The following is a 57671-nucleotide window of genomic DNA, read 5'->3' as shown; positions in this document are numbered from 1 at the left end:
CTCGAGTACGGCGTCGGGGTGGCCTCCGGAACCGTAATGATGGATACACAGGGGCTCACCGCCCTTCGGCTGTCGCCCGGGGATCGGTTCCTCATGGAGCTTACATTTCCATGATATGGCGGTGGACTATCTTCGACATCTCAATGACCCAGAAACAGGAATATGGAAAAGATTAAATCCAAGATAAACGACCTGGAGGGCTTCAAGGAGCTGGTGGTCAAGAGGCTCGGCGATTTTCAGCCGAACTTCCTTGGGCGCCACGAAGAGATTATGGAGGAAGAGAAGAAGGGGGTGCGCCATTTCACCTCCGGCGTTATTCTTCCGATACACTTTTCAAACAACGAGGAAGCACCCAGATTCATCCTGACCAAGCGGTCAAAGCGGGTCGTCCAGCCCGGTGACCTCAGCTTTCCCGGCGGCCACATATCGATGATCGACAGGCTGCACGGCTTTTTCATAGCCAAGGGGATCTCGCCCCTGGCAAGGGGAAGGGGGTTTGATGCCGGGTGGAGATCTAAAAAAATGGGGCGCAAAAGGGGGCGCGGCAGGGGGGAAAAAAGGATTGCGGCGAACTACCTCGCCTGCGCACTTAGGGAGACCGCCGAGGAGACCGGATTTCCCATGAGGAAGATCGATTATTTGGGCTCCCTCCCTCCCTACGGCATGATGTCGTTCAGGAGGGTGATCTTCCCCTCCGTCGGCGCGATTACGGGGGAATTGAAGGAGAGGCTCAACTGGGAGGTCGAAAGGATCGTCTCCTTCAATATTGAGGAGATGCTCAACCCAAAAAACTACTTCTGGATAGACTTCGACGTTCCGGAGGACTTGAAAAAGGCGAGCAACAGGGAGGAGTGGAAGTTCCCCGCCCTCATTATCGAAGACTCGGTGGGGCGGGAGATACTCTGGGGGGCCACATTCTACATCATCCTCTCTTTCATGTGGATCGTATTAAATTTTACGATGCCGGAGATACCACAGGACAAGGTGATCAAAAAGGATATACCCGAAAACTACTTCACCGGCGGCTTCAAAAAGCTCCTCAAGGCGGGCTTCGAGCGGGAGGGGAAGAAGTAGCGAATCAACACCGGCTTCAACCGGTAAAAAACGCTTTCATTTATAAAGTCCGAAGTCTTTGTATCGATCCCATTGCAAACCTGAGAAACGGGGGTGGATTGTCCTCAGAAATCCGCATCGACAATGTCCGAGTATGGTTTCGTCGGGGAGGTGTCGTCGAGCTTGGCTACGATGAACCGATCCCCGATCCTACGCCTCCCCGTGTCTGACAAGAAAATATTTACCATCCGTCTTTTCCCTTCTTAATTAAGGAGTTGAACTCCCCCTGGGCTTAAAAAATCCCTTAAATAAAAGCGATTCGCCGGCAATATTTTGTGCCGCCGTTACGTCTGACATAGTAGACAAACCTCCGTCATCCTTCACGGTCTTTAACAAAAGCGATAGTTTATCGGTCTGCCGTTATGGCCATAATCTCCTTCCCAATTATCCCGGCCCATGTTATCATATAGAAGTATTTATCCAAATATCCCATCATTCTTTAAACAGCGGCCTGAAAAAATTATCGCGTTGAAAAAACGAGAAAAAAATATGAGTAAAAGGAAAATCAAGATGAAACTACTTATCCCCACCTTGATCTTGGCGGCCTTCGCCGTTGTCGCCCTTGCAGTCGCCTACTATCAGGGGGAAGGCAGACTTGTCGAGGGATTGAGACGCTCCATGAACCTGACAATAATGGTGATTCCCCTGATCTTTTTTGCGCTCCTTCTGGCGGGGATGATTCAGGTCATTGTTCCAAAGCAATTTATAGCCGACTGGCTGGGCAACCAGTCCGGATTCAAGGGGATAATGATGGGGTCTCTTCTGGGCGCCCTGACGCCCGGCGGTCCCTCGGTAACGCTTCCGTTGGCGGCGGGATTTCTTGGGGCAGGCGCAGGCATCGGGACGATGGTCTCGTTTCTCACCGCATGGTCGATAATGAACATCACCCGGATGCCCTTCGAGGCGGGGATTCTCGGCTGGAAGTTCACGCTTATACACATAGCCAGCTCCTTCTTCCTTCCGCCCCTGGCGGGTTACGCCGCCCACATCATGTTCAAGGGGGTCAAGCTGGATTTCTTCCTATGATTCTTGGAGCAATTATCATGGTGATTGAATTAAAAAACGGATAAAACGTCAATCTTTGAGGGAAAACTAAGAAAGTAACCTAAAGAAAGATATGACGATTTAACGGAGGCGCGCTTTGTGTCCTCCTTTTTTCTCCCCTCAATCGCCTCCAAATCGCCCCGCAATTGACCCATTCACAGCCCATATTTTTTGGGGAGTCAAATAGAAAAAGAAGAGGAATATCCGGTTATTGCGTGCCCGATCTGTAGGGAGAGACGTCAGTCTCGAAAACAGAATAATCGGTTAATCCTTGAGCGGATTTAGAGAAGGGTTTCGATGACAAGTCTCTTCTTTTTACTGTTTCCCTATCCCTAAAGCTATTTCATCCGTTATACCTTCTGGTCTGTAGTTGTCTTACCCTCCCTCAATATCCCCTTAAGTATTTTACCGGAGGCGTTCCTGGGTATTGCATCCACGAATTCTACATAACGGGGCGCCTTATAACCGGCGATATGTTTCTTGACCCAGTCAGACAGCCCCTTTCCCGTCACCTCCATACCGGGCTTTTTTATCACGAATGCCTTTACCGCCTCGCCCCATTGTTCATCAAGGATTCCGATAACCGCCGCATCGGCCACGGCATCATGGCTGAGAAGAACGATCTCCACCTCCTGGGGATAGACGTTCTCCCCACCCGTCTTTATCAGGTATTTCTTCCGGTCAACCATCTTGACGAGTCCGCTCTCTTCCATAACAAAGAGGTCTCCGGTATGATGCCATCCGTTTCTCAGTGTCTCCTCGCTTTCTTCCGGAAGATTCCAGTATCCCTGCATGATGGGCGTCCCTCTCAAACACAGCTCTCCGACCTCACCGGGAGATACGTGATTGTCATCATTGTCGGCGATCATGAAATTAAAGAAGGGCATTACATAACCGTAGATCGACGGGTCTTCTCTAATCATATCGGAATCAACCCAGGTGACCTTGCCTCCCGACTCGGTCTGGCCGTAGATCCCGAAGTATCTGGCCCCTAAAAGCTCCTCTACGTCATTTACCATCTCTAACTTTTCCCCGCCTGCGCCGCCGATGAAAACCTTGAGAGATGAGACATCGGTTTTTTTTCTGGCCTCGTGGTAGAGGAAATAGGTGGAAATCCCAGGCACAAGAAACATGACGGTCACTTTATACTTTCCTATTAGTTCATAGAGCTTTTCCGGGTCAAAGTCCGACGTAACAACGACGGTGCCTCCCAGTTGGATCTGGGATACGGCTGTGCCGAATCCCGCGACATGGAAGAGGGGGAGAAATGCCAGATACACATCATTTTGCCCCATCCCGAAACAAGAAGCCATATTTATCGCATAACCATTCCACGTCCGCTGGGGTATCATGCACCCCTTGGGCTTTCCGGTAGTACCGCTGGTGTAGAGAAGCATGAAGAGATTCTCGCCGATTATGTCATCGGATAAGGTAACATCTTCCTTTTTCGTTTCTACAAATTCATCAAAGGAGACCCAGCCGTCGGCCGCCTTGCCCGATTTGAACTTCAGCTTTATCGAAGATAATCCCTTGATGGCCTCGTTTGCATTATCGATATAAGAGTCGCTGGTGTACATGGCCTTTGCCCCTGCATTATCGATAATAAAATTCAGCTCGCTCGGAGTGAGCCGCATATTCAGGGGAACGATAACGGCGCCTATCCAGGCCAGGGCATAGAAGAGCTCAAAATAGAGCTTACTGTTCTCCGAAAGACATGCCACCCGGTCGCCGGCGTTAATGCCTTTTTGACCAAGCCACCATACCATGCTGGAGACCCTGTCGTACAACTCGCTGTATGTACACGATTCTCCGCTTGTCCCATCTACTATCGCAACATGATCCTTTCGGCTCATTGCCAGTATTCTCAAAGAGTAACAGAGAGGAAGCGAATTGAGGGCGTTTACCTCGTCTCCCATGTATTTTGCCATGACCTACTCCTATAATTTTTTTTCACTATAATTGGAGCATGGCTTATTGTCAAGAGTATAAAACGTTTTTGTGGCTGCAAAACGTTTTATTTAAAGTGGGAAAAAATTTGTTTTTCAAATTCCTGTCAAAGACCCGCCGCTGCGTATTCCCCGACGAGGCGATCCTCGCCTTCAGGGTCGATGACAATGTGGGCACCCGCATAAGAGAGGTATTGTTCGACGACGCCGGGAAACACCGTCCCATATCACCTTGACAACAAGACACTCGTATGCTACGTATATGTAAATTTCCTTAACAACGATTCCGCTTACGAACCGCTCTCTTCTGGTCAGCCATAAATGGAGGCACGCCATGCGCAGCAGAATATCCCGCAGGGCATTCCTGACCGCGGCCGGAACCGCCTCCACGGCCCTTGCGATCCCCGGCTTGGCCAGGGGATTTTCCGTCCCCCGCAGACCCAATATCGTCCTGATCCTCGTGGACGACCTGGGATGGGCCGATCCGGCATGTTACTGCAGCCCCTTTCACGAGACGCCGAACATAGACCGACTGGCGGCGGAGGGCGTCCGCTTCACCGACGCATACAGCGCCAGCCCCGTCTGCTCCCCCACCAGGGCGGCTATCATGACCGGCAAAAATCCGGCGCGCCTCGGGATCGACAACTGGATAGCCGCCAACTTCCCGCAGCATCTCTTCCAGCACTTCGTTCCCTCCTTGAGGACGGGCCACCCGGACGACATCGGCGGCAAAAAGCCCGCACACCTCAAACAGCCCATAAACGAGGAATACCTGCCATTGGAGGAGACCACCATAGCCGAGCTTATGCGGGACGCTGGCTACGCCACCTTTTTTACCGGGAAATGGCGCCTGGGCGACGAAGATTACTACCCGGACAGGCAGGGATTCGACGTAAACCTCGGAGGGCTCAAGTGGGGCCAGCCGCCGTCAGGATATTTCTCTTCCTACAAGATCGAGACCCTCCCGGACGGCCCAAAGGGGGAGTACCTGACGGACCGCCTGAACCGGGAGGCCGTCGATTTCATAGAGACGCACAAGGATGCCCCATTCTTCCTGATGTTCTCCCACTACGCGGTGCACACGCCGCTGATGGGAACGGAAGAGATTGTGAAAAAATACGAGGAGAAGTCTGCAGCGCTGGCAGATAAAGACCGGATAAAGGAAATAGACGGCGTCACGACCCGCATCGTCCAGAGCGACCCGGTCTACGCCGCGATGTTAGAGAGCGTTGATCGGGGCGTGGGAATGATCACCGAAAAGTTAGAAGAGCTTGGGCTTTCCGAAAACACCTGGGTGATCTTCACCTCCGATAACGGTGGACTCTCCACTAAAACCACCGTAACATCGAACGAGCCGCTCCGCTACGGCAAGGGTTGGCTCTTCGAGGGGGGCATCCGGGTGCCGCTGATCATCCGGGGACCGGGGGTTAAACACCCCGGGAGCGTTGTCAATGATATGGCCCACTCCTGCGACCTCTTCCCCACGATCCTCCAGGCGGCGGGGCTCCCTTTAAGGCCCGACCTGCACATCGACGGGGAGGGGTTGATGCCCCTTGTTGCCGGCACCGGCATCCTTAAGCGGGAGACCCTCTTCTGGCATTTTCCCCACTATCACAGCGACGGCCACCGTCCCTCCGGGGCGATCCGACATAAGGACTTGAAGCTGATACAGTTTTACGAGAACGGCCGGACTCGGCTCTACGACCTCGCCAACGACATCGGCGAGCATAACGACCTCTCCGATACGCATCCCGAGGAGGCGCAAAGGCTCCTTGCGATGCTAAACGTATGGCGAGTGGACATCAACGCCCGGATGCCGAAAAAGCGCGGGAGGCAGTAATTGATAAATGGGGGATTATTCTCTTTGATTCAAGAGGGGTGGGGTTAGTTTCGGTTTACGTAGAGCGGACGGTCACGTTGAATGAGTCCAGCATGTTCTCGATGATATGGATATGATATGTAAAAAAGAGGGGGAAACAAATCGAGGGATATGTTGATCAGATTTTTTTCGTAAGACACATGAGGATGATCGCAATCCGTTTGCCCGAATGTTTACGGGATTAGAATAATAACCTAATACCAAAGGCGGTATGAATATGAAGACAGCAATGACAGCGGCCTCGGCCCTGCCCCACTTCTCTTTTGTCAGGCCTTTCGCCCTCCTCATTGTTTTTACACTTTTAAGTATTTACGCCGTCGGATGCGGCTCCACCTCCGGGGGCACAGAGGAACCCATCTCAAGGCTCGGGGTTGTCCTCTTCGAGTTCAAGAGCGGCGGAGCAAATTATCTATCTGGACACGATCCCTCCGGGCACGGCGAGTGGATCGTGACATTAAAGGCCCCGGACAAGTTCTCAATGACAAAGAAGATCGGGGAGAAAGAGACCGACCGGGGCAGTGTGAAATTGACGGAGGACGAGAAGGTCAGGCTGTGGGGGATGATCGACGCGGTCGATGTGGTCAACCTAAAGTTCCCCCACCGGGACGCTTCCCCCGACGAGGTCATCCTGACCTTCAGGGTGGACGACAACGTGGGAACCCACATAAGGGAGGTCTTGATCAATGATGCCAGGGAGAGGGAGGCGGTGGTGGGTCTTATCGAGTACATCGGGACCTTGATCGAAAAGTACGCAGGGGAAAAGCCGGTCCTCATGTGATTCTTCACCCGCGGCCGACATAACCTTATCGATGAGACACCATTGCCTTGAACGACGGCCTTAAACCGCGGCGACACCGCCCGATTGCGCGGGATCGGAAAATATGTTATACTTATAAAAGTGTGTCGATCTTCAGGCTACTCTCTAAAGCGCGGTGAGACAGACTTCCAAACCTGCCCAAATCAAATTCAAATCGACACATACCCGACCGCATTGTGTGCTTAAAGTGTTTGAACATTTTTAAAGGCAAAGGAGTATAACAATGAAAGGATTTACCAAGCCGGCCCTGATAGCTGCCGTCATCGCGGGGATCTCCTGCGTGGTTTTTTTCGCCCCCTCATTAAAGGCCCAGGACAATGTCACCACCGTAGTCGACGCAAAGATCGCCACCATCGAGATCACCGAGCTGACCGCCGAAGAGGCAAAAGGAATCCTCTTCATGCGCGAGGAGGAGAAGCTGGCGAGGGACGTCTACCGGGCGATATACGACAAATGGGGAATAAGGATATTCAGCAGTATCACGGCAAGCGAGCAGACCCACATGGACGCACTGGAAAAGATAATCAAACGCTACGGTCTTAAAGATCCGGTCTCCGATGACGTCCCGGGCGTTTTCAAAAACGATATGCTTGCAGATCTCTACACGGAGCTTATCGACAAGGCCGGAAAATCTCTAAACGACGCCCTTATCGTCGGGGCGCAGATCGAGGAGCTGGACATCGCCGACCTCAAAAAGTGGATCGAGGCGACCGACAACGACGACGTAAGGATCCTCTACCAGAACCTGATGAAGGGCTCAAGAAACCACCTGAGGTCGTTTAACAGGCAGGTCGAGCGGGCCGGGGTCAAGTACACCCCCGCCTATCTCAACGCCGATCTCTTCAACCGGATAGTCACGAGCCCCCGGGAGAGGGGCGCTATATTAGATCCCGATTACACCTTTTGAGAGGCCGCTCGCAGCCCGTTCTTCCGAGCCCTCTTGAAGACGCTTGAATGGACTCTCGGCGGGGAAGTTTTTTAATGTGGAATCTCAAGTAATCAGCTTCAGATTATTTACAGACTTTTCAACCTCGACGGCAATTTCGTTGCAAAATTACTCATAATATTGTACAATTACCGAGCGCATTATTATTGAAAATTTTTTATTAAGGAGAACGGACTTATGGCCAGACACGCTATTACCGCGGGCGCACAGATTGAACCCGTAGGAATTGAACAATACAAAAGCGAGAAAAGATCGGATCGCTTTGCCCGCATAAAGGAAAATATCCTGTCAAGTAAAATGCATCTCTGCACCGAGCGCGCCTGGCTCATCACTGAATATTTCAAAAAATACGACGATCCGAAGGAGCCGATGATAATAAGGAAGGCGAAGGCTATAAGACACCTCCTTCGCAACAAGTCGGCCAAGATATTCGACGACGAATTGATAGTCGGAAACGTGGGCAGCCACAGGAAGTCCGCCATAATCCAGCCGGAGCTCTCGGGGGTCTTCGTAAACCAGGAGCTGCTCTGGATAGACAAGAGAGAGACGACCCCCTTTCAAATACCGTGGTCGGAGAGGCTCAAGTTCATCTTCCGGATAATTCCCTACTGGCTTACCCGAAACATGATAATCAGGTCGTTTTTCCCGGGAAGGATCGGCCACTTTTTGCGCTATGTGGTGGATCAGCTCTCCCCCACCTTCTACCTGATAAACGTCGCCGGCGGGATAGGCCACTTCCTCCCCAACTACGAGAAGATGGTCAAGATCGGCATAGAAGGCTACCTCAAGGAGATGGAGGGGATGGACGGCGACCTCCACAGGGCGTGCCGGATAGTCTCCGAGGGGCTTGTCGATTTTGCGGAAAACCTCGCCATAGAGGCGGAGAGACAAGCCGCCGAAGAGATGGACGAGACAAGGATTTTCGAGCTTCACGAGATCGCCCGAATATTGAGAAAGGTGCCCAGGGAGGGGGCCGAGACGTTCCATGAGGCGGTGCAGTCGTTGTGGCTGTCACATCTTACCGTCTGCCTCGAGGGGATAAACTCCGCCGTCTCCCTGAGCAGAGTCGACCAGTACCTCTACCCCTATTACAGGCGCGACATGGCGGAGGGGAGGATTACCAGAGAAAAAGCCGTGGAATTCCTCCTCTGCTTCTCGGCAAAGGCCACCGAGCACGTCTTCCACCTCTCGGAGACGATCAGCAAGTGTCACGGCGGCTACCTCGTAGCCCAGGCGGCCGTCGTCGGGGGAATGGACAGAAACGGCAATGACGCAGTCAACGAACTCACCTATGTCTTCCTCGACGTGATGGAGCGATCGGGACTTCGCGACCCGAACTACCACGCCCGCACCCACAAAGGCTCCCCCAAAGAATACGTCAGGCGGGCGGTGGAAGTTGCGAGAAAGGGAAACGGCGTCCCGGGCATCTTCAGCGACGAGGCGGTCATATCGTCCCTTCTCCATCACGGCTACCTCCTCGAGGACGCAAGGGACTACGGGATCGTGGGGTGCGTGGAGCCGTCAATTCCGGGAAAGAGCTTTCTCTCCACGGACACAGCCCTCTTCAACCTCCCCATGTGCCTCATCTTTGCGCTGAACAGGGGCAGGACGCTGAAACGGCGGGGAAAGAAGGTCGGCGCCGACACCCCGCCCCCGGAGACCTTTACCACGATAGAAGATGTCATTGGCGCCTTCCGGGAGCAGGTGGAGCACATGGTCTTGAGGATGGTCAAGGACCTCGAGGTTATCGACGGCGGAAACCGGGACTTTCACCCCACCCCCTTCTCGTCGATGTTGGTGGACGGCTGCATCGAGTCGGGACTGGACATAACCGCGGGCGGCGCCATCTACAACGGGAGCGGAGTCCAGGGCGTGGGCGTGGCCGACGTGGCGGATTCGCTTGCCGCCATAAAGGATGCCGTCTTCGACAGGAAGATATGCAGACTTCCGGAGTTAGTTACGGCGATGAGGGACGACTTCAGGTCGAACCCGAAGCTGAGGGTCGAGCTTCTCAAGACGCCTAAATACGGAAACGACCAAAAGCTCCCGGACGAATACGCCGATCTCGTTGCCAATATCTACCACGATGTGGTATCCCGATACAAGAACGTCAGGGGGGGACAATATGTCCCCGGCTTCTACTCCTCCACGACCCATGCCTCCTTCGGCGAGAAGACCCCCGCCCTCCCCAGCGGGAGGCTCAAGGGGATGCCCTTCGGTGCGAGCCTTTCCCCCGCGAACGGGATGGACAAATGCGGCCCAACGGCGCTTTTGAACTCCGTTTCCAGGGTGGACGCGAAGCTCGCCGCCAACGGCTACGCCACAAACCTCAAGTTCGATCCCGGAACTCTTTCCGGGGAGAGGGGAGTCGAGATCCTGGGGGCGCTCACAAGGGGCTTCTTCGAGTCCGGCGGGATGGAGCTGCAGATCAACGTCCTCGACGCCGATACGCTCTTGGACGCCCGTAAAAACCCGGGGAAATATCCGGGCCTGGTCGTCCGCGTCGCCGGTTACTGCGCCTACTTCGACGATCTCCCCAACATCGTCAAAGACGAGATCATCGCGAGGACCCGCCTGAGCCTCCATTAGTCGATCGGCCTCGGTGACCTATTATTTGAGATATAGTTTGTTGGATAGGGATGTGTGCGGGGGGGGGGGGAGATGCTTTCACCCCTCACTCCTTAACGGCTCAACTTCTTCCACCCTATTTCCGCACCGTACACGACAATCCAAAGGCGCAATCCGGGATTGTTGCGGAATTGGATTTTTGCGGTACGTATCGGCTCGAAACAGTGCTGTTCTCCAAATTTATATCCCCCGTCTATCCCTATCGTCCGCTATTCGATCCGCCGTCCTTTGCCCTGCATCCTTCGCATTAAGTCCTTCGAACTAATATCAAATTCAAATCTCGGAACGAACCAAATCCAAAAAATCAAATATTTTGTCAGAGAAAGGCCACATTTTACCTTGACAAAGGATTATCGAAACTATAAACTTTTTGACTGACAAGTCAATCTACGGGGTTGCCCCATGAATTTCAATGGAGCGGAAGCCCGGTGAGAAAAGATAGATATTTAAGGAATACAGATTGCCTAAAAAAACCGTAAAAGCAAACAACAACAACGAGGACTCGACGGACAAGACGACGGTCATCCTGGATGCCGCCATAAAGGTCTTCGCGGACAAGGGGTACTTCGGCGCCCGGGTCTCCGATATCGCCAACGAGGCGGGCATCGCCTACGGTCTCGTCTACCACTACTTCGACAGCAAGGAAGACCTGCTGTTATCGATCTTCGAGACCCGCTGGGAGAACTTCCTGTCCGCCATAAAGAGGGTGATCGAGACCGAAGACGACCCGAGGGAGATGGTCAGGGGGCTTATCTCGTTTTTGTTTCATTCGTATAAAAACAATCCGAGGATGATCGAGGTCATGATCATAGACGTCGTCAAGGCCTCCCGGTTCTTCAGCGGGGAGAACGTCCGCCACTTCAAGGACGCCTTCGATCTCATCACGAAGATAGTGGAGATAGGCCAGAGCCGGGGCAAGTTCAACGCCGACATCGACCCGACGCTGGCCGCCTACGCCATATATGGATCGGTTGAGAGGATAATGCTGAAGTGGATCGTGGACGGCGTGAGGTCGATTACGGCCGAAGATGCGAAGAGGGCGACCGACATGCTGACCGCCACGCTCCTTAACGGGCTCTCGGTCTGCCCCGCCGAGAAATGATCGGGGCCTGCTTCAAGAGCCGGAGATTCAAATTCCAGGGGAAGCGGGGCTTTAGAGGAGGGAGGTATTTTCATGGATTGGGTGAGACTTAATATCGATAATTCGATGGTTTTTTAAAAAAGTCTGTTTTGAAAATCGCCCCGTAATCTATATATAGACTGTTATTGATTTATAAGGAACAGCTAAAAAGGAGGGTTTCATGGATTTCACCTTTACGGATGAACAGCTTGCTTTCAGAGATCAGGTGCTTAAGTTTTCCCAGAACGAGATCGCCCCGTATGCGGAGGAGTACGACGAGAAGGGCGAGTTCTGCTGGGAGGCGTGGAAGAAGATGGGGGAGTTCGGGCTGCTGGGGCTCCACTTCCCGGAGGAGTACGGCGGCGCGGGATCGGACGTAGTGACTGCGTGCCTCGCCTCGGAGGCGATGGCGGAGGGGGGCGCGGACGGCGGCCTTACCCTCTCCTGGGGCGCCCATACGTACCTTTCCGCCGATACTATTCTCCAGCACGGAACCAAGGAGCAGAAGGACAGGTATCTCCCGAAGATGGTGACCGGCGAGTGGGTCGGCTGCATGGGGCTCACCGAGCCGAACGCTGGGTCTGACGCCGCATCGATAGCGACCACCGCGGTCAAGAAGGGCGACCGCTGGGTCTTGAACGGGACAAAGATGTTCATCACAAACGGCCCCATTGCGGACGTCTGCGTGGTCTATGCCTCCACCGACAAGGAAAAGAGACACATGGGGATGTCCGGCTTTATCGTGGAGAAAGGGACAAAGGGATTCGGCGTAAGCAAGACGTTGAAGAAGATGGGGGTCAAGACGTCCACCACGGCCGAGCTATTTTTTGACGACTGCGAGATACCGGAGGAAAACCTCCTGGGGACCTTAAACAACGGCTTTCCTATGGCCCTCCAAACCCTCGAGTGGGACAGATCCGCGCTTCTGGCCCCCTTCGTCGGCGGAATGGAGTATATCCTGAAGGAGAGCGCCCGCTACGCAAAGGAGAGGGTGCAGTTCGGCCGCCCCATCGCCAAGTTCCAGGCTATCCAGAAGAAGCTCGCCGACATAAAGTGTTTTGTCGAGGCGGCAAGGCTCCTCGTCTACAAGGTGGCGTGGAACAAGGACCAGGGAATGGCCCTGAACCACATGGAGGCGGCGGTGGCCAAACTCTACATCGGCGACTACGGAATGGCGGCGATGTCGGACGCCGTCCAGATCCACGGCGGTTACGGCTACATGCACGAATACCCGGTGGAGCGCGCCTTCAGGGACACCAAGCTCGCCCAGATCGGCGGCGGCACATCGGAGATTCAGAAGATGATCATCTCAAGACTCCTCATGTCATAGGGAGGGAAAAATGGACTACTCACTTTCAAAGGAACAATTGGCGCTTCAGGAATCTTTCAGGAAGTTCTGTGAAAAAGAAATAAGGCCCAATGCGGATTTATTGGACAAGGCCGACCACGACAAGGGCGTGGAGATACTCAAGGGAAATTTCAAGAAGCTCGCCCAGTTCGGATACACCGGCCTCTTTCACGAAGAGAAGTACGGCGGCACGGCGAGGAACCTCCTCACCCAGTCGATAGCCCAGGAGGAGCTCGCAAGGGTGTGCGCCTCCACCTACCTTTCAATCGGCGGGAGCGTTGGACTCTGCGGCATCCCAATCGCCCTTTTCGGCACCGACAAGCAGAAGGAAAAGTACCTCCCGAAGCTCATCTCCACCGAGATGATAGGGTGTTTCGGGCTCACCGAGCCGGACGCGGGATCGGACGCCATCAGCGTCAAGACGACCGCCGTCAAGAAGGGGGATAAGTGGGTCTTAAACGGGACGAAGATGTTCATCACCAACGGCCCCATTGCGGACATCGCCGTCGTCATGGCCAAGACCGACAAGGACGGCCACAAGGGGAGAGACGTGAGCTCCTTCATAGTGGAGAAGGGGACAAAGGGGTTTTCCGCCGGAAAGCCCCTGGACAAGATGGGCTACCGCGGCTCCCCGACCTCCGAGCTGATCTTCGAGGACTGCGAGATCCCGGCCGAGAACCTCCTCGGGGTTGAGAACGAGGGCTTCATACAGGCGATGCAGACCCTCGAGTACGGCCGGGTCGGGATGGCGATGGTGGCGCTGGGAATCGCCGTGGCCTGCATGGAGGAGTCGATAAAATACTCCAAGGAGCGTCAGCAGTTCGGAAAGCCGATCGGCAAGTTCCAGATGGTCGGATTCAAGCTCGCGGACATGAAGACGCTGATAGACGTCTCGCGCCTCCTCATCTACAAGGCCGCGTGGCTGAAGGACAACAAGAACCCATCCGCCGCAACCATGGCCTCCATCGCAAAGCTTGTGGCATCAGAGGCCTCCACCAACATATCCAGCTGGGCGGTTCAGATCCACGGCGGCTATGGCTACACCAAGGAGTATCTTGTGGAGAGGCTTTACAGGGACGCAAAGCTGGGTGAGATCGGCGAGGGGACCTCCGAGATCCAAAGGGTATTGATCTCCAGGGACGTCCTTGCGAAGTATTAAGGGAACCCGTGAGGGAACCCGGAATAAGTTTTCAAATGGCTCAAAAAGGCGGGGCAATCCCGCCTTTTTATGTAAGGATAAAGATAAGTTGGAACCGAGCTTTATCATCCGGCCCGCATCGAAAGAGGATGCAAAGGGAATCTGCAACGTCCACCACAGCGCCGTAAGGGCGCTCTCCGGCGGGCCTTACGACAAGGATACCCTTAACGCCTGGCACGACGCGATGACGGTCGAGAAGGCCGCGGAGGCTGTGGAGAAGCCGGACATGCTCGCGTTCGTTGCGAAGGAAGGGGGTGAAGGGGGCGCGGTCATCGGCTTTGCTCTCTTGCAGAAGGGGCTGGTCAACGCGATCTACGTCCACCCCCGCTTTCAGGGGAAGGGAGTCGGGTCGGGCCTCCTTGCCGTACTCGAAGGGGAGGCGGTCTCTTCGGGGGTAGGCTCTCTAACGCTCAACGTCTCCTTGAACGCCCGCCAGTTCTACGAGGGACACGGATTTCGCGTTGTCAGGGAGGACGTGACCCCGCTAAACGAAGAGGTAAGCATTGCGTGTCTCGTAATGGAAAAGGAGCTGGAGGTTGAGCAAACGTTGACGGAAACCGTGATAAGGAGAATGACAATGGCCGACCTCGGTGCCGTAACCTGGATCTACAACGAGGCGGTTTGCACGACCACCGCCACGTTCGACACGGAGCCCAGGTCTCTAAAAGACCAGGAGGAGTGGTTTCTGGGGCACGGCCCTAAGCACCCCGTCCTCGTATCGGAGGTAGGGGAGAGAGTCGTCGGCTGGGCCTCCCTATCAAAATGGTCCGACAGGGGCGCGTACGCGGGAACGGCGGAACTCTCCGTCTACGTCGAAGGTCGGCACAGGGGAAAAGGCGTAGGAAGGAGGCTCGTCACGGCGGTCGTCGAGGAGGGAAAGAAAGCTGGCCTCCACACCCTGATAGCGAGGATCGCCACCGGAAACGACCGAAGCATAGGCCTCTTCAAATCCCTCGGCTTTGAGGAGGTCGGCACGTTGAGGGAGGTGGGGCACAAGTTCGGGAGCTACCATGGCGTGATATATATGCAGATGATATTTGATTTCTTTCGTCCGGATTAAGGGAATAAGGCGATGGAAAAATCGGAAAAGAAATTTGTCCCGGCCGCTCTGTATTTGACGGCGGCGGTCGTCGGCCTCCTCTTCCCCACACACATGGTCGAGGGATGGATTTTTCTTTCAATCCCGGCCGTTTTCCTCGCCCTTATAACGCTCTTTTTTTACAGAAGACACATATCCCTCTTCGGTCCCACCCTTTTCTTCCTCGTGGCCTACATCACGAGAACCCTCCCCTTTTACACGCTGGGATTGATGTTCGCATTTCCCATAGCCCTCTACCTGATCACGATTCGGTTTTTTAAATCTCTCTGGAGAGATGAATCGCCCCCCTCTTTTGGGGAGGTCGGTGAGATAAACAAGACCTCGATTGTTTATGGACTTGTCGTTATCGCGGTCAGCTCATCCGCCCTGATCCTCTGGTATTGGCTTTTCGATCCCGACATCGAGGTCTTCACGCAATATTTTCCGGACGTGGAATTATTGAAGCTCCTCGTCGGGGGGGTCGTCTTTGCCTTCGTGAACTCCATAGTGGAGGAGGTCGTCTACCGGGGGATACTGTGGAATGGCCTTGAGGAAATTTTCGGGAGCGTCCATGCGGTGATCGCGGTCCAGGCGGTTATCTTCGGCGTCATCCACTACTGGGGTATACCCAACGGGATTTTGGGCGCCGTCATGGCGACCGTCTACGGCCTCTTTATGGGCATCATACGAAACCGCGCCGGTGGTCTCTTGATGCCGATACTCGTCCACACCTTCGCCGACATGACGATCTTTCTGATCCTCCTCAACATCGTCGGCAGGATTTAGGAGCGGACCCCGACGCCTTTCCGTGTTTGAAATAAACGGGGACAAATCGTGTCCGTTTAAATGACGCGGAATTTTCGTTTTGCTTGAAGCCTAAAGCCTCTTTTATCACGCACCTTTATCACGCGCCTTTAATAGGATACTGCCGCGACTTCTTCGTTCGCCCGCAATGACGGATGTTTTTAAGTTATGCCGAATTCCCCAGTTGGTGCCGTATCCTTGAATCACCGAGACGAAAATTTATCGAGAAATGTCGCGATGGCGAGATGGCGAGACGGACGGATAGATATTCCCCTCTTGCTCTCATCCTATGATGAACTTAACGATCAGGATCAACGCTATGCCGCTGAAGACGGTGATTATAAGGTTTTTCGAGATGTAAGCCACAAGAAATGTCAAGATGCCCGCAATGAGGTAGGGGCTGTCGTAGGTCAGGGCGAGCCTTCCCTCCGGGGCGACCACCATCGGGGCGACGATTGCGCTAAGTACGGCCACCGGCACAAACTTCAGCGCCCTGACGACGAACTTCGGCATCCCCTCGTCTTTTTTCCCGACGAGGAAGAACGCCCTGGTGAGATAGGTGACTATCCCCATTCCGACCATTGTAAGCAGGTTTGATACGTGGCTCAAGCTTTCCTCCAACTACCTTATGCCAATCTACAACTTCGTTTTACAATCCATTTTGTCAGACATTGCTCTTTACTCCCCATCCCCGTCCCGCGAAAAGACGGCGCCGACCCCGCTCGCAGTGAGGGCCGCGATCAGGATGTACCAGCTCCCCGGAATGAAGAGATATGACAGGACCGATGCTACTGCCGCAAAAAGTAGCACGAGAAGCTCCACCCTCCCCTTCACCATCGGCACAAGGAGCCCGACAAAGCCCGCAACGATGGCGAAGTCTAGCCCCAGTCTCTTCGGGTCGCCGAGGATGTTTCCGAATACGGCCCCCATAACCGTTGAAACATTCCAGGACGCCCATCCCGCCAGCCCCGACCCGATAAGGTAATCCCGGACGGACTCCCTGTTTCCGGAGTCGTACCAGGCCGAGGTCACGGCGAACGACTCGTCAAAGAGGCAGTACGCCGCCAAGGCCCTGGGGAGCATCTCCTCCTCCTTTATCTTTCGTGACATGGAGGCGCCCAATATGAGGTGCCTGAGGTTGATTATGAAGGTCGTCCCGATGATCGCCCAGGGACTAGCCCCCGTCGCAAATAAAGGGAGGGAGCAGAACTGGGCCGCCCCGGCGGAGACGACCAGGCTCGAAAAGGACGCCTCGAATATCGTCAGCCCCGACTTTATCGCCAGAACGCCGTAGATAATCCCGAAGGGCAATACCGAAATAACTATCGGGAGCGAATCCACGGCGCCCTTGACCATCTTCTTTTTGTTGAAGGCTCCCATCCTTAAACCACCTTTTTCAGTCGACATCCTCGTCCCGCGAGAAAACGGCCCCGACAAGGCTCCCAAGGACGGTGGCGACCAGAATGTACCAGTTACCCGGGATGAAAATATATGACAGTACCGAAACGATTATCGCGTAGAGAAGGACCAGAACCTCTACCCTCCCCTTCACCAGCGGCACCAGAAGCCCGATAAATCCCGCGACAATGGCGAAATCGAGTCCCAGTCTCTTCGGATCGCCCAGGACGTTCCCGAATAACGCCCCCAGGATCGTCGCGATGTTCCAGGACGTCCAGGCGGCAAGCCCCGACCCGATAAGGAAGTCCCGGGCGGACTCCCTCTTGCCGGAGTCCCACCAAGCCGAGGTCACGGCGAAAGACTCGTCGATCAGTAAGTACGAAGCCGCCGCCCTGGGGAGCAGCTCCTCCTCCTTTATCCTTCTGGAGATGGAGGCGCTCATGATGAGATGCCTGAGGTTGATGATGAACGTGGTCCCGATGATCGCCCAGGGGCTAACCCCCGCCGCAAACAGGGGAAGGGAGCAGAACTGGGCGGCCCCGGCAAAGACCACAACGCTGGAAAAGCACGCCTCGTATATCGTGAATCCCGACTTTATCGCCAAAACGCCGAAGACAATGCCGAAGGGAAATATCGATATGACTATCGGGAGGGAATCTACGATGCCCCTGAAAAAATTCTTTCTGTTAAAGGCTCCCATCGTCGATGACCATAATCCTGTACAATTACACCAACCAAATTTCGGGAATTATATTATAACGTCGTCTCATACACAAGGAGATTTTTTTATAATCTTAGCAAAGCATTGAACAAAAACATCAAAACATTATCCAAAATCAACATTTAATATATAGCCTATTAATTAATGGCTAAAATATATCTTGACATTATATCCGAATACTTTATAATGTCGGTAACACTATTGTTAGTGTTTGTAACATTGTATCGATTATTTGCAGGGAGGAAAAAATGAAAGAGGAGATTGCAAAGAACGATTACTATGAAATGTACGTTGACGAAAACAAAAATCGTTATTACTCAAAGCTAAAAGGCTTCTGGCAAAAGGCCTCGGAAGTTCCAAATTATATTGATGACAACAAGAAGGCGCTGGACCGGCTTTCTCCCGGTTTCACATTGCTGGTCGACAACATAGACGTTAAGCCGCCCGCACAGGAGTGCATGGATCTTCATGTAAAGGCTGTGGAAATGTGCAATAAAGCGGGAATAGGCGAAACCGCCTTAATCGTTAATCAGATGATTGTCAAATTTGCGGGCGGAAGGGCATTAAGAGAAGGCGGCATTGAAGAAAAGTCAAGGCAGTTTAACGATCCCAAAGAGGCCGAGGATTGGCTTGACGGTAAAAATGTCTAAATGTTCTTGACTATTTCCAACTGGTATTCTATTCTATGATATCTGTTGTGTATAGCATTCCAGTTGCGTTGAAATGCCGAAAAACCGAAATATCAATCATGGCAATTATGGCGAGATTGGTTATTTTAAGATCGCGCTGCTCACCATCTTCGCCATTCTCCTGACCTTCTGCCTCGTCTTCCTCTCCGCCGGGAGAATAACCTACTGGCAGGGGTGGGCCTTCTGCGGCATTATCCTTCTGATCACCGTTTTTCAGATCGCCCTCTTTTCCGACGAAATCGATCTGGCAAAAGAGAGGCTCAAGCCCGGGCCGGGAGTGAAGTGGTGGGACAAGATATTTTATGCCCTCTTTAAGCCCGCCTTTCTCGCCGTTATAATCCTTGCGTGCCTCGACGCCGGGCGCTACGTCTGGTCGCCAAGGCTCCCCCTGATAGTCTATACAATAAGCTACCCCCTCTTTCTCCTCTCGATCTTCATGCTGATCTGGGCGATGAAGACGAACAAGTTCTTCTCCAGCATGGTCAGGATACAGAGCGACCGGGGGCATTTCGTGGTAACGGACGGCCCATACCGCTACGTCAGACACCCCGGCTACACCGGCGGGATATTGATGGCGGTCACCACCCCCCTTATCCTCGGCTCCCTCTGGGGACTGATTCCCGCCGGGGCGGTCGTGATTCTCATCATCGCGCGAACGGTACTTGAGGACAGAACCCTAAAAAAAGAATTGTCAGGTTATGCCGAGTATGCTAAAAAAGTAAGATATAAGGTTTTTGCCGGAATATGGTAGAAATGAAAACTCCGGTGGAATATTTATAATCTTTTTTTTTAACTATGGAGGCATTATGACTATCGGAAATATCGTGGCGAGAAACGCCATACAGTTTCCCGACAGAGAGGCCCTCGTCTTCGAGGACCTGCGCTACACATGGAGGGAGCTTAACGACCGCGTCAACGGCCTTGCGAACTCCCTCCTCTCCCTGGGTCTTAAGAAGGGGGACAAGGTCGCGATGATGTCGGAGAACATCCCGGCAATGGTGGAGGCTAACTACGCCCTGGCGAAGATCGGCGTCGTCTACTTCCCGGTCAAGACGAGGCTCCTCCCGCCGGACATCAGATACCTGATCGACCTGTCTGACGCCAAGGTCTTGATCTACCACGAGGAGTTCGCCGAAATGGTGGCGAACATGAAGGGAGAGCTCCCCAAGGTGAAGACCTATCTCCAGGTGGGAGGTAAAAAAGCGAAATTCGCACAGGACTACGAATCTTTCTTGAAAAAAGGCAAAAAGGTCGAACCGGACGTGGAGGTACTGCCGGACGACCTCTATATTTTCCTCTGCACCGGCGGAACCACCGGCGTAAGCAAGCTGGCCATGCTGACCCACGCAAACGCCCTGTGGGCGGTCTACACTACGATAAACGTAATGAACATAACCGAGGAGGATGCCGGGATCCAGGTTCTTCCCCTCTTTCACGTCATCATAGACAACTGCCTGAATTCGCTCATGGCCGCGGGCGCAAAGGTCGTCCTCCAACACCGCTTCGACCCGGTCCAGTACATGAGAAACGTATCCGAGGAGAAGGTCACCATCGCCATGGTCGTCCCGCCGTTTCTCTTCAACTGGATCATGGCGGTCCCGGAGGCGATAGCCTACGACATCACCCACGTCAGGGCCTTTGCGACCGCCGCCGCCACCTTCCCGGACGACCTCAAAAAGGACGTCAAGAAGTACATGCCGAACGCACAGATGTACTACACCTACGGCCTCACCGAGTCGAGCGGCGGAAACGCCACGGTCCTGACGCCGAACATGATCTTCGAGAAGGCGGGCTCCATCGGCGTGATAAACCCGATTCTAAACTACAGGATCGTGGACGACACCGGAAAGGAGGTCAAGATCGGTGACCCCGGCGAGCTGCTTCTCAAAGGGCCGTCGGTAATCTCCGGCTACTACAAGCGGGACGACGAGACGAAGGTCACCTTCGTTGACGGCTGGCTCCACACGGGAGACATCGTCAGCCGCGACAAGGACGGCTTTCTCTACTTCGTCGACAGGAGGAAGGACATGATAAAGACGGGGGGCGAAAACGTCTTCGCCAAAGAGGTGGAGGACGCATTTCTCACCCACCCGAAGATTCAGGAGATCGCTGTCTTCGGCCTGCCGGACGAGAAGTGGGGGGAGAAGATCCACGCCGCCGTTGTCCTGAAGCCGGGCGAGGAGGCAACCGAGGAGGATATGATGGCCTACGGAAAGGAGAAGCTCCCCGGCTACAAGAGGCCGAAGGTGGTCTACTTCCTCGATGCCCTGCCGAGGAACCCGAGCGGGAAGGTCATGAAGTACAAGATGAAGGATGAGTACAAGGAGTAAGGTGGCAGGAGGTTTTTGAGCTTCAGCTGAAATAGGGTGGCTGAAGTGTGGCTTGGGCCTCAGATTTTAACGACAAAAAAAAGAGGGGAGACCTCTCCGGGCTTGTGGATAAGGGGGTTAATCCCCTTCGGGCTTGTGGACAAGGGGCTTAAGCCCCTTGTCTTCTCTTTCTTTAACATGGCACTATAATAACAAAGTCCTCGCTAAAAACGAGGACTTTATCAGCGGTCTGGGAGGGGGAATCCCCTCCTTTTTCTGTTTAGACAATCACTACTCACCTGCCATGGCATGCTCGCATACGGCATTTAAAATAGTCTTCGCTCTACTATCGGTAGGATTTTCCCGAAATACCTACGCCCTCGGGTTTCGGAAACTGACGCGGGTGTTACATGGGGGAGAATTTACAAATCATGTTGAAGCAAATATTTGCTTTCTCAAACTCACGTTGAATTCACTGTTTACATATCATAGATTTTACTGAAAACAAACGGATATCCGGTTCTCCTCACCCCCTCAAATCTACTCCTTCTCCCCCTCCATCATCGTAAGCTTCGCGTCCACCTCCTTGGTCAGCTCCCTCATCGCCTCGTCGGAGATCAGCCCCTGGCCGTAGGCGTCCTTCACCGCGTCCTTCTCCACCATCAGGAGGTGCCTCCTGACCGATATCAGCTCCTCCTCCTTCAAAAAATCCTTTTCGAGATGGAGTTCGGAAAGCCCCTTCTCCAGCGTCTTCGACCTTTTCCTGTACTGCTCCCTCAGCCTCTTGTAGACGCTCGGCGATATCTCCTTCCTCTTCGCCATCGTCTCGATCTCCTCCATGACCCGGCCCACGGCGGAAAGCCCCCCCCTGTATTTCTCGTACGTCTCCCGTTCCTTGGTGGGGCCGGTTACGAGACCGAGGCGCCTCAAGAGCGGCCTCATCGTCATCCCCTGCCCTATCAGCGTCAGGAAAACGACCCCGAACGTCATCGAGAGGATCAGCTCCCTGTAGGGGAAGTCCTTCGGCAGGGAGAGAATCAGCACCATCGAGATGGAGCCCCTTATTCCCCCCCAGACGAGGACCATCGCCCACCTTAAGGAGACGTCGTTTCCGAGGCGGTTGACGATGGGCCTCGTGAGATATATCACCATGAGCCGGGATACCAGCACCGCCCCCCAGGCGATGAGGATCGGGACGATGTTGTCGAGGAGGTTTGCAAAGGTAAGCTCGATCCCGATCAATATGAAGACGATGGAGTTGACCACAAAGACCACGTACTCCCAGAACGACTCGACCGCGAGCTTCGTCGTCGGGGACATCCCGTACTTCGTGCCGAAGTTCCCGCTCATCATTCCGGCGACGACAACAGCGATGACTCCCGAGACGTGAAGCTCCTCCGCCACGAGATACGAGCCGTAGGCTAAGATCGAGGTCAGAGTGATCTCGATCAGGTGGTCGTCCACCTGGGCGGTCAGTATGCTCATGAAAAGCCCAAGGCACGCCCCCACGGCTATCCCGCCGGCGACGACGATTACGAATTTCTGGAGGCCGGCGCCTATCCCGATCCCGCCGCCGTTTATGGCAGCCAGGACTATGGTGAAGATCACGACCGCGGTGCCGTCGTTAAAGAGGCTCTCCCCCTCGATCACCACGGTCAATTTCCTCGATATACCGAGCTTCTTGAAAATAGCGAGCACGCTTATCGGGTCGGTCGCGGAGATGAGCGCGCCGAACAGCAGCACGGCCCCCGTGCTCACGGCGACGGCCGGCTGGCTCCACCCTAGCCCCAGAAAGACGATCCCCGCAACGACGGCCATCGTAAATAGGACGCCCGGGACTGCAAGGATCACGATCGTCCAGGCGTTTCTTAGAAAGTCTCTAATGTCGAGATGAAACGCCGCCTCGAACAAGAGCGACGGCAAAAGCACGAAGAAGAGTATCTCCGGGGTGAGGTGGAGATCGGGAAGGGCGTGGAAAAAGCCGAGGGCGAGCCCCACGATGACGAGCGCCACTGTGTAGGGGAGCTTTATTCTCCTTACAATCATGGCGACCGACGTTACGACGATCAGGAGCGCTATTATCTCCCTTTCGATGGCGAGTTCCAATTTTTTCCTCTAAAAGACTATTAATCTTATGTAGAGGATTTTATCCGACAACATGGTTCATGTCAACGGGGTTTTCAATGCGGAATTCTGTTAATACCTTGTGCTGACTAGACATGATTGACAAATCGAAAAGTGAGAAAGGTGTATTCGACCATAAAAAAGGGGCGGCCTAAAACCGCCCCTGTTTTTTTATAAACGAAAAAGTATATATCTATCAGTCCACCCCGCCTAAGGCGCAACCTCGCTCTTTACGTCGACCATGACCTCGCCTGTCGGCATAACCTTAACGTTGTGCCACACGAGGTCCTTCTTCGCCGGGCCCTTCTTTACGCCGCCCTTGCCGTCGAACACCGAGGCGTGACACGGGCAGAGGAAGGAGCCGTCCGCCTGCCTCTCCACGAGACACCCGAAATGGGTGCACTTCCCGGACATGGCGCTGAAGCTATCCCCCTTCCGAAATACGAAGATCTTCTCCCCCTCGATCACATTGAACCCCCCGTCCGTGAAATCGTCCCTTTTGCCCACCGACACCCACTTCTCCTTCGAGAAGGCCGCAAGCGGCGTGAGAGCCGAGATCGATGCGATGACCGATACTATGAAGCCGATAAATCCCCTTCTGTTGACATTTCCACCACAGTTTCTATCTTTACAGCTCATTACTTCACTCCTAAAAGTATTTTGAATAAAAACACCCTTTAGTTCTACCTTCGGCAGCAATTATACCTGCTGTAATCGCTAAAAATAATCACTACCATCTTTTTCTATTTTAACCACTGATTACGCATATGTCAAGAGGATAAATTTGTAAATTTACGGGCGTGGAATTTTTACAATATATCAGAGGTTTACTGGAATCTCTCTCAATATCCATATCTCCGTAAGCGTAACGTTCGAGGAAAAGGCGTATATTTCGACGCCGCCCTCTTTCGCCTCGGAAAGCGCCACGGAGAAGCGGGGATCATTTGCACTGTTCGGGGAAAAAGAGGTCGCGTCCCCCCTCTGGGCCACGAAGAAGACCGCCGCGCGGCAGCCCTTTTCCTTCAGCATGAGAAGCTCCCTAAGGTGTTTTCTCCCCCTGATCGTCTCGGCGTCCGGGAAGAGGGCTATCGAATCCTTGACCAGTGTTACCCCCTTCACCTCGACGGCGAGGTCAGGGATGTCCTCCAAGTCAAATATATCGGCCGACCCGCTTCTGGAGAGGAGGAGGTCGAACCTGCTGTCTCCGTGCCTCCACTCCCTCTTTATCTCGTTTTAGCTTGAGAAGGGCGGAAACTTTTTATCGGCGAGGTATTCGTGGAGCATCCGGTTGACCACGCCGGAGTCTACTGATACCAATGTCCCCTCTATATCGGCGAGGATCACGGTGTATCTCGTCTTGCGGTTTGGATTGTCCGCGCGGATAAGATAGACCCTCCTCCCCACTGTCAGTATCTCCTTTAGCCTCCCGGTGTTCTGTATGTGGGCGAGAGCTACCTCTCTTCCGATCTCCACCTTTGCCATGAAGCGGTTTTCCCGTGCAACAAACCGCGCCGGAATCAGCCCGCCTCCGTACCAAACCATCTACCCGCTCAGCCGCGTCATATCTTACTTACCCCGCCCTTTGATCTTGAGCCAGGGATTTATGGTCAGGAAGCTCTCGCCCATATCAAGCGCCATCTCCCAGAGGTGGTCTGCGGTCATCGAGAAGGTCATAATTGAGGGGTCGATAAAGGGCCGGCAGGCTATGTCGAAGCTCCCCAGCACCGCCTTTGGGCTCTTGTTTCTCGACTGGATCCTCGGCTCCGTCACCATGCTGTAGCAGCCGGAGCTGAACTGGGTTATCACCTCGTCGTTTCCCTCGCGGGCGTAGTTCGCCATCACTATCATCGCGCCCATAACGTCGCCGTTTCCGTAGATGGTGACCGCCTCGGGCGGCTCCTCCTCCGTGAAATCTTTGAGGGGCCTAAAGACGATATATTGGCCCGTTGCGGGCACAAACTCGATCTCGTCCGAGAGGGCCTCCCCCAGCTCCGGGGTCTTCTTGAACCGCTCCCCCTCGATCCTCCCCGGAATCCCGTGGGACAGGAAGTGCCCGATCCCCTTCATTAGGCTCTTCTTGAATCCGAGGTAAAACGCCCCCCCGCGGCACGCCTTCCACTCCCTCGAAAAATAGACTGTTTCTCCCTTTCTCGCCATGTTAAGGAAGGGATATATGCAGACCCGGCTCTTCTTTATGGCGGTTCTTGCCCCCTTCGGCTCCAGGTCGGTGTACTGAAAGCCGACGGGAGACTCATTAAGCCCCAGCATCTCCCTGAGCAGATCCTCGAGGGCGCGGTAGTCCCCCCTTTTCAGCTTATTTGTCATAAACGGTACCTAATACCCCCAATATCTATATGACGGTTTGGATACGATTACACCATCGGTATTACTTGCGTCAAAAAGAGAGAGGGCCGACCGTGAGTGAATCTGTTTTCACCCTTCGGCGCCCCCAAGAAATCACTCTGCCTAAAACGACAATTTTATTGCTTTATCTATAGAAACAGGGCCGGTCGGATTAGCCTCAGCATAGCGCTCCCCTATACGCTTTACATTTGCTGTAAGTCAGCCTTCTTCCCCATACTTTTTCAGCGCCCCTTCGATTCGAGATTCATCAAATCCTATTATAATCTCGCCGCCGATGTTAATCACGGGAACCCTCTCACCGTTTTCGGTCAACTTCCTCATTTCGGCGAGGGCGCGCTCCTCCTTCGTCACGTCGTAATCTGTAAAATCAATCCCGGAATCCTTGAAGAACTCCCTTACCCTATTGCAATAGGGACAGGTCGGCGTGGTATAGATAACCACCTTGGATTTCCCCATCTTTGACCCCCGTATTATAAGTGTCCCCCTCGTCCACTGAGAATATCTTCCGGCCCTCTCGAAAACCGCTTTAACATGCAGCGCAAATATCGGATTGATTTAACACCTTCTCCATACATTCTACCATTATCGGGGGAGCATGTAAATATTGATTATAGAAAATTTTTAGTCAATATCTAAAGAATAAACCTTAAACCGGATGGTCCGCTCCAACCGATCGGCTCAGACGATCTCGTTTACCCTTCTCTCTATCTCGTCTCTCACCTCCCTCATAAAGGACAGAGGCGTTCCCGCCGGATCGGGGAGGTCCCAGTCCACGATCTCAGCATTGGGGATTATCGGGCACGCATTAACGCAACCCATTGTCACGACCAGATCGGGGGTAAAGGTCTTGAGGGCGTCGTTCAAGGACCTTGGGGTGATATACGCCATGTCTATCCCCACCTCCGCCATCGCCTCCGCCATTACCTCGTTGATCCTTTCGGCGGGGCTGCTGCCGGCGCTCATTGCCTCGATCCGATCGCCGTATTTATGCCTCGTGAACGCCCAGGCCATCTGGCTCCTGTAGGCGTTTTCCGTGCAGACGTAGAGCACCCTCCTCCTTTTTACAAGGGGGGTAACCATCTCTCGCGCCTTTTCCCTTACGTCCTTAATCGCCGTGGGGTGTTTCTCGATGTCTCCCGAATTTTCTATTTTTCTGTAGGTCAGCCTGTCTTGATTGCTATATAAGGCGCCCACGGCGTCGAAGAAGTACTTTGCCTCGAGAGACACCCCGGCAAAAAGGTTCTCCCCCTTCGTGGCCCCCAGCGCCAAAAGGAGGCCCTTTCTGACGTTTACGCCCGGGTCGTCGAGCTTGAGCACGTAGCGCCTCGCCCAGAGCGCCTGGGCGCGATCCACGACCGCCTTTACCATCCCGGTTAGGCCGTAGAAGAAGACCGGGCTCGCCAGGACGACGAGGTCAGCCCTCCGAAGGAGGGGGTATATCTTCTGCATGTCGTCGTCTATGACGCAGTAGCCCTCCTCCTCGCATTTGCGGCACTCGATGCAGTGGGAGATATTCATCTTCCCAACATCTATTTTAATCGTTTCGGCGCCGAGTTTTTCCGCCTCGTCAAGAAAGGCCGAGAGGAGGCGGTCGGTGTTCCCGCCGCTCCTGGGGCTTCCCTGAAATCCAATAACGAGCATAATATCTCCATTTGTGTGAATTTAAAGAGTCAAAACCGATTTTTTAGGAATGGCCGGCATTTCCCAATTCCAAATCTATTCTACCATTCAAAACCGGATAAAGGAATCTCTTATATTCGGTTATTTTTAACAACTGGTGGGAACTATTCTGTCATTCCCAAGATTATTGGGAATCCAATATTCAGTCATTCCCAACTTGACTGGGAATTTATTCTGTCATTCCCAGCTCGACTGGGAATCCAGCCTGTCCCTGCGTATGCAGGGATTGATATTATTATGGATTCCCGCTTTCCAAGGGAATGACAATATAATAGTTCTTCTTTATTCCCGATTCTTAAGGAAATGACGAATTACAATCCGGCTTGTAAGATATAACATTTTATCAATAATACAGCGTGGATCACAATCAAGAAATCCTGTTCCGCCTCCACACGCCCCTCAGCCTCAAGGAGTTACCCACCACCGAGACGGAGCTGAACGCCATAGCCGCCGCCGCAAAGACGGGACTCAAAAATATCCCGAAGATCGGGTAGAGAACTCCCGCCGCCACGGGGATGCCGAGACTGTTGTAGAAGAATGCCCAGAAGAGGTTCTGCTTGATCGCCCTCATGGTGAGCTTCGACAAGATTATTGAGTTCGGCACGTTCATTAGATCTTCTTTTATGAGGGTGATGTCGGAGGCCTCTATGGCGACGTCCGTTCCGGCGCCTATGGCGATGCCGGTGTCCGCCTGAGCCAGTGCCGGGGCGTCGTTTATGCCGTCGCCCACCATCGCCACGAATCTCCCGCCGCCGTTGTCCCCTTTAAGCCTCTCGATCTCCCTCGCCTTGTCGGCGGGGAGGACACCGGAGAAGACCCTCTCGATCCCCACCTCTTTCCCGATAGCCCTTGCGGTGGCCTCGTTGTCCCCCGTGATCATCCCGACGTCAAGCCCCATATCCTTGAGGGCCGCGACCGCTCCCTTCGCGCTCGCCTTAGGCTCGTCGCGGATCGCCAGGAATCCGAGGACTTCGCCCTCTTCCGAGACGAAGACGACCGTCTTCCCCTCCCTAAGAATCTCCTTCGATCTTTGAAAGAGTCGATCGGGAACCTTGTCGCCCTCCGACACGAGATTCAGGCTCCCCACCGTAACCCTCTTTCCCCCATTGATGTTTACGGTGGCCACAGCCCCGAGTCCCGTCAACGCCTCGAAACCGTAGGCGGGAAGAGGATTGATCTTCTCGTCCTTGCCCCTCTTCACTATCGCCCCGGCGAGGGGGTGCTCGGAGAGCGCCTCTACCGACACAGCGGCGGCAATAAGCCTCTTTTCGTCCACGCCCTCGTTGGCCACCACATCGGTAACCACGGGCTCCCCCTTGGTCAGCGTTCCGGTCTTGTCGAAGACAACGGTGTTAAGCCTGTATATCTTTTCGAGGCTCTCCCCCCCCTTTATTAGTATCCCGCTCTCTGCCCCAAGGCCGGTGCCCACCATGATCGCCGTGGGTGTGGCAAGCCCCATGGCGCACGGGCACGAGATTATCAGGACGGAGACGAAGTTCAGAAGCGCCCTGGAGAGATCGTGCCCCGGGACGAAGAAAAACCATATCAAGAAGGTTGCTGTGGCGATCGTAATCACCGCCGGGACGAAGATCGAAGCCACCCTGTCGGCCAGCCGCTGGATGGGCGCCTTCGACCCCTGCGCCTCCTCCACGAGCCTGATTATCTGGGATAATGCGGTATCCACCCCAACCCTCGTCGCCCTGAACTTGATGCTCCCTGAACTGTTGAGCGTGGCGCCGAAGACCTCGCTTCCCTCGATCTTCTCGACCGGAAGGCTCTCGCCCGTGAGCATTGACTCGTCCACGTAGGACGACCCGGAGACTACGACCCCGTCGGTGGGGATCTTCTCCCCGGGCCTGACGAGAATAGTATCTCCCGGAAGGAGCTCCTCCACCAGGACATCTTCATCGACGCCGTCTCTTATCACTCTTGCGGTCTTTGCTCGAAGGTCAAAGAGCCTCCTTATGGCGGAGCTCGCCTTCCCCTTCGCCTTCGCCTCCAAGAGCCTACCCAGAAGGATCAGTGTCACGATCATCGCCGCGCCGTCGAAATAGACGTGATGGGCGGCGTCCGCCCTCGCAAAGAATCCGGGGAAGAAAATCACCGCCGCGGAATAGAGATACGCGGAGAGAGAGCCTATAGCCACGAGCGTGTTCATGTCTGAGGTCCCCTTCAGGAGGGCCTTGACGGCGCCAGTGAAAAATCGGCTCCCCACCCAGAAGAGGACGGGTGTCGTGAGCAGAAGGAGGGAAAGCATCAGAATTCCCTTGTCGATATTTGCCACAAAGGGAAAGAGTCCCGGCATCGAGCCGACGAAGATGACCGCGGAGAGGGCTGCGCCGACGACGAATTTAACGGTCAGCCGGCGTATCTCCCTCTTCTTTTCCGCCTCGAGGGGGTCCTCCGCCATCTCCACCGCGACCCCGAGGAACTCGTACCCGGCCTTGGATACCGCCTCCTTAAGCTCCCTCAAGCCGGTTTTTTTAGGATCGTAGGTCACGGATGCCCTGTTCGTCGCGAGGTTGACCGAAGCCCCCGATACGCCCTCGACCTTCGACACAGCCCTTTCTACCCTCATCACGCAGGCGGCGCAGGTCATGCCGCCCACGGAGAAGATGATCGATTTTTCCTCCGATCCGCCCAGCTCGATCGTATCGACGACCTTATAGCCGAGGTCGGAGACCCTCTTTTCCATCTCCCGTGTGGTTACCCTGTCCGGGTCATAGGATACGGTGGCCTTGTCCGAGGCGAGGTTTATCTCGGCGCTCTCGACCCCGTCAAGCTCCTTAAGCCCCTTTTCGAGACGGACGACACAGCTTGCGCACTCCATCCCCGAGACCTTGAACGCCACCCTATCCGACTTCATATCCCGCATCCTCCACAACCTCCCGAACCACGTCCATATCCACAGTGCCGTATTCGTCAAACGTCGCCTCTCCCATCTCGAGGCTCACCGATACGTTCTCGACCCCGTCAACACCCTCCAAGGCCTCGGTCACCGCCTTCACGCAGTGCCCGCACGACATCCCTTTTATCTTTATTGTCCTCATGGCTAGTCCTCCATCATTGTGTATTTGGAAAAACCATACTTTTTTGGTACGATATTCTTTACTAAGTTAGTAATCTTTACTATAATATAATCCCTTTCCCCCCATTAATCAAGGGATGGCGGCAATTGCCGTCAACTTTAGGCTTGACATAATGAATAATAATGGTAGTGTTACAGCTAATATTCCAATAAAACTGTAAAGGAAATTGAACCTATGGAAAATCCCTTACATCTAACTCACCTTATTCTCCTCTCGCTATTCTACATCTTCTTTCCGGCCTTTCTCATCTACTTCGCCCAGAGATACCCGATAATCGATAAGATCGGCACGGCCATAATCTGCTACGGCATGGGGATGGCAATGAGCCTGATATGGGCGGTTCCTGAGAACGCGGGGGGCGTTCAGGAGATATTCATGACGATTACGGTGCCTTTGGCCATCCCCCTGATGCTCTTCAGCATGGACATAAGAAAGTGGCTCAGGCTTGCGCCGAGAACCCTTATATCCCTAATCCTGATGGTCTTCTCGGTCCTTGCGGTGACCACCATAGGATTCATGATCTTCAGGGACTCCATACAGGGCGGCGAGGCGTGGAAGGTGGCCGGAATGCTCGTCGGGGTATACACCGGAGGAACCCCAAATCTCAGCGCCATCGGGCTGGGTCTCAAGGCTTCGGAGGAGGTGATCGTCCTGACAAGCACCGCCGACATGCTGGCGTGCACGCCCTGGTTCTTCTTTATCCTCCTCTTCGGCCAGAGGTTTATGAACCTCTTTCTCCCGAAGTTCGAGAAATCGGGCGCAAAGATGGATGCGTCAGGGGGAGACATGAAGGCGGAAGACATCCCAGAGTCCAGCGACTTCAGCGACTACAGGGGGATATTTACCAATAAGATCGTTCGTCCCCTGTCCCTTATGCTCCTCCTTTCGGTCGGCATCTTTGCGGTGGGGGGTGTGCTTTACAGCATCCTGCCCAAGGAGTATAACATGGCGGTGTTGATGCTTACAATCACGACCCTCGGTATCGCGGCTTCCTTCTTAAAGCGGGTAAGGGACACCAAGATGACCTTTCAAATGGGGCAATACTTTATACTAATATTCTGCCTCGTCGTCGGCTCGATGGCGGACATCAACAAGCTATTTACGGCGGCGATGGATATTGTCCTGTACACCTGTCTTGCCGTCTACGGCTCGTGGATTATGCACATGCTGCTTTCGGCGATATTCAGGATAGACACCGACACCACCATTATAACAGCAACGTCGGCGCTCTTTTCGCCGCCGTTCGTGCCGGTCGTCGCCAGCGCCCTCAAGAACAAGGAGGTGATCATCTCCGGCCTCACTACCGGCATCATAGGCTACGCCATCGGAAACTACCTGGGGATCCTTCTTTCGCCCCTGTTGCTGAAGATACCTTAACGGGCGGCGATCCGTAACCGTGATCTCGGATTGCCGGATGGCCTGCAAAACTGATTTTTTAATACGGGGAGGGGCGCTGCTTGAAGATTTCAGCTTCCTCCCCTCTTTCTTGTGTAAACAAAGAAATAGAGGCCGTAGATAAGTGGCGGGAGGAAGAGCGTCAGGGGAACCGTGATGTGGTTGATTATAGGCATGGTGCCGTCAAGTCCCAGGGCCGGAAACCTCCCGTGGCTCCCGAAGACAAGGGCGATGTCGTGCATGGGTCCTGCGAAGAACATAATCGAGATTACGATGGTGTAGACGGATTCGAGGTAGAATATGGGAGGTGTCCACGTTTCGATTTTACCCGCGTCTATCCTGGATCTGAAGGCCAGAGTGAGGACGAGGCCTGGGAGAAGAAGGGGGGCCAATATCCACCAGCCGATGGTGAGTTCGTAGCTGACAAGATAGAGGATCGAAAGCGCCGATACTGAGATGATCATCAAGGCGAGAAAGACGGCTTTTATAAGGAGGAGATACCCGAATATCCTTTCAAACGACGTCTTCATCTCTCTATTCCTGATTTAAAGCCTTTAAGAGGAAGCTGGGGGCTCAATCGCCCTGTTTTGACTTCCGCACCGCCCGATATTGACGATATTGCAATATTGAAAATCGGGTGAAAATCGGGGCAAAACAAAGTGAACTATTACGATCTCGATTGCGATTACGATTGTGATTGCGATTACGTTTGCGATTAATATTATAGCGGAGGGAAGGATGAAAAGCTACCGAAAAGAGCTCTGGTTCGAAGTCCCCGCCAGGAGGGGGTTCGTGAACATCACCCCGGACGTTACGAAGTGCGTCATGGAGAGCGGTGTGAAGGACGGGCTCTGTCTCGTCAACGCAATGCACATCACGGCGTCCGTCTTCATAAACGACAACGAGTCCGGGCTCCACAGCGATTTCGACAAGTGGCTGGAAGGGCTGGCGCCACACGAGCCGGTAAGTCAGTACAGGCACAACGTGGGCGAGGACAACGCCGACGCCCACCTGAAGCGGACGATCATGGGAAGGGAGGTGGTGGTCGCCATAACCGACAGCAGGCTCGACTTCGGCCCCTGGGAGTCGATCTTCTACGGGGAGTTCGACGGCAGGAGGAGAAAGCGCGCCCTCGTGAAAATCATAGGCGACTGACGGCGAAGGGTAAACGGCCTTTTCAACTTCATTCAGAAGGTAAAATGACAAGCGTAAAGGGGTGCGTCTTCTGCGAGATGCCGGAAGATAAAAAGATATTGAGAGAAGAGTTGATCTTTGCCTGCCTGGACAAGTACCCGGTGGCGCCGGGACACACACTGATTGTAACCAAGAGGCACGTGGCAAACTGGTTTGAGGCGTCCAAGGAGGAGCGCAGGGCCATCGACAACGCGATCCTTGCGCTCAAGGAGATGCTCGACAGAGAGCACAGGCCTGACGGGTACAACATCGGGGTAAACATAGGCCGAGCCTCCGGCCAGACCATCGACCACCTCCACGTCCACCTGATCCCGAGATACAAAGGGGACGTATACGACCCGTGGGGGGGCGTCAGGGGCGTGATCCCGGAAAAAAGGCTCTACCCGAAGGGGTAAAGCCTCATACTTATTTTCGCCCCGTTAAAAATTTAAGACAGAGGCTGCTGGATTGCCTCTTTAAGGCAAAACTGGCGGCCGTGAGATCGAAACAAAAATTGTCCCTCCCTATCCCTCCCGCTCGGCCTTTATCATCTTGTCGATCTCGAGGGAGATCATCCTGTTTACGACCTCCCTCTTTATCCCGCCGATGCTGTAGAGGGCGTCCACGTAGCTGAAATAGTAGCTCTCCGCGATGACGCCGGAGACCACGTCCATGAGCCTCTTGAACGCCCCGTATATCCTCGTCGCCTCCTCTTTCTCGAACGTCTCGATGCACTTCTTTAAAAAAAGCTGCTCGACAAGGCTCATAATTCCCAGCATAAACGAGTTCGGCACCCCCCTCTTTATGTGGAGGAGGCCCACAACCCAGAGGTTTTTGAGGAAATCGTCGGTGATGTCCCCCTTGAAGGCGGAGGTGAGCCATCCCTTCAGGGTCTTCTCCCTCTCCTGCCTCTCCCCCTCCCCGAATATCTTCGCCGTCCGATCGTAACCGAAGAGGGTATCGTAAAAAGATTTAACGAATTCATCCGCCCACGGGGCGGTCTTTTCGGAAAACTCCCTCAGAGTCTCCCTGTCCGCTTCGGAATATCCGGTCAGCCTGATCAAGTCCTTCAATACTTGTTCCTTCATAGTATCCCTTTCATAGATTGGAAAAGCTTCTATTTAATATTAATTACTCTTACTATTATAATCTGGCCCCTATTGTTGTCAAGACATTTCTGTATTTTTTAAAAATTTTATTCGGCCTTTAAGATGAGCTGTTGAGGTTGGAGGTCTTGACGGACGAGGAGGGGAGACGGACGACCGCCTCAGGGCTTCCCGTCCACGCCTGTTTCGATCGATAGCCTATTTGAGAAAAGATTTGATTCTTGATCGGATCAGTATTGGATATCGAAAGAATCTATGGGGAGGAGATCGATATCGAACACGTTTACCTCAAGGATATTGCCCGATGCCGTAACCGTGCAGAAGTGGTGCTTTCTGACATAGAGCTCGCTGTAGTCGCTCGCCTTCTTTCGCGCGTACAGGGGGGCGCCGCCTCCCCCGGTCGTCACGAAATGGATGTCGTTGTATCTCAGCCTCTCGTAAGCGTGGACGTGGCCCGCGAAGACAAGCCTCACACCGTGCTCCCCGAAGATGGGAAGGAGAATCTCCCCCCACCCCTTTTCGTCGGCGGTGTGTCCCCCCGCCTCGCTCGCGAAGATCGGGTGGTGAAAGATCGGCACGATGAACTTCGTCCCATCCGGGAGGTTTTCGAGGTCCGACATGAACCACAGGTACTGCGCGGAGCCGGGGCCGATATCGCTTCCGCTGTCGAGGACTATGAAGTGAATCCCGTTTCTATCGACCGAGTACCACGAAAGGTCTCCCGGAACGCCTGCGTTTGTAAGGAAGGTCTTAGGGCTCCCGTCGTGGTTTCCCCTGACAGGGTAGAAGGCCGACTCCGCCCTTATCCTCGATACGATCTCGTTGTACCTGTTCCACTGCGAGACGTTCGACGATATCGTAACGAGGTCCCCGGTGTTGAAGACCGCGGCGGGTTCAAGCGTCATGAACGCATCCACGATCCTCTCGTGGACAGCGTGGCCGTACCGGCTGTCCCCGTAGACGACGACAGGACCCCGGCCTTTGTCCTCCGCGGCAAAGGATATACCGGAAAGGGCAAACAAAAGGAAACAAACCGCCGCAATCCGCCACCTTCTTCCTGGAGACCAAGGGCTGTTATCATCGACTAAATTTTTATCCATCCTGAAGACTCTTTATAAATATGACTGTTACTATTGTAACTATTCTCCATGGATATTCAAGGATTTTTTAATAGGAAAGCTTTAGAAAAAAAGGGGGCTCTTGCCCTTAACACAAACAAGCCCCCTCTCATCAGATAAGAGGGGGCTTGTCCAGTTTTATATTTTTTATCGCCGTTTAAGTTATCGACTAAATCTTTAAACCGACCTCAAGGATATACCTAAAGGCCCATCAGCCTCGAAATTATCAGCTTCATGATCTCGGTCGTGCCGGCGTAGATGGTATGCACCCTGACGTCCCGAAAGAGGCGGGCGATCAGATACTCCTCCATATAGCCGTATCCGCCGTGGAGCTGTACGCCATTCTGGACAATGCGGTTCGCCATCTCGCAGACCCAGTATTTGGCCATAGAGACCTGCTTGACAACGTCCTTGCCCTCCATGTGATCCATCGTCAGCTTTTCGAGGAACGTCCTTCCCAGCTCTATATCCGTAGCCATCTCGGCGAGCTTGAAGGAGTTGTGCTGGAAGCGGGAGATGGGCCTCCCGAAGGCCTCACGGCTCCTGCAGTATTCGAGAGTAACCCTCATGGCTTCTTCCGCAAGCACTTGGGAGCCCCACGACGCAAAGAGTCTTTCCTGCTGGAGCTTCTCCATCAAATACCTGAATCCCGCCCCCTCCTCGCCCAGAAGGTTTTCCGCAGGCACAAAGCAGTCCTCGAAGAACATCTCGGCGGTGTCCTGGCTCTTCATGCCGATCTTGTCGAATTTCTGTCCCTTGTTGAAGCCGGGGGTGCCGTCTTCCACCACAATAAGGCTTATGCCTGCGTACGGCGGATCCGCCTTCGGGTCGGTCTTCGCGGCGACGATGCAGAGATCGCAGTTTATGCCGTTTGAGATGAAGGTCTTCTGACCGTTTATGAGATACCCGCCGTCCTTCTTTACGGCCGTGGACTTTATCGCGGCAAGGTCGGAGCCGGTGTTAGGCTCGGTCATGGCCACGGCTGTGATTATATCACCGCTGGCGCAGCCGGGGAGCCACTTCTTCTTCTGCTCTTCGTTTCCGTAAGTATAAATATATGGAACGACCACATCGCTGTGAAGGCCGATGGCAAAGCCTGACTGTTTTGTCTTGGCAATCTCTTCTAAGGTGATAATCGAGTATTCAAAGCCGACGCCGGAACCTCCATATTCCTCCGGAAGCCATGAGCAGAGAAAACCCTGCGCCCCGAAATCCTTCCAGGCCTGTTTAGGGACGATCCCCTTCTCCTCCCACTCATCTGCGTAGGGAGTTACGTTGTCGGCGAAATACTTGGCCAACGCATCCCTGAATATTCGGTGCTCTTCAGTGTAAATCTTTTCCAACAGTGACATTTCTTACCTCCTAAGTTACAGAACATGTGGATTCCACATAAATTTACATACAGTATCAGTCGCTAAATCGGGTCGTAAGATAAAAATCAAATAACATGCAGATTCCCCATCCTGTTTTAGCTCAAGACCCGCATCCAATTCCTCTTTTATGTATACCAAAATATTAATGACTTTATTATGACGAAAAAATTTTACAATCAACCCCATCCTGTAACCATCAATAACCGGCCGCCCCAAATAACCGACCGCCCCACTTTTAAAAAACCTTGACCGGGTGCCTTTAACTTGTTTCCACCACCTTATTCCCCCCGGCCTTTGTAAAAAGCCTGACATCGTAGCTCTTCCAGCGGAAGGGGGTGATAAACCTGAGCTTCTTCTCCTCCAAATAGTTTTTTACGTAGCGTATCTCGGCTCTCTCCGCCTCCGTGTCGAGGAGTGCGAAGCTCGGCCTCGGATCGTGAGCCTGGGGCTCTCCCACCGACCCCGGATTGATTATGGTGACGTCCCCGCTCTTTACAACCATCGGGACGTGGGTGTGGCCCAGGATGATGTATTTATATCCGAGGGTCTCAAAGGCCTTGAAGTCGTGATATTCGGGGTAAATATATTCGCTCTTCGTATTCCACGGGCTTCCGTGCGCCATGAATATCTTTTTCCCGTCGATGCTAAGCTCCATGGAACAAGGGGTATCGTTGATCCTCTCGACAAGCCTCCTTGTTACCTCGTCCTTTCCGAAGTTATTGAAATAAAGGACCGCCATATCCTCGTGATTCCCCTTGATATAGACCACCTTGTTTTCGTCGATTATATCAAAGATCTTTTTCAGCTCGACCGCCCTTCCGGCTATATCCCCGGCAAGGAGGATCAGATCCGTCTCGGGCATCTCATCAAGGGCGGCCTTAAGCGCAACTTCGTTACCATGAACGTCGGATATTATTCCAATCAGCATAGCGTCAAATTACATAAAAAGTCCTGGGGCGAAGGATAATCCTCCGCCCCTTAGACAAAAAGACAAATCGTCTCTACTTGGTAAGAACGGGCATCATGTACGCAAAGGTATCCTGAACGCTGGTCGCCTCCTTGATCTTGGACATATCGGTGATCTTTTTCCAGTTGTCCTTTATCTCCTCTGCCTTTATATCTCTCTTCCCGTCTCCGATGATGGTTCCCTCGCCGATCATTACGGCCGTCCTGCTGTACCAGCCCATACCGGCGTTGAAGACATAACCGGAATCCTTGTTATCCTCGGATGAGAGATAGACGACCAGAGGCGTGATGAACTCCGGCCTCAATTTCTCGAAGAACTCCGGAGGCATAACATCTTCAGTAAGCCTTGACGCCGCCACCGGGGCTATTGTATTGACCAGTACGTTGTACTTGGCCCCTTCGAGCTTGAGGGTATTCATAAGTCCCAGAAGACCCATCTTCGCCGCGGAATAGTTGGACTGACCGAAGTTGCCGTAAAGGCCTGCGCCGGATGTCGTGAAGACGACACGGCCGTAATTGTTCTCCCTCATGATGGCGTATGCGGGCTGCGTTACGCAGTATGCGCCCCTCAAATGTACCGCCATAATGATGTCCCACATATCCTCTTCCATCTTCAGAAAGCTCTTGTCTCTCAGAATACCGGCGTTGTTGATTACGATATCGACCTTTCCGAAGTTGTCCACTGCGGTCTTGACGATGTTCTTGCCGCCCTCTATCGTGGCGACACTATCGTAGTTGGGGGCGGCCTCTCCGCCAGCGGCCTTGATCTCGTCTACCACGGCGTCCGCGGCGGACTTGCCCCCGCCGGTGCCGTCCCTGGCGCCGCCGAGGTCATTTACCACCACCTTACATCCCCTCTTGGCCAGCTCCAGGGCGTAGGTCTTTCCCAGGCCTGCGCCGGCACCCGTTACGATTGCCACTCTTCCATCGAATTTGATGTCTGCCATTTTCTTCTCCTGAAATGAGTTTTTATATTTTTACTTCTCAGACTCTCATTAAATCGATTTACTACTTAGACTTTAAAAAATCTTTCCATTACAGTTCCCGTCTGTCCCGAACTCCAACCACAACAGAATATTGACCTGGAATCAATCCCGGCCTCCCTTTCCCCCTCTTCAATACCCCTCTTTCCCCCTTGTTCGTCAAAGGTCGAATATTTTCATCTGCCACCCAACCCTGCCCTCCGTCTGATCTCTCCGCTTCAGCCAAGTCCCGCTTGGACGATGAAAATTGTCTGAGCAGAGAATATAATATTACGTGGATCCAGTCAATATCAAACGTTCGGAAAGCAAGCAAACAATCTAAAAGCAAGCATCCACCCATCGGGGACCGGCCATCTATTGTGATTGCCTACTCCAATTTCCCACTCCCCCCCACGTCCTCCTACGTCACTTTAAACTCCCTACCCCCCCTACGTCTCCCCCATATCCTTCCACCCCCCCAAAAAAACGGATTCGCTGCCGATCCTCCCGACTCCCCAATTTATGCCTGACGGATTTACCTGTTTGTCCCCGTCCCCGCCGGTCAATTGAAACCTTGTCTCTACATTAGAGACATTAGATCGGTAAGATCGGTCAATCCCCCATTCCCCCCGGCCGACCCCCCCGGCTTTTCCTTTACTTGCTGGGCAGTGCGGCCTTAAAGGTCCCGGTGATCTTCACCTCGCCGGTCGCGTCCGCCGTCTGGATCTCGCACTCGATGACCTTTTTGCCGCCCTCCTCCGCCTTGTTGATGACCTTTCCCGTTACGGTGACGGTCGATCTGGCGGTGGTGTTTTCCATGTCATTTATGTCGGCGGGAAACGTCATCCCTGCGAACCTGACCTTGAAGGTTTTCAGATACTTCTGAGGAATCCAGTTCGTTATCGCCTGTCCGGTGATTCCCATGATGAGCATCCCGTGGGAGATAACCGTCGGCATCCCGAACAGCTTCACGAATGTCTCATCGTGATGGAGGGGATTAAAGTCTCCCGAGGCGCCGGCATAGCGAACAAAGTGCGTTCTGGTCAAGGGGCCCGAGGTAAAAGAAGGCATCTCGTCCCCTACGTTTACGTCATCATAAAAAATTTCTTTTGCCATTTTTTCCTCCTACCTCTCTACCAGAGTTGAACGGCCCTTGATAACAAGTTCACCCTTCTGGTTTTTCATCTCTGTCTCGAGCACGGTGAACTCCATAAACTTTCCGGGCTTGTTTTTCTTCTCCTTTTCATACATGTCCGTTACCTTGGACTTGCATGAAATCACATCCCCAGGGTGAATCGGGTTAAAATACTCGTATTCCTCTTCGCCGTGAAGCAATCTTCCGAGATTAATCCCCAATGCCGTTATCATCGGCATAAGTCCGCCTCCGGCCCAAAGGACAAAGCAGGTTTGAAAGGTGGGTGGTGCTATAATGTCGTTGTAACCCTCCTTTTTTGCGGCATCTTTATCCGCGTAGACCTGATCCACCTGGTCCTTGCCTTCTTTCTGCGATATCGCCATGGCGAACTCGGCGATCTTTCCCTTTTCCACCTCGAATGTGAATTCGGGAAACTCCATTCCCACTTTTGATTTGTCTGCCATAAAAGCCTCCTATGATAAGAAATATAGAGTGAGCTACATTATCCACATTCTAACTCTGAACATCGTCAAAACCGGTCATTATCCCGTTCATGTTTACCTTGAAGGTCTTCTCTTTTATGAAGAGACCGGAGAATATAATCCTGCAGATATCCTCCACGAGGTCTTCTATGGGAATCTCTCGCCCGAAGACAATCCAAGGGATTGATATATGCTCGATTGTCCCCAATATCATGTCTCTGGTGATGTGCGGACTTACGTCTGGGGCGATCTCCCCGTCTCTGATCCCCTCCCGAACGATGGAGAGTATCAGGTCTGAATAGAGCTTCAGGTTTTCGTAGGCCTTGCTCTTGAAATAGTCGGGCCCCCTCCTTATCTCGAGGGTCACTATCTTGGTGTAGTTCTTGTGGGTCCTGAAGTAGTGGAGCTGACACCAGATTATCTTTCTTAGCTTGTTTGTGGCCCCCTTTATCCCCTGAAGGTGATTTAGAACGAAGTCGGCGTATTCCATCGTGTTCTGCTCTGGAACCGCGAAAAGGAGGTCTTTCTTATTCTCGAAGTACTCGTATATCGTGCCCTCGGCAACGCCGGCCTCTTTGGCTATTTCGGATATGGTGGTCTCGAAGTATCCCTTTTCGGCAAAGATCATCTCCGCCGCGGCAAGTATTCTCTCCTTTTTGTCTCCCCCCTCTTTGTTGTTCTTGAGACCCCTGGCGATGCTTTTCAGGTCTTTCTGAACATCATTCATTTTCTTTGTCTTTTCAGGCATTTACAAATCCAAATAGAGGGCCTTGTTTCACATCATTTGAGTGCTGCTCAATTATATTTTTATGATTTCTTTTTGTCAAGTGATAAATATCATTAAATAAAATCATTTTTACGAAAATGCTTGACAAAACGCTCGACTTATACTTAAATACTTCCGAAGAATATTCAGTTTTCTTATCGACATCAATAAATTTGTGAATTATAGCGATTCAAGGTTAGACAGAAACAGGTATTGTTTCCGCTATTTTTAAGAAATGCAATCAATGGCAGGATGTTGAAATTCATTAAAAGGAGAAGATGAACATGGTTGGAATAACTTCATACGGAGGCTACATTCCGAGGTACAGGTTAAACCGCGGCACCGTTTTCGGTGCGATGGGGTGGTTTAATCCCGTGACCATTGCCGTTGCTCAGGGGGAAAAGTCCGTGGCCAACTACGATGAGGACAGCATCACTATGGCCGTGGCGGCGGGCCTGGACGCCCTGAACGGTATTGCGAGGGAAAAGATCGACGGAGTCTACATGGCGTCCACAACGCTGCCGTACAAGGAGCGCTCCTGCGCCGGAATAGCGGCATCGGCTATGGATCTTAGAGACAACATAAGATTTGCGGATTTCGCCGAGGCGGTAAAATCTGGAACTACGGCATCGTTAGCGGCGCTTGACGCCGTTAAGGCCGGAGAGGCAGAAAATATCATGGTCCTTGCATCCGACCACCGCATGGGAAGGATGGGAAGCATGGTCGAGCAGTTCTACGGAGACGGTGCGGCTTGTCTCGTTATGGGGAACAAAGACGTAATCGCTGAGTTTAAGGGATCTTACTCGGTCTCTTACGACTTTGTGGATCACTTCAGGTCGGACGACGCCCCATTTGACCGCACCTGGGAAGAGCGCTGGATCAGGGATATGGGCTACTCCAAGATAATCCCAGAGGCGCTCAAGGGACTTCTTGAAAAGACCAAGGTAAAGGCGGAAGACATTGCAAAGGTGGTCTACCCGTGCTACTTTGGACGCGACCACGCCAAGCTCGGCACGAAACTGGGCATCAAGCCGGAGGCAATCCACGGCAACATGCACGCCGAGACGGGAGACACCGGAGCGGCGCATCCCCTTGTGATGATGGCAAGCGCCCTTGCCGACGCCAAGCCCGGAGACAAGATCATCATGGCGAGCTTCGGGAGCGGGTCGGACGCCCTCCTCTTCGAGGTGACCGACAACATCAAGAAGCTCAAGGGAATCAAAGGAATCAAGAATTGTCTCGCCAACAGGGCGGACCTCGCCCCGTACGAGAAGTACGCCGTATTCAGGAAGCTGATCCCGATGGAGCTGGGAATCCGCGGCGAGGATCAGGCCTTCACCGCATTCAGCACGCTGTGGAGAAACAGAAGGGCCGTCATGGGGCTCGTTGGAACGAAGTGCAAAGACTGCGACACTCCCCAGTTTCCACCCCAGAGGATCTGCGTAAATCCGGATTGCGGCTCGATCGACCAGATGGAAGATTACCGCTTCTCCGACAAGGAGGGGACGATCTTTTCATACACCGGCGATATGCTCTCCTTCTCGTTCGATCCGCCTCAAATCTACGGCATCGTCAGGTTCAAGGGCGGAGGCAGGCTCTGGACCGACTTCACCGACTGCAAGCTCGAAGACGTCAAGGTCGGCCAAAAGGTAAAGTTGTCCTTCAGGAGAAAATATTACGACGACAAGAGGGGAATACACGGCTACTTCTGGAAGGCTGTACCGGTAACCGAAAATTAAAAAATAAAGTAAGGATGGAGGAAAGATAAAATGGCAAGCGGAATAAAGGATAAAGTAGCCATCCTCGGGATGGGCTGCACAAGGTTCGGGGAACGCTGGGATGTACAGGCCGAAGACCTAATGGTGGAGGCCTATACAGAGTGTATGGAGGACGCCAAGATCGAGAAAAAGGATATCGACGCCTCATGGTTCGGCTCATGCTTCGATGAGGTCAACGTGGGGAAGAGCGCCATCTCCCTTCCCATGACCTTAAAGCTCCCCTATATTGGGGCCACACGCGTGGAGAACTTCTGCGCCAGCGGAACCGAGTCTTTCAGGGGAGCGGTATACGCCGTGGCCTCGGGGGCGGCGGACATCGCCCTGGCCATGGGAGCCGAAAAACTCAAGGACACAGGCTACGGAGGTCTTCCCGACTTCGGTACCGCCATGGGGACATTCAACAGGCTGATCATGCCCAACGCCACGGCGCCGGGCTCCTTTGCGCTGATGGCCACCGGCTACTGCGCAAAATACAACGTATCCCCCGAAGACCTCAAGACGGCGCTCGCCAAGATCTCGGCAAAGAGCCACGCAAACGGGGCGAAAAATCCGAAGGCTCACCTCAGAAAAGAGGTAACCGTCGACCAGATTTTATCGGCGCCGATCATAGCATGGCCCCTGGGACTCTTCGACTGCTGCGGCGTGTCGGACGGGGCGGCCTGCGCCATCGTCACCACGCCCGAGATCGCAAAGAAGATCAAGCCGAACGAGGATCCGACCCTCGTAAAGGCCCTGCAGATCGCCATTACGTCGGGCGAGGAGATGTGGTATGACAACTGGGACGGCGCCCACGTGGAGACGACCACCCGCGCCGCCGCCAAGGCCTACGCAGAGGCGGGAGTCAAAACCCCGAGGGACGAGATAAGCATGATGGAGGTCCACGACTGCTTCTCCATCACCGAGCTCGCCACGTACGAGGATCTCCAGATATCCCCCAGAGGCAAGGCTATCGACGACATCAACGACGGATTCTACAACCTCGACGGGAAGATCCCGTGCCAGCCGGACGGCGGCCTCAAGTGCTTCGGGCACCCGATCGGCGCATCCGGCTTGAGAATGCTCTACGAGATGTACAACCAGCTCAACGGCAGGGCGGGCGACCGCCAGATCAAAGACCCGAAGCTGGGCCTTACCCACAACCTCGGCGGATTCCCGGCAATGAGCGTCTGCTCCGTAGCCATAATCGGTAAGTAAGGGTCGTATTGACAAGATAGACTTCTAAGACGACAAGGGATTGACTTAAAAGTATCAATCCCAAAAAGTTAACCCAAAAAAGGGGGGCAGCGATTGTCCCCCTTTTTTTATAGCACCCTTCCATATAACTACTTTCCGCCCCTCGAACTCCATGAAGTCGTGTATCAGTTTCTTTAATATGAAATTCAAGAAAAACGTACAATGGATTCAAAGTGAACGGAGGGGTATACCCCTCCGTTCACAAAGACATTAACTTTCCTTTGAAAACCAAAGAAAAGTTACAACAACCGAATTGATACCGGTTGTTGTAAATGAACCCCAAGTTGAGGTCTCATCCATTGATGGGGCTGTTAAAACCGGAACCGGGTTAACACCCCAGAGTTTTGTAATAACTTTTTTAGTCATTTTAGTATACTCCTTAAAAAAAATTAATAACTTACGCCACATGAACGAATATTCATGAGCATCCATTTTGCTTCTATAGTTTTAAACTAATTCAATTATGGTGGCATAAAAATCACATCCTCTCTTTTATTAAAAAATAAAAAGAATCTGTAAAAATATAAGTTTATAGAACGAGCTGTATTCATTTCTATTTGGATTAAGGTTTTTACACCAATCTCAAAAAACCAAACGTATTGACATCCTCCTCTCAAACAAGTATATTTGTCCTTTAGAAATACAATATCGACGAGGAAAAGATGTTAAGAAGATATTTCAAGGCCGTTTTAGTCCTGGCCGCCCTTGGCACGGCCTGGGCCCTCCTCTTCTCCGGGGCCGAGAAGATCAACTCCACATACACGATGTTCAGAAACCGCCCCGACAGGACCGGCGTCTTTCACACGAAGGCTGTCTACTCATTAAGTCAGATCAAGTGGAGCTTCAGGGCGGAAGACGCCGTCCGCTCGACCCCGACGGTATCAAAAGGGATAGTATATTTCGGCAGCAGCGACAAGAACCTCTACGCTGTGGATGCAAGGTCCGGATTTCTGAAGTGGAGGTTTACCGCCGAGGACGAAATTTCAAGCTCCCCGGCGGTTGCGGGAAATATCGTCTACTTCGGCAGCGACGACGAGAGGCTCTACGCCATCGACAAAAAAACGGGGGTCGTGAGATGGACGTTCAAGACGGAGGGAAAGATCAGGTCGTCGCCCGTAGTGTCCGAGGGAGTCGTCTACTTCGGGAGCGACGACGGTCTCCTCTACGCGGTCGACTCCCAGACAGGCGTCCTGAGATGGAGCTTCAAGGCCGAGGATAATATCAAATCCTCACCCTCAGTAGTCGGGAGCGCAATATTTTTTGGGTGCGACAGCGGCACGCTCTACAGGCTCGACAAGTGGACCGGGGCGATGATGTGGGGCTTCAAGGCGGAGGGAAACATCGAGTCCTCCCCCGCAGTGTCAAGCGGCGTCGTCTATTTCGGGAGCGACGACGACCACCTCTACGCCGTGGAGACCAACATGGGCCAGCTGATATGGCGCTTCAAGACCGAGGACGACGTGAAGTCCTCCCCGGCCGTGTCGGGGAATACGGTCTTCTTCGGGAGCGACGACGGCCGCTTCTACGCCCTTGACGCAAGGACGGGGATGCCCAGGTGGCAATATTTCACCGAGGACAAGATCGCGACATCTCCCGCCGTCTGCGCCGGCGCCGTGTACTTCGGCGGTGACGACGGCAGGCTCTACGCCCTGAGGGTAGACAACGGGGGAATGAGATGGCAGTACAGGGTGGAAAAGCCTATCCGCTCATCGCCCATGGTCCAGGACAAGACGGTCTACTTCGGCGACGATTCCGGGTTCCTCCACGCCCTGAGATAAGGAGAAAACTCCTTGTCAAAACTGAAGGCCACGACAAGACCGAACCCCAAGATTGTGGGCCTGAACGCCCCCCTTTAAAATTGAAAATCAAATCAAAAAATCCCCGGCCGTGACCGGGGATTTTTTATACATGTCTTAGTTTTTTGCTCCCCCAAAACCCTCACCCCTCTTCCCCGCACCCTTTGACGCGGTTTTCCCCTTGATCTAACCTACGGCGTGTATCTTATCCCCTCCCCCTCGGAAACCTCCCCCACTACCCAGAGATCTTCCCCGGCCTCTTCAAACCTTGATTTCAGTGCGTCGAGGTTTTCCGGCTTTACCGCCGCCAGAAGCCCCCCGGATGTCTCCGGGGTAAAGAGGAGCTGTCTCATCTCCTCCGGGATCGCCTCATCGAACCGGACGCTCTCCTTGAACGACCTCTCGTTGTTGCAGGTTCCCCCCGGGAAGAGCCACATATCTGCGTATCTCTTTGCCCCCGACACAAACGGCAGGCTTTCGACAACGAAGTCCAGCCTTACCCCGCTGCTTTTTGCCATCTCCAAAGAGTGGCCGGAGAGGGCAAACCCTGTGATATCGGTCAAGGCGTCGGCCCCCACATCCCTTATTATTCCTGCGGCGGCCTTGTTGAGCTTCTTCATCCAGATCGTGGCGCCCTCCACGTCCCCCTTATCCGCCTCACCGGCCTTCAGGACGGTGGTCACGATCCCCACTCCCAGAGGCTTCGTGAGGACGAGAGCGTCTCCGGGAAGGGCGCCCTTGTTCGTGAGGACCCGCTCCGGGTGGGCCGTTCCCATCGCCACAAGGCCGTACTTCGGCTCCCTGTCGTCTATGGTGTGGCCCCCCGCCAGGACTCCCCCCGCCTCCCTGACCTTGTCGGCCCCTCCCTCCAGTATCTTTCCGACTATCTCCTTTGGCAGGTCATCCGGGAAGCCGCAGATGTTGAGGGCCAAAACAAGGTCGGCCCCCATCGCATAAATATCCGAGAGGGCGTTGGCGGCCGCAATGGCGCCGAAGTCGAAGGGGTCGTCCACGATGGGTGTAAAGAAGTCCAGCGTCAGGATGATGGCGGTCTCGTCGTTGATCTTGTAGACCGCCGCATCGTCCCAATCGTCCAGACCCACCATCAGGTTGGGAAAACTATCCCTCGGGAAATAGTCTTTTAAGCGGCGCATGACCTGCGCCAGGGCGTCGGGCGCCGTCTTAGCGGCTCACCCCGCGGCCTTGACCATGCTGGTCAGTTTTAGCTCTTCCATCTCCTCCTCGCTTCGGAAATTATATCCTTACTATCTCGTTAAATGGCACGCTCCTATCCTTCAGAATGCCCTCGGACCGCTCCATATCATCTACCGGTATTCTCACCGTAACGCCGCAGTCGCTGCTCAGGTGGCGGGGAACGGGGATAAGCTTCGCCGGTATCCCAGCATCCTTCAAGACCCTCTCCCCCTTTATGGCGTAGCTCGTGCTGTCCATCAATACCACGGCGTATTCCATAGTCTATCTATCCCCATTTATCGGTCCAGGCCAAACTTAAAAAGCATGAAATACAAATCTTCTTACCCCCTCACATAATACGAGCGAAAAGCGGACGAACCGTTCTTTGTCCAATATTGTCTACTTCCCGTCCACCACCGCCCCCACGGCCCTCAACGCACTGTCGACGTCCTCGATCGTCGTAAACGGCCCCATCCCGAAGCGAACCGTGCCTTCCGGGAACGTCCCCAGGGTCATGTGCGCCCTGGGGGCGCAGTGGAGCCCCACCCTGCACATGACGTCGTAGTCGTCGCAGAGGCTCGCCGCAACCTCGGAGACGTCTATCCCGTCGACGACGAACGAGACGGTGGCCGTTTGAAGTTCTGCGTTCCCGGTGCCTATCACCTTGACGCTGTCGATCTTGGAGAGACCCTCGATCATCCTGCCTGTGATCTTCACCTCATGGGCGCGAATCTCGTCCACCCCCCTGTCTAGAATCCACCTGACCCCCTCGCACAGCCCCGCTATCCCGGCGACGTTCGCCGTCCCGCTCTCGTACTTGTCGGGGAGAAAATCGGGCTGATATTCCATCTCCGACCTGCTGCCGGTGCCGCCGAAGACAGCCGGGGGGAGCCTTTCGCAGTCGAAGTCGTCGCCGAAGACAACCCCCCCCGTTCCGGTCGGCCCCAGAAGCCCCTTGTGCCCCGTAAAGGCCAGTATATCCACCATATCCTCCTTAATATCTATCGGCAGTGATCCCGCCGACTGCGCCGCGTCCACAAGTAAAGGAACGCCCTGTTTTCGGGTCAGCCTCCCCACCTCGGCGATATTCACGATGGTCCCTGAGACGTTCGAGGCGTGGTTGACCACCGCCAGGTCCGCCCCGCCCCCGAGGGCCTCTTCCATCGCCTCGATATCGATGGTTCCGTCCACTCTCACGGGAACCAGGGCGATCTCGATTCCGACCGTTTTCTCCAGGTGCCTCAGGGGGCGCATGACGGCGTTGTGCTCCATCGACGTGGTCACCACCCTGCCCCCCTTCGACACCAGCCCCCCGATAACCAAGTTGATGGCCTCGGTGACGTTTAGCGTGAATATCACCCTGAAGGGATCGCTCCCCCCGAAGAGCTTTGCAATCAGCTCCCTCGTTTCGAGGCGTATCCTCTCGGCCTCCATCGAGAGCCTGTGCCCGCTTCTGCCCGGATTCGCTCCTACGTTTTTCATGAAATCGGACACCGCATCGACGACGGACTTCGGCTTCGGCCACGATGTCGCGGCATTGTCGAGATATATCATTTCCACAAACCTTAAGATCCTGTGCCCACGGTTTCATTATGCAATTTGCGATATGGTCAATGACCTTAAATAGCATAATGTCGGGGCGCCCGATTAGAAAACGGGACACCCCCCCCGCTCCCCCATTCAGCGCATTCCAATTTCAAGTATCTGTGAGACGGTAGACTTTGTCAACTACTTCTTCAGAGATATCTGAAACTCCCCTTCCGCCTCACTGTACTCGGCCCCCCATCCAAGCTTTTCCGCCGACCGGGACACGTTGTAAACCTGGGTCATCGTGTCTACGAGGACCTTTACATTTCCGCCTTCCATCCCCTTTATGGCGTTTCTCGTCATTATGACAGGCTGGGGACAGGAGAGTCCCCGGGCGTCTATTGTCTTCTCCTTTTTATCAGCCATTTATTTTTCCCTCTCTATAGATAGAAAGCCTATGATTAAGACGGCGACGATGCCTATCCCCACAATCCAGGGGGCGTTTGTCTGGGTCGCCACCATCATGAAGTTGTGGGCAACACCTGCCCCCACCATCATTCCTATGACAAAGATTGCTGCGTCGGCGTCACCCTCGCCCGACAGGAATATCTGGCGCCCAGGACACCCCCCGGCCAGGGCAAACGACATCCCCGCCAATACCATGCCGCCGAAGTTGAGGAGCTGGTTCGTGTGCGCCGCCGGCTGATTGATCACCGCCCCCGCCTCGTCGACGCCCAGCGTGAAACCGGGGTGGAACTGACCGTAGATCAGGTTCATCACGACCGCGGTCACGACAAGGGCTACCACACCGCTCAGGAGGTGGAAGTCCCTCATCAGGATCACGTCCCTGATAGCCCCCATGGTGCAGAATCTCGTCCTCTGGGCCAAGAAGCCGACGATCAGCCCGGCCCCTATCGATATTGCCAGCGGCGCCCCCATCGATCCGGGACCGCTCGCGCTCCTGAAGAGGGCCGCCCCCTCGCCGTAGTTGGGGTAAATTATCGCAAGGGCAAGGAGGACTGCCATGATAAAGGGGAATATCCAGGCGAACTTAGTGTCTCCCCGGTAGGCCCGCCCCAGGGTAAAGCCCTTCTTGAGAAAGAGGACGCCTACGGTAATCCCGACGATAAGGCCTATTATGCCGGTAATCGCGTTCCAGTCGCCCCCTGAGAGTCGAAGGAGCGCCCGCCACGGACAGCCGAGAAACACCAGGGCACCCATCATTGCCGTCATGCCGAGGAAGAACCTGGTCACCGGCGACGACCCCGACCGATACTTGAACTCCTTGAACATAAGCGCGGCGATGAGGGACCCGAAGACAAACGCAGGTATCTCTGGGCGCAGGTACTGGACGACCGCGGCCCTGTGAAGGCCCAAAGCGCCCATGATGTCCCGCTCGAAACAGGCCATGCATATCCCCATGTTTCCGGGGTTGCCGAACTTCTGGAGCGAAGCGGCGATGATCCCTATGAGGCCGCCGACCGTAATGATGCCACATCTGCTCGCAAAAAAACTCTTGACCTTTGTCATTACAAATCTCCTTTGATAGTTGAACCTATAATTCTATTGATTCCCGATATGTATATACACTGGGCTGTAAGGGTGTGCGGCTTAAAACAGGTGGAATATAAAGGGCGGAACAGCTTGCACGGATACGGTATCCGGCGTGAAAACGGGACGGTGAAATCCAATGGAATCGCCGTTGAAATCGCCGATGTAATCGATAGCATCGAACGGCGATCTCTCGGAGGCTTTCTTCTCTTTAAGCGAAATTTTGCCAAGGTGTCTCCCTCAAGCGTTCGCCCCTCCGGGCGTGCCGAGGGAGACCTCCGGCTACGGCGGGAAGGGTGAGGCTGGCTTTAACGTGCTTCGGGACCGCCCGGGCCCCGAACAACGGCCTCATATCAAAAGGAAAATGGTTGTGTTGATCTTTCGTATCATCTCATCTCTTCTCTCTCTTCCTCGTTATCGCGTATTCCCTCTCGATACATCCTACTTAACCATCCAGCCAGCGACCCCATGAGGAAGATGCTTTGAATTATGGTATTTTTATACTTATATTTTTCTGTTTTGTCAAGGAAATTTTTTCTCTTTTCCATTGTCTAATCCATTGAGTAACCTATTATGATCGAGGAGGTAATCATGCCCTTTTTCAAGATACACCTGTCGGATGAAATTGCCGAAAAGGTTTCACCCCTTTTCGCCCACGAGGTCAGGGAGGTTATGGTGGAAACCCTCAAGATTGACCCGACCCACGGCCACGTCGCCGTCTACACGACGCCGAGGGAAAAGCGGTCCGTCCACGAGAGCCGAAGCGTAGATTTCGTCTTTGTCGAGCTTCTGATGTTCTCCGGACGCACGGACGAGACGAAGGAGACGCTCTTCAGGAAGCTGAACGAGGTGGTCGAGAGACACACCGGCGTCGATAACAAGGATATAATCTTTAACGTCATCGAGAGCGACAGGAAAGACTGGGCCGGGAGGGGCGGAATCCCCATGTCGAAGATACACCTGAGATATTGAGATATTGAGATTTTAATGTATGATTGAAAGCCGCAGGATCTCTTCCGATACAGGGGGTTGTTCCCGGCCAAAAACAATTAGACTTTTTGGCGCTTTGTGTTATAATCCAGGGCCAAAGACTATTTTTTTTGGAGTAAATCATGGACCTACAGGAAATTCTGACGAATATTGCCGTGCCGAGGCCGGCCCACAGGGAGTCCCTCGAAAAGACGGCCGCCTACATCAAGGGACTACTCACATCTTGGGACGTTCCGTTCATCGTGCAGGAGTTCGCCCTGAGACCCTACATGCAGTTTCTGATAGGGTTGACGCTATTGATACTGGCGGTCATCCTCTTCATACTGGTGCTAAAGAAAAAACCCCTTTTTGCCTTGATCGTATCGATCATCATCTTCCCGCTCCTCTTTCTTGAGTTCGAGATGTTCATGCCGATCGTGAGCGGCCTTATAAAAAAGACAGGCGAGAACATCATTGTGAGCTTCCAGGCCCCGAACGCCGTAAGGGAGCTGATCTTCATGGCCCACTACGACTCCAAGACCGACTTCTGGGATCACATCCAGAGGGCCAAGATCTACAGGTGGATACCCCACGCCTTCGCCCTGGGCGTCCTTCTTTCTATCTGGCTTTTCTTCGTGAAGAAATTCGACGCATTGAAGAACAAGCTCGTAACGGCGATAAACCTTACAGTTGCGGGTATCCTCGTTGTCTACTGGGGACTCATATTCTTGGGCTTCGGTGGATTCGTTTTTCTGCCGAAGGAGCGCGACAGCCTGGGCGCCGTGGACAACGGGACATCCGTGGTGACGCTCCTCGCCGTTGCCAAGGATATTAAAGACGGCAAGGTGGACATAGGCGACTCCAACGTCACGATCATCCTGACGTCCGGGGAGGAGACGACCCTCCAGGGAGCAAACTTCTACGTCAAGGAGAGGTGGGGTAAGAAGGCGGAGCCGGAGATCCCCACGACCCTCGTCAACCTGGAGCTTGTGGCCCAAAATGGCAACATGGTCTACTGGAAGAAGGTCGGGGTCTTCCTGAAGTTCTACGACCCGGATAAAGAGCTTATAGACCGCCTGAATGTGGCCTGTGAGGAGATATCCGGAAAGCCGATGGAGTTGGCGGGAGAGGGCTACATCACCGACGACTCTCACCGCTTCGCCGTGGTCGGGATCCCATTCATCACCGTGGGTAACTCGGGGCTTCCGGGAATGGGTATGGGCGGATTTCACGCCACCACCGATAACCTCGAGAGGGTGAACTACGAAAACCTTAAGCTTATGATAGCGACCCTCGAAAAATATATCGAGAGCTGCAGCACCAAGTAAGCCTGTGAATTCATTGTAACTCAAAAAAGGGGGGTGGGAGAGCCCCCCTTTTTCATGCCGATTAGATATTATGATGTCCAAAAACTCTCAACTTGTGCTATAATCGGTCGGTATGAGGGCGGAACGGAGTTGACATCCAAACCTGAATCCTAAAGGATTATCATGGAATATATTATCGACGATCACAGGGAATGCATCGGCTGCGGGAAGGACGGCTTCATCCTTCGAGGGTACGAAAAAAATACGGATGGTCCGCTCACGGCAAAAATCAAGATGGACAAGCGGACCGAGGGGTGGGTGGGGTTGCCCCACGGGGGATTCGGGATGGGCGCCATCATGGAGCTGGCATCGGGTCTTCCCGACTACCCCGATGATCCAAAATCTATCTTCCCTTTGAGAGCCGACTTCAGAATGGGGGGGACCGCCGTCGCGCTTGGGGACGAGGTAACCGTAACCGCAGAAAGAAAAGACGGGGGCGCCACAGGCGTAATCAGAAAGGAGGGCGTCAATCTCCCCTACATCTCCGGCGACATCTCCTTCTCGACGGAAGACGCGAAAGAGAGGGAGGCCTTCGAGGCGTACCTGCCCTCGAACTTCTCGAAGCTCGACGGGCGCCTGATTCCCCTCCCCTACTACACCGACTGCTTCGTCTGCGGCGCGGAGAGGAAGGAGCCGGGCCTCAAGAGGAAGTTTCACCTCTTCGACGACCCTGAAGACAGCGACGGAAAGACGGTCGTCTCCCTCGTCGGATTCGAGGGAGGGGACGGTGAGACGTTCTTCCGCTTCAGGAGGGGCGAATTCGTTCACCTCATCGCGCCATTGGCCCTGGGGGACGAGACGACCGGCTGGGGGGGATTTTTCATAGCGAAGAACGGCGGGGTGTCGGTGAGACTCAGCTATAATTTCTACAGGGAAATAAGGCTCGGAGAGAAGATCGTTTTCTTCGGAAGAGGGAGCAGGATGAAGGGGGATATATCGAAGAGGCTCCTCTTCTGGGCCACCGGCGGCGCCGCGGCCGTTGATGAAAACGGCGCCTTCGAGACGGTTCTCACCACCTCCGGCCAGTGGTTCGGCCTTCCCGCCCTGACCGACCAGATGCACATACACCTGATCCCGGAAGAATATAGAACAAGGGCCTTCGAGATGGCCGATTCTTAAAAGAGACAAGCAAATATAAATAAACGGTTCTGGGACGCTTTAAGCGTCCTCAGACCATTGACAAACCCCCTTCTTTTTATGGAAGGGTTTTTTTTGTCTGAAATCTGCTTTTTTTGGATAATTTTTAAAATATTGCATAAAATATATATAATTTTAGTCTTATGATGTATATTTTATATATTTTTTCTTGACATGTTTATCAAAATAGTATAAATTAATAACACTGTTTTGAATTTTATTTTTCATCGCAATACTTTATTGAATTTTAGCTGACTTCACGAAGCGCCTCCCCAGGGGAAATTTGACACACGGAGCTTTCGGACCGATTTTCTCAAAAGGGGAGCTTTGGGTGATTCTTGTCCCGTTCGGAAGGGAGTTCCTTGTCTCAATGGATTTTTATTTTCAAAATCGCCCAAGGGGAAAAATTTTAACCTATCTATAAGTTTTTTAGAGGGAGATATAAAATGAGGAAGCTGATTGTTTTATCCATTTCCCTTACCCTGTCTCTCGCACTGGCGGTTTCTTCGTACGCCATAAAGTGGGAGAACAAAAGCCTCGAAACGGGAGGGGAGGCTCCCCCCACGGCAACCTCGGACAGCGCCGTAAAAAATTACAACGAGTGCTTCAAGAAGGAGATACTGGAGGATCCAAAAATAAACACGACTCCGAAGCTCTTGCTGAAGCTGAACGCGTCAATCTGGAACAGTGATTTTCAAATTAACCCCGCCCTTCTCGAACCCAAGTCTGAATACGAATTCTACTACGATATCTACTACCTCGGGGGTTTGACAAGGGTCTCCACCGACATCTACAACGAAATCATGTTAAATGCGACCCAGGGGGATATAAGGGGCGCGTTCGACGAGGCCTACGTCTCCAACGCCATCGGCACTGACGTTGGATTTTTGGTGAAGCTGAACGACATCTCGAATCTTGGGGCCATCTTCAGCTACAAAAATAACCTCCTTAAAGGGGACGGCTCGTTTAAGTACGAGTGGAGCTATCCCGCAACCTTCAGCGGCGATGTCGAGTCCTCCTTCAGGAGCAAGGCGGATTCCAACACATACGGGATATCCCTCCTTTACAACGTGGATTTAACCGACTACTTATCTCTGGGGGCCGGTTTTAAATACGCCTACACGTTAGAGAAATCCGTTAATGATGCGACCGGATACGGAGTGGCCACCGGACCGGGCGGCGAGTTCCCGGAAAATGTCTCAACGGACAGGGAGATGACCTTCAAATATCACCTATTCGCCCCGACCCTCGGCGTGTCTGTATATCCGACCGATTTTCTGATACTCAATTCATCCGTGACGGGGAACATCTATACAGGCAGGGTTGAAAAAAAGGCCTCCCTCTTTGCAGACCACTGGTCAAACGTGGCGCCTGGCAATTTCCCCTCCAATACCTATGAAGAAAACCTGAATTCCGGACGAATCAAGGGCTACGAGATATCCGCCAACTTAAAGCCGGAATACAAAATCAACGATATCGTCTCGATCCTCGCCGTCGCCGATTACTTCCAAAGGGATATTGAGTGGAAAATAGATGGAATGGGCGTAGGTTATTTTGCGCCGTTCAACTATCCCGAGATCTTCTACGGCGATGGAACTGTGGAATATCAGGGAAAACAGAGACAATGGGAGATAGAATCCGGGGCGGGGGTGAAGCTGAGCCTCGATGGCTTTGACTTGCGGGGAAACGCCCTTTACACCCATTACAACCTTTATTCGGCGTACTATCATGAGAATGTCGTGGATGACGGCCTTGCAATGGGCTCGGGCTTTAATTCCTTCACCAGGCGCATGGAGGAAGAAATGGACATAATGTCGCTGACATTCGGCGTCGGAAAAGAATTCACGCCCGAGTTGACAGCGGATTTAAGCATCAGGTATGACCTCGGTTGGGGAGAGATGAGTCTCTACGAGGCAAACCACTCCCCCTATATCAGCGGCGATCCGAGCACCATCACATATGTAAGGGTGAGCGACACGGATTCATATCAGGATCTTACACTTGCAACATCGATGACAATAACACCCATGAGCAGGTTGTCCCTGGTGTTTGGAGGGATGGTCACCATGCCCTTGAGTTCGCTGAACTATAACCTCAAGGGCTACAGCACGGGTGGCTCGGACTTCGGCGGAAGCGGGTTCCCCTACTCCTACGACGGCGACTCCGCGCGTGGCTACAACAGCAGGGGGTGGAACTACGGCGGGTCACTCAGGATCAGGTTTGAATTTTAGCTGAAGATAAAATGAGATCACATGGGGGCGTCTTTGTACCGCCCCTTTTTTTTCAAGCAAAGCGACAAACCCTGCGGCTCGTTTCCGGGGCCGTTAAAAGCTCCCGCCCCCTCCATTGAAAAGCTCCCTTAAAATAAGGGAGCCGCTATGGTCATTTTGAAAAAAAACCGCTGTTTTCCCTCTTGCCCCCCCTGCCCCTGCCAACCGTCCACCTCATCGAATCCCATACAGCGAACCCCCTGACCGGAGAAGCCGACTACAGGTTAGGATTGAGCGACTTAGCTTTCTTGCGGTCCGCCTCGGCCCCGGCCTTGTTCCCCAGCCCTTCCCTCGCCTTCGACCTCAACATATAGGCCTCCCCCAAGTCGGGATTTATGGCGATGGCCTTGTTGAGCTCCAGCTCGGCGCCGGTGTAGTCCTTCGTCTCGATATAGACTTTTCCGATATTCATAAGGGCTTCTGCGTTTTTCCCGTCTATGTAAAGAGCGCTGTTGAAATCTCCCAGGGCGAGATTGTATTTCTTCTCCTTCAGGTAGAGCTCCCCCCTCAGATTGTAGACATGCGGATTGTCCGCAACGAGGAGGATATATTTTGACAATTGCTCCAAAGCCTCCTCGTTCCTTCCCATCTCTATCAGGAGCTCCCCCTTATTAAAATGCGCCGCGGGAAACATCGACTTTGAATCGATCGCCTTGGTGTAATCGATCAGGGCCCCCTCGTAATCCCCCAGCTTCTTCTTGATGACTCCCCTGTTCAAGAGGACCTCAGGGAATGTGTTGTCGAGCTCCAGGGCGCTGTTGTAATCATCCAGGGCCTTATCGGTTAATCCCAGCTTAAAGTAGGCGTCGCCCCTGTTGGCGTAGATTACGGCGTAGTTGCTTTCGAGCCGCTGCCCCTCCGGGAAGTCCTCCTTCAGCGCCTGGGTTAGTACGTCTATCGCCTCCGAGTATTTCCCCTGGCCTATGAGGTTTGCCCCCCTTTCCAGGAACGTCAGGGCGTTTTCCTCTGCCATCGCATTTGCGGCAAAAGTAAACAGGATAACGACCGCAACAAAGACGGCGGTCGCGACATTGGTTTTTCTTTTTAAGGTTAGTTTTTTCATAATGTTGGAAATTTTACGTTATCTTCTCCAATAAGTCAAGATTAACGTGAAAAGAATTAAAGAAAATAATTTAAATTTTTTTTATCTTTTTCTTGACAACATATCCTTTATATAATAGAATTAAAAATGCACCTGAAGAGTTGGCCATCATTACGGGACGGGGGAGGCTGGGGAAAGCAGATGGGTTGAAGGAAACGGCGGGGTGGGAGGGACAATTCTTTGGGGAGGGGAAGGGGAGAGCGATTTTTTTTGGGGTAAGTAAGATTTTCCCGATTTTTTTCTTGACAAGACATATCAGCACTAATATAATATGTGACTTTGTGGGCCTGATGTGGCCCCCTTTTGGGTCTTTGAGAACTGAACGGTGGGAATGGAACTTGTGGAGTATTGAGAAATACTCGTTTTAAACGGGTCTCATTAAGTCCGGAAAATAAATATTTTCCGGCAAACGCCCCGGCTCTGTCTTCAAGTTTATCTTGAAAACATTGCCGATAGTTCTGAAATTATCGGGGGGGCGCCGGTTATCGATTAATATCGATCGGCGGCGGTCTCCTTGATACAAATTTAATTGGAGAGTTTGATCCTGGCTCAGGACGAACGCTGGCGGCGTGCTTAACACATGCAAGTCGTACGAGAAAGCTCGCTTCGGTGGGTGAGTAAAGTGGCGCACGGGTGAGTAACACGTGGGTAACCTACCTTCCAGAGGGGGATAACATACCGAAAGGTGTGCTAATACCGCATAACACTACATTGTTTATTATTTTGTAGTCAAAGGTGGCTTCGGCTACCACTGGGAGATGGGCCCGCGGACCATTAGCCAGTTGGTGAGGTAACGGCTCACCAAAGCTACGATGGTTAGCTGGTCTGAGAGGATGGCCAGTCACACTGGAACTGGAACACGGTCCAGACTCCTACGGGAGGCAGCAGTGAGGAATCTTGCGCAATGGGGGGAACCCTGACGCAGCAACGCCGCGTGAGTGAAGAAGGCCTTCGGGTTGTAAAGCTCTGTCAGAGT

Annotated in this window: 56 protein-coding genes and 1 rRNA gene (1 of these 57 running past the window's edge); 27 read left to right on the top strand and 30 right to left on the bottom strand. The window is 53.4% G+C overall.

Annotated elements, in window-relative coordinates; all coding sequences use genetic code 11:
- The 3 genes from JW984_00285 to JW984_00275 form a co-directional block, all read left to right on the top strand.
- On the top strand, positions 1–114 hold the end of the coding sequence (locus JW984_00285) for a hypothetical protein (protein ID MBN1571616.1). 303 nt of this gene lie to the left of the window's left edge; 114 of the gene's 417 nt are visible here — the last part of the coding sequence; the start codon falls outside the window, past its left edge; its stop codon occupies positions 112–114.
- Between the two features lie 48 nt (positions 115–162).
- Complete coding sequence (locus JW984_00280; protein ID MBN1571615.1) at positions 163–1074, top strand: NUDIX domain-containing protein; 912 nt, start codon at positions 163–165, stop codon at positions 1072–1074.
- A 528-nt stretch (positions 1075–1602) separates the two neighbouring features.
- Positions 1603–2139 (top strand): permease, encoded by a 537-nt coding sequence (locus JW984_00275; protein MBN1571614.1) that lies wholly within the window; start codon positions 1603–1605, stop codon positions 2137–2139.
- Between the two features lie 368 nt (positions 2140–2507).
- Here the strand turns inward: JW984_00275 and JW984_00270 are convergent, their stop codons facing one another.
- A complete protein-coding gene (locus JW984_00270; protein MBN1571613.1) occupies positions 2508–4085 on the bottom strand; it encodes an AMP-binding protein in 1578 nt (525 codons plus the stop codon).
- Positions 4086–4192: 107 nt separating this feature from the next.
- On the opposite strand from JW984_00270, the gene JW984_00265 reads away from it, so the two are divergent.
- The 10 genes from JW984_00265 (at position 4193) to JW984_00220 (ending at position 15903) form a co-directional block, all read left to right on the top strand.
- The gene (locus JW984_00265) at positions 4193–4339 is read left to right on the top strand and encodes a hypothetical protein (GenBank protein ID MBN1571612.1); all 147 of its coding nucleotides are present in this window, start codon (positions 4193–4195) and stop codon (positions 4337–4339) included.
- A 98-nt stretch (positions 4340–4437) separates the two neighbouring features.
- Positions 4438–5943: a sulfatase gene (locus tag JW984_00260; GenBank protein ID MBN1571611.1), complete on the top strand. Its 1506-nt coding sequence runs from the start codon at positions 4438–4440 to the stop codon at positions 5941–5943.
- Between the two features lie 256 nt (positions 5944–6199).
- Positions 6200–6760 carry a hypothetical protein gene (locus JW984_00255; protein ID MBN1571610.1) on the top strand — a complete coding sequence of 187 codons (561 nt, stop codon included), beginning with the start codon at positions 6200–6202 and terminating at the stop codon, positions 6758–6760.
- Between the two features lie 262 nt (positions 6761–7022).
- Complete coding sequence (locus JW984_00250) at positions 7023–7706, top strand: DUF2202 domain-containing protein (protein ID MBN1571609.1); 684 nt, start codon at positions 7023–7025, stop codon at positions 7704–7706.
- A gap of 216 nt (positions 7707–7922) precedes the next feature.
- Positions 7923–10334: a formate acetyltransferase gene (locus JW984_00245; GenBank protein ID MBN1571608.1), complete on the top strand. Its 2412-nt coding sequence runs from the start codon at positions 7923–7925 to the stop codon at positions 10332–10334.
- Positions 10335–10833: 499 nt separating this feature from the next.
- Positions 10834–11475 carry a TetR/AcrR family transcriptional regulator gene (locus JW984_00240; GenBank protein MBN1571607.1) on the top strand — a complete coding sequence of 214 codons (642 nt, stop codon included), beginning with the start codon at positions 10834–10836 and terminating at the stop codon, positions 11473–11475.
- A gap of 199 nt (positions 11476–11674) precedes the next feature.
- On the top strand, positions 11675–12823 hold the full coding sequence (locus tag JW984_00235) for an acyl-CoA dehydrogenase family protein (GenBank protein MBN1571606.1): 1149 nt from the start codon (positions 11675–11677) through the stop codon (positions 12821–12823).
- Positions 12824–12833: 10 nt separating this feature from the next.
- Entirely contained in the window at positions 12834–14000 is a 1167-nt protein-coding gene (locus JW984_00230; GenBank protein MBN1571605.1) for an acyl-CoA dehydrogenase family protein, read from the top strand.
- Positions 14001–14088: 88 nt separating this feature from the next.
- Positions 14089–15099 (top strand): GNAT family N-acetyltransferase, encoded by a 1011-nt coding sequence (locus JW984_00225; GenBank protein ID MBN1571604.1) that lies wholly within the window; start codon positions 14089–14091, stop codon positions 15097–15099.
- Positions 15100–15111: 12 nt separating this feature from the next.
- Entirely contained in the window at positions 15112–15903 is a 792-nt protein-coding gene (locus JW984_00220) for a CPBP family intramembrane metalloprotease (GenBank protein MBN1571603.1), read from the top strand.
- Positions 15904–16203: 300 nt separating this feature from the next.
- Here the strand turns inward: JW984_00220 and JW984_00215 are convergent, their stop codons facing one another.
- The 3 genes from JW984_00215 to JW984_00205 all read right to left on the bottom strand — a co-directional run bounded on the left by JW984_00215 (position 16204) and on the right by JW984_00205 (position 18019).
- Entirely contained in the window at positions 16204–16530 is a 327-nt protein-coding gene (locus JW984_00215) for an AzlD domain-containing protein (protein MBN1571602.1), read from the bottom strand.
- Between the two features lie 69 nt (positions 16531–16599).
- Positions 16600–17328, bottom strand: coding sequence for an AzlC family ABC transporter permease (locus tag JW984_00210; GenBank protein MBN1571601.1), 729 nt, complete (start codon positions 17326–17328; stop codon positions 16600–16602).
- A complete protein-coding gene (locus JW984_00205) occupies positions 17318–18019 on the bottom strand; it encodes an AzlC family ABC transporter permease (GenBank protein MBN1571600.1) in 702 nt (233 codons plus the stop codon). Before JW984_00205 ends, JW984_00210 begins: the two co-directional genes overlap by 11 nt.
- Positions 18020–18288: 269 nt before the next feature.
- On the opposite strand from JW984_00205, the gene JW984_00200 reads away from it, so the two are divergent.
- The 3 genes from JW984_00200 (at position 18289) to JW984_00190 (ending at position 21059) form a co-directional block, all read left to right on the top strand.
- Positions 18289–18690, top strand: a complete 402-nt coding sequence (locus JW984_00200) for a hypothetical protein (GenBank protein ID MBN1571599.1) — start codon at positions 18289–18291, stop codon at positions 18688–18690.
- Positions 18691–18763: 73 nt separating this feature from the next.
- A complete protein-coding gene (locus tag JW984_00195; GenBank protein ID MBN1571598.1) occupies positions 18764–19480 on the top strand; it encodes an isoprenylcysteine carboxylmethyltransferase family protein in 717 nt (238 codons plus the stop codon).
- 55 nt (positions 19481–19535) lie between these two features.
- Positions 19536–21059, top strand: coding sequence for an acyl--CoA ligase (locus tag JW984_00190; GenBank protein ID MBN1571597.1), 1524 nt, complete (start codon positions 19536–19538; stop codon positions 21057–21059).
- 519 nt (positions 21060–21578) lie between these two features.
- On the opposite strand, the gene JW984_00185 is transcribed toward JW984_00190, so the two are convergent.
- From JW984_00185 to JW984_00145, 9 genes are all read right to left on the bottom strand, one after another.
- A complete protein-coding gene (locus JW984_00185) occupies positions 21579–23144 on the bottom strand; it encodes a Na+/H+ antiporter (protein ID MBN1571596.1) in 1566 nt (521 codons plus the stop codon).
- A gap of 228 nt (positions 23145–23372) precedes the next feature.
- Positions 23373–23801, bottom strand: a complete 429-nt coding sequence (locus tag JW984_00180; GenBank protein ID MBN1571595.1) for a Rieske (2Fe-2S) protein — start codon at positions 23799–23801, stop codon at positions 23373–23375.
- A gap of 180 nt (positions 23802–23981) precedes the next feature.
- On the bottom strand, positions 23982–24389 hold the full coding sequence (locus JW984_00175) for a DNA/RNA nuclease SfsA (protein ID MBN1571594.1): 408 nt from the start codon (positions 24387–24389) through the stop codon (positions 23982–23984).
- A 6-nt stretch (positions 24390–24395) separates the two neighbouring features.
- A complete protein-coding gene (locus JW984_00170) occupies positions 24396–24704 on the bottom strand; it encodes a hypothetical protein (protein MBN1571593.1) in 309 nt (102 codons plus the stop codon).
- 24 nt (positions 24705–24728) lie between these two features.
- Positions 24729–25487, bottom strand: a complete 759-nt coding sequence (locus JW984_00165) for a DUF169 domain-containing protein (protein ID MBN1571592.1) — start codon at positions 25485–25487, stop codon at positions 24729–24731.
- Positions 25488–25724: 237 nt separating this feature from the next.
- On the bottom strand, positions 25725–25982 hold the full coding sequence (locus JW984_00160) for a glutaredoxin family protein (GenBank protein ID MBN1571591.1): 258 nt from the start codon (positions 25980–25982) through the stop codon (positions 25725–25727).
- Between the two features lie 222 nt (positions 25983–26204).
- Positions 26205–27167, bottom strand: coding sequence for an NAD(P)H-dependent oxidoreductase (locus JW984_00155; protein MBN1571590.1), 963 nt, complete (start codon positions 27165–27167; stop codon positions 26205–26207).
- Between the two features lie 406 nt (positions 27168–27573).
- Positions 27574–30081, bottom strand: coding sequence for a copper-translocating P-type ATPase (locus JW984_00150; GenBank protein MBN1571589.1), 2508 nt, complete (start codon positions 30079–30081; stop codon positions 27574–27576).
- A complete protein-coding gene (locus JW984_00145; GenBank protein MBN1571588.1) occupies positions 30059–30256 on the bottom strand; it encodes a heavy-metal-associated domain-containing protein in 198 nt (65 codons plus the stop codon). The genes JW984_00150 and JW984_00145 overlap by 23 nt, the downstream gene beginning before the upstream one ends.
- Before the next feature lie 213 nt (positions 30257–30469).
- On the opposite strand from JW984_00145, the gene JW984_00140 reads away from it, so the two are divergent.
- Entirely contained in the window at positions 30470–31672 is a 1203-nt protein-coding gene (locus JW984_00140) for a DUF819 family protein (protein ID MBN1571587.1), read from the top strand.
- Between the two features lie 89 nt (positions 31673–31761).
- Here JW984_00140 and JW984_00135 read toward each other — a convergent pair whose 3' ends face one another.
- Positions 31762–32220, bottom strand: a complete 459-nt coding sequence (locus JW984_00135; GenBank protein ID MBN1571586.1) for a hypothetical protein — start codon at positions 32218–32220, stop codon at positions 31762–31764.
- Positions 32221–32428: 208 nt separating this feature from the next.
- Between JW984_00135 and JW984_00130 the strand changes: the two genes are divergently transcribed.
- Positions 32429–32845, top strand: a complete 417-nt coding sequence (locus JW984_00130; protein ID MBN1571585.1) for a YjbQ family protein — start codon at positions 32429–32431, stop codon at positions 32843–32845.
- 44 nt (positions 32846–32889) lie between these two features.
- A complete protein-coding gene (locus JW984_00125; protein ID MBN1571584.1) occupies positions 32890–33279 on the top strand; it encodes an HIT family protein in 390 nt (129 codons plus the stop codon).
- A 108-nt stretch (positions 33280–33387) separates the two neighbouring features.
- On the opposite strand, the gene JW984_00120 is transcribed toward JW984_00125, so the two are convergent.
- The 8 genes from JW984_00120 to JW984_00085 form a co-directional block, all read right to left on the bottom strand.
- Positions 33388–33951 carry a hypothetical protein gene (locus tag JW984_00120; protein MBN1571583.1) on the bottom strand — a complete coding sequence of 188 codons (564 nt, stop codon included), beginning with the start codon at positions 33949–33951 and terminating at the stop codon, positions 33388–33390.
- A 248-nt stretch (positions 33952–34199) separates the two neighbouring features.
- A complete protein-coding gene (locus tag JW984_00115; GenBank protein ID MBN1571582.1) occupies positions 34200–35069 on the bottom strand; it encodes a metallophosphoesterase in 870 nt (289 codons plus the stop codon).
- 218 nt (positions 35070–35287) lie between these two features.
- Complete coding sequence (locus JW984_00110; protein ID MBN1571581.1) at positions 35288–36439, bottom strand: acyl-CoA dehydrogenase family protein; 1152 nt, start codon at positions 36437–36439, stop codon at positions 35288–35290.
- Positions 36440–36719: 280 nt separating this feature from the next.
- Positions 36720–37388: a metallophosphoesterase family protein gene (locus JW984_00105; GenBank protein ID MBN1571580.1), complete on the bottom strand. Its 669-nt coding sequence runs from the start codon at positions 37386–37388 to the stop codon at positions 36720–36722.
- A gap of 73 nt (positions 37389–37461) precedes the next feature.
- Positions 37462–38373, bottom strand: coding sequence for an SDR family oxidoreductase (locus JW984_00100; GenBank protein ID MBN1571579.1), 912 nt, complete (start codon positions 38371–38373; stop codon positions 37462–37464).
- 669 nt (positions 38374–39042) lie between these two features.
- Positions 39043–39504, bottom strand: coding sequence for a dehydratase (locus JW984_00095; GenBank protein MBN1571578.1), 462 nt, complete (start codon positions 39502–39504; stop codon positions 39043–39045).
- Positions 39505–39513: 9 nt separating this feature from the next.
- A complete protein-coding gene (locus tag JW984_00090; protein ID MBN1571577.1) occupies positions 39514–39987 on the bottom strand; it encodes a MaoC family dehydratase N-terminal domain-containing protein in 474 nt (157 codons plus the stop codon).
- Positions 39988–40036: 49 nt separating this feature from the next.
- Entirely contained in the window at positions 40037–40753 is a 717-nt protein-coding gene (locus JW984_00085; GenBank protein ID MBN1571576.1) for a TetR/AcrR family transcriptional regulator, read from the bottom strand.
- Positions 40754–41055: 302 nt separating this feature from the next.
- On the opposite strand from JW984_00085, the gene JW984_00080 reads away from it, so the two are divergent.
- Both JW984_00080 and JW984_00075 read left to right on the top strand, forming a co-directional pair.
- Positions 41056–42510 (top strand): hydroxymethylglutaryl-CoA synthase family protein, encoded by a 1455-nt coding sequence (locus tag JW984_00080; protein ID MBN1571575.1) that lies wholly within the window; start codon positions 41056–41058, stop codon positions 42508–42510.
- A 30-nt stretch (positions 42511–42540) separates the two neighbouring features.
- On the top strand, positions 42541–43743 hold the full coding sequence (locus JW984_00075; protein ID MBN1571574.1) for an acetyl-CoA acetyltransferase: 1203 nt from the start codon (positions 42541–42543) through the stop codon (positions 43741–43743).
- Positions 43744–43992: 249 nt separating this feature from the next.
- On the opposite strand, the gene JW984_00070 is transcribed toward JW984_00075, so the two are convergent.
- Positions 43993–44148: a hypothetical protein gene (locus JW984_00070; GenBank protein ID MBN1571573.1), complete on the bottom strand. Its 156-nt coding sequence runs from the start codon at positions 44146–44148 to the stop codon at positions 43993–43995.
- A 296-nt stretch (positions 44149–44444) separates the two neighbouring features.
- Here JW984_00070 and JW984_00065 point away from each other — a divergent pair, with 296 nt between their 5' ends.
- On the top strand, positions 44445–45560 hold the full coding sequence (locus JW984_00065; GenBank protein ID MBN1571572.1) for a PQQ-binding-like beta-propeller repeat protein: 1116 nt from the start codon (positions 44445–44447) through the stop codon (positions 45558–45560).
- 209 nt (positions 45561–45769) lie between these two features.
- On the opposite strand, the gene selD is transcribed toward JW984_00065, so the two are convergent.
- From selD to JW984_00035, 6 genes are all read right to left on the bottom strand, one after another.
- Positions 45770–46813, bottom strand: a complete 1044-nt coding sequence (selD, locus tag JW984_00060; GenBank protein MBN1571571.1) for a selenide, water dikinase SelD — start codon at positions 46811–46813, stop codon at positions 45770–45772.
- Between the two features lie 19 nt (positions 46814–46832).
- A complete protein-coding gene (locus JW984_00055; protein ID MBN1571570.1) occupies positions 46833–47051 on the bottom strand; it encodes a DUF3343 domain-containing protein in 219 nt (72 codons plus the stop codon).
- A 120-nt stretch (positions 47052–47171) separates the two neighbouring features.
- A complete protein-coding gene (locus JW984_00050; protein ID MBN1571569.1) occupies positions 47172–48326 on the bottom strand; it encodes an aminotransferase class V-fold PLP-dependent enzyme in 1155 nt (384 codons plus the stop codon).
- Positions 48327–48500: 174 nt separating this feature from the next.
- Positions 48501–48725, bottom strand: coding sequence for a sulfurtransferase TusA family protein (locus JW984_00045; GenBank protein MBN1571568.1), 225 nt, complete (start codon positions 48723–48725; stop codon positions 48501–48503).
- Entirely contained in the window at positions 48726–49829 is a 1104-nt protein-coding gene (locus JW984_00040) for a YedE-related selenium metabolism membrane protein (protein MBN1571567.1), read from the bottom strand.
- A gap of 407 nt (positions 49830–50236) precedes the next feature.
- The gene (locus tag JW984_00035; GenBank protein ID MBN1571566.1) at positions 50237–50398 is read right to left on the bottom strand and encodes a hypothetical protein; all 162 of its coding nucleotides are present in this window, start codon (positions 50396–50398) and stop codon (positions 50237–50239) included.
- Positions 50399–50441: 43 nt separating this feature from the next.
- Between JW984_00035 and JW984_00030 the strand changes: the two genes are divergently transcribed.
- The 4 genes from JW984_00030 to JW984_00015 all read left to right on the top strand — a co-directional run bounded on the left by JW984_00030 (position 50442) and on the right by JW984_00015 (position 55554).
- Complete coding sequence (locus tag JW984_00030) at positions 50442–50822, top strand: tautomerase family protein (protein MBN1571565.1); 381 nt, start codon at positions 50442–50444, stop codon at positions 50820–50822.
- Positions 50823–50962: 140 nt separating this feature from the next.
- Positions 50963–52147, top strand: a complete 1185-nt coding sequence (locus JW984_00025) for a M20/M25/M40 family metallo-hydrolase (protein ID MBN1571564.1) — start codon at positions 50963–50965, stop codon at positions 52145–52147.
- A 162-nt stretch (positions 52148–52309) separates the two neighbouring features.
- Positions 52310–53305: a hypothetical protein gene (locus JW984_00020; protein ID MBN1571563.1), complete on the top strand. Its 996-nt coding sequence runs from the start codon at positions 52310–52312 to the stop codon at positions 53303–53305.
- Between the two features lie 464 nt (positions 53306–53769).
- Entirely contained in the window at positions 53770–55554 is a 1785-nt protein-coding gene (locus tag JW984_00015) for a hypothetical protein (GenBank protein ID MBN1571562.1), read from the top strand.
- Between the two features lie 256 nt (positions 55555–55810).
- Here the strand turns inward: JW984_00015 and JW984_00010 are convergent, their stop codons facing one another.
- Positions 55811–56656: a tetratricopeptide repeat protein gene (locus JW984_00010; GenBank protein MBN1571561.1), complete on the bottom strand. Its 846-nt coding sequence runs from the start codon at positions 56654–56656 to the stop codon at positions 55811–55813.
- A gap of 565 nt (positions 56657–57221) precedes the next feature.
- Between JW984_00010 and JW984_00005 the strand changes: the two genes are divergently transcribed.
- Positions 57222–57671: ribosomal RNA gene (locus tag JW984_00005) — 16S ribosomal RNA — on the top strand; the annotation flags it as partial.

Source organism: Candidatus Zymogenus saltonus (genome assembly GCA_016929395.1).
Lineage (GTDB): Bacteria > Desulfobacterota > Zymogenia > Zymogenales > Zymogenaceae > Zymogenus > Zymogenus saltonus.
This window is presented reverse-complemented; position numbering and strand designations above follow the sequence as displayed.

Excerpts from the sequence above, each read along its gene's own strand:
- JW984_00195 (MBN1571598.1), top strand. The coding sequence starts at position 18,764 with ATGCCGAAAAACCGAAATATCAATCATGGCAATTATGGCGAGATTGGT.
- JW984_00275 (MBN1571614.1), top strand. The coding sequence starts at position 1,603 with ATGAGTAAAAGGAAAATCAAGATGAAACTACTTATCCCCACCTTGATC.
- JW984_00250 (MBN1571609.1), top strand. The coding sequence starts at position 7,023 with ATGAAAGGATTTACCAAGCCGGCCCTGATAGCTGCCGTCATCGCGGGG.
- JW984_00235 (MBN1571606.1), top strand. The coding sequence starts at position 11,675 with ATGGATTTCACCTTTACGGATGAACAGCTTGCTTTCAGAGATCAGGTG.
- JW984_00125 (MBN1571584.1), top strand. The coding sequence starts at position 32,890 with ATGACAAGCGTAAAGGGGTGCGTCTTCTGCGAGATGCCGGAAGATAAA.
- JW984_00155 (MBN1571590.1), bottom strand. The coding sequence starts at position 27,167 with ATGCTCGTTATTGGATTTCAGGGAAGCCCCAGGAGCGGCGGGAACACC.
- JW984_00095 (MBN1571578.1), bottom strand. The coding sequence starts at position 39,504 with ATGGCAAAAGAAATTTTTTATGATGACGTAAACGTAGGGGACGAGATG.
- JW984_00025 (MBN1571564.1), top strand. The coding sequence starts at position 50,963 with ATGGACCTACAGGAAATTCTGACGAATATTGCCGTGCCGAGGCCGGCC.
- JW984_00135 (MBN1571586.1), bottom strand. The coding sequence starts at position 32,220 with ATGAAGACGTCGTTTGAAAGGATATTCGGGTATCTCCTCCTTATAAAA.
- JW984_00190 (MBN1571597.1), top strand. The coding sequence starts at position 19,536 with ATGACTATCGGAAATATCGTGGCGAGAAACGCCATACAGTTTCCCGAC.
- JW984_00050 (MBN1571569.1), bottom strand. The coding sequence starts at position 48,326 with ATGATATATCTCGACAATGCCGCGACATCGTGGCCGAAGCCGAAGTCC.
- JW984_00105 (MBN1571580.1), bottom strand. The coding sequence starts at position 37,388 with ATGCTGATTGGAATAATATCCGACGTTCATGGTAACGAAGTTGCGCTT.
- JW984_00120 (MBN1571583.1), bottom strand. The coding sequence starts at position 33,951 with ATGAAGGAACAAGTATTGAAGGACTTGATCAGGCTGACCGGATATTCC.
- JW984_00260 (MBN1571611.1), top strand. The coding sequence starts at position 4,438 with ATGCGCAGCAGAATATCCCGCAGGGCATTCCTGACCGCGGCCGGAACC.
- JW984_00085 (MBN1571576.1), bottom strand. The coding sequence starts at position 40,753 with ATGCCTGAAAAGACAAAGAAAATGAATGATGTTCAGAAAGACCTGAAA.
- JW984_00145 (MBN1571588.1), bottom strand. The coding sequence starts at position 30,256 with ATGAGGACAATAAAGATAAAAGGGATGTCGTGCGGGCACTGCGTGAAG.
- JW984_00115 (MBN1571582.1), bottom strand. The coding sequence starts at position 35,069 with ATGGATAAAAATTTAGTCGATGATAACAGCCCTTGGTCTCCAGGAAGA.
- JW984_00075 (MBN1571574.1), top strand. The coding sequence starts at position 42,541 with ATGGCAAGCGGAATAAAGGATAAAGTAGCCATCCTCGGGATGGGCTGC.
- JW984_00110 (MBN1571581.1), bottom strand. The coding sequence starts at position 36,439 with ATGTCACTGTTGGAAAAGATTTACACTGAAGAGCACCGAATATTCAGG.
- JW984_00015 (MBN1571562.1), top strand. The coding sequence starts at position 53,770 with ATGAGGAAGCTGATTGTTTTATCCATTTCCCTTACCCTGTCTCTCGCA.
- JW984_00080 (MBN1571575.1), top strand. The coding sequence starts at position 41,056 with ATGGTTGGAATAACTTCATACGGAGGCTACATTCCGAGGTACAGGTTA.
- JW984_00070 (MBN1571573.1), bottom strand. The coding sequence starts at position 44,148 with ATGACTAAAAAAGTTATTACAAAACTCTGGGGTGTTAACCCGGTTCCG.
- JW984_00180 (MBN1571595.1), bottom strand. The coding sequence starts at position 23,801 with ATGAGCTGTAAAGATAGAAACTGTGGTGGAAATGTCAACAGAAGGGGA.
- JW984_00140 (MBN1571587.1), top strand. The coding sequence starts at position 30,470 with ATGGAAAATCCCTTACATCTAACTCACCTTATTCTCCTCTCGCTATTC.
- JW984_00160 (MBN1571591.1), bottom strand. The coding sequence starts at position 25,982 with ATGGGGAAATCCAAGGTGGTTATCTATACCACGCCGACCTGTCCCTAT.
- JW984_00230 (MBN1571605.1), top strand. The coding sequence starts at position 12,834 with ATGGACTACTCACTTTCAAAGGAACAATTGGCGCTTCAGGAATCTTTC.
- JW984_00035 (MBN1571566.1), bottom strand. The coding sequence starts at position 50,398 with ATGGAAAAGAGAAAAAATTTCCTTGACAAAACAGAAAAATATAAGTAT.
- JW984_00100 (MBN1571579.1), bottom strand. The coding sequence starts at position 38,373 with ATGGCAGACATCAAATTCGATGGAAGAGTGGCAATCGTAACGGGTGCC.
- JW984_00170 (MBN1571593.1), bottom strand. The coding sequence starts at position 24,704 with ATGGTTTGGTACGGAGGCGGGCTGATTCCGGCGCGGTTTGTTGCACGG.
- JW984_00210 (MBN1571601.1), bottom strand. The coding sequence starts at position 17,328 with ATGTCGACTGAAAAAGGTGGTTTAAGGATGGGAGCCTTCAACAAAAAG.
- JW984_00130 (MBN1571585.1), top strand. The coding sequence starts at position 32,429 with ATGAAAAGCTACCGAAAAGAGCTCTGGTTCGAAGTCCCCGCCAGGAGG.
- JW984_00055 (MBN1571570.1), bottom strand. The coding sequence starts at position 47,051 with ATGGAATACGCCGTGGTATTGATGGACAGCACGAGCTACGCCATAAAG.
- JW984_00220 (MBN1571603.1), top strand. The coding sequence starts at position 15,112 with ATGGAAAAATCGGAAAAGAAATTTGTCCCGGCCGCTCTGTATTTGACG.
- JW984_00030 (MBN1571565.1), top strand. The coding sequence starts at position 50,442 with ATGCCCTTTTTCAAGATACACCTGTCGGATGAAATTGCCGAAAAGGTT.
- JW984_00270 (MBN1571613.1), bottom strand. The coding sequence starts at position 4,085 with ATGGCAAAATACATGGGAGACGAGGTAAACGCCCTCAATTCGCTTCCT.
- JW984_00280 (MBN1571615.1), top strand. The coding sequence starts at position 163 with ATGGAAAAGATTAAATCCAAGATAAACGACCTGGAGGGCTTCAAGGAG.
- JW984_00200 (MBN1571599.1), top strand. The coding sequence starts at position 18,289 with ATGAAAGAGGAGATTGCAAAGAACGATTACTATGAAATGTACGTTGAC.
- JW984_00065 (MBN1571572.1), top strand. The coding sequence starts at position 44,445 with ATGTTAAGAAGATATTTCAAGGCCGTTTTAGTCCTGGCCGCCCTTGGC.
- JW984_00020 (MBN1571563.1), top strand. The coding sequence starts at position 52,310 with ATGGAATATATTATCGACGATCACAGGGAATGCATCGGCTGCGGGAAG.
- JW984_00255 (MBN1571610.1), top strand. The coding sequence starts at position 6,200 with ATGAAGACAGCAATGACAGCGGCCTCGGCCCTGCCCCACTTCTCTTTT.
- JW984_00090 (MBN1571577.1), bottom strand. The coding sequence starts at position 39,987 with ATGGCAGACAAATCAAAAGTGGGAATGGAGTTTCCCGAATTCACATTC.
- JW984_00245 (MBN1571608.1), top strand. The coding sequence starts at position 7,923 with ATGGCCAGACACGCTATTACCGCGGGCGCACAGATTGAACCCGTAGGA.
- JW984_00205 (MBN1571600.1), bottom strand. The coding sequence starts at position 18,019 with ATGGGAGCCTTTAACAGAAAGAATTTTTTCAGGGGCATCGTAGATTCC.
- JW984_00165 (MBN1571592.1), bottom strand. The coding sequence starts at position 25,487 with ATGACAAATAAGCTGAAAAGGGGGGACTACCGCGCCCTCGAGGATCTG.
- JW984_00045 (MBN1571568.1), bottom strand. The coding sequence starts at position 48,725 with ATGGCTGATAAAAAGGAGAAGACAATAGACGCCCGGGGACTCTCCTGT.
- JW984_00040 (MBN1571567.1), bottom strand. The coding sequence starts at position 49,829 with ATGACAAAGGTCAAGAGTTTTTTTGCGAGCAGATGTGGCATCATTACG.
- JW984_00010 (MBN1571561.1), bottom strand. The coding sequence starts at position 56,656 with ATGAAAAAACTAACCTTAAAAAGAAAAACCAATGTCGCGACCGCCGTC.
- JW984_00150 (MBN1571589.1), bottom strand. The coding sequence starts at position 30,081 with ATGCGGGATATGAAGTCGGATAGGGTGGCGTTCAAGGTCTCGGGGATG.